This is a genomic window from Paenibacillus sp. UNC499MF, from assembly GCF_900107975.1.
In the GTDB taxonomy this organism is placed as follows: Bacteria; Bacillota; Bacilli; order Paenibacillales; family NBRC-103111; genus Paenibacillus_F.
Genome location: NZ_FNVF01000017.1, coordinates 1 through 57,671, shown reverse-complemented (window position 1 = coordinate 57,671; position 57,671 = coordinate 1). Strand labels below are relative to the sequence as shown.

Sequence of the window (57,671 nt, the reverse complement as noted above, 5' to 3'; positions counted from 1 at the left end):
AGCAGATTGCCGATGAGATTCATATGAGCAAACGCTCGGTGGACAACTACGTGCGCAAAATTTACGACAAGTTCGGGGTGAAATCCCGGGCTCAGGCTATCGAGAAATTTTTACAAATCAAGCGTTGACCAATCCCGAAAAGGCGGTGCAGCATGAAGGCTGAAGTTTGGAGCGATATTCAGGATCTTATTGAAACGTATTTTACCGTACCTTCCTTGAAAGAACTGCTGTTAAGAAGCGTGGCGGACAAAAAAGAAGAGCATTCTATCTGGGGAGAGCTCACCTGGAGCGTTCACGATCTGCTGGGCGGAAGCAATCCGGCTATTCACCGGACCGCCGCATTGACCGAGCTTATGCTGCTCGCGCTGGATATCATGGACGATATCCAGGATCAGGACAACACGGAGAAGCCGTGGATGACCGTGCCCCAGGAGCAGGCGCTGAACGTATACACGGGACTCGTGACGGCATCCGTCTCCGAACTGGGGGCTCTCCGCCGCCAATATCCGGCCGCTCCTCTGCCCGATCCCGCCAAAGTATGCGAATTTATTACGGAGGCGATTAACGGCCAGCACCTGGACGTGACGAATGCCGTACAGACGGAAGAGGACTACGTCGGAATGGTACAGCGCAAGTCCGGCACGCTGGTTCAACTGGCTCTGTACATGGGTTACGCCTGCACGGACGCGAACGCCGATGAGGATACCGTCGGCAAGCTGAACCGCCTGGCCGTCTATATGGGACTGATGGCCCAGCTCGACAACGATTTGAGCGACCTGCTCCGCTTCGATTACAAAAACGATCTCGTGCAGAAAAAGAAAACCATTCCGGTCCTGTTCCTTCTGGACGAGGAAGATACGGAATTCCCGGTCATCCAGCAGTATTACAAGGGTGAGATCGACCAGCCGCAATTTTTAAAGCATAAGCCGCAGTGCGTCCAGTATGTCGTGGACTCGGGCTGCATCGAATACACGCGTACGATTCAGAACTTGTATCTGCACCATGCGGACGAGCTGTTTGCCGAAATCCCGGCCGCTTCCGCGAACAAGGAAGCTTTCCGGGAGATCGCGCTGGCCCGTTTCGAGCTGTAACGCCCCCGGATTCAGCCCTTGCCGTCTATTTAAATAGGAAAGGCTAGTAAGAGCCGTTAAAGGCGTCATGATCGGGCACGATCGTCCCTTTATCGGGGAGAGCCTGCTTCTTGGGCTCGTCCGCCGTAATCCACACGGTCAGCTCCGACTGTACGAGCGCCATCGCTTTGACGTTGACGATGTAGTCTTTATCGATTACGCCGTAATACGTTTTGTTCGCGATGAGGCGTTCGTACAATTGGGGTGAATCCCGGATTTCCCCCAGCTTCTGTCCTTCGACGATTTTCAGATCCCTCTTGACCCGGTCTTCCAGCGCTTTCTGAACATGGCTTTCCAGCGGATGCTGAATATCATTGTACAAATGGACGGTCACACGCGTGATCAGTCCTTGTTTGTTTTTGAATTTATTCAGAGATTCGATATCCAGCTGAAGCCCGTTGTTTTCTTTTTTCAGATTCCAGTTTTCAATCACGAGCACGTTGTAGGTATGATGGTACAAGCTTAGAAATACGGCGCTGCCGACGACCCCTCCCGCTAAAAAAAGTCCGATACCCGCAAGGAAACGGGGGTAACGGTCGAAGCTGGGTATTTTCAAGACTGCCCGCCCCCCTTGCAGATCAGCTGGATGAGCGACGTGCCCATATGCGCCCCGATATAGGCGCTGATGATCAGCAGAATTTGCTTGAAGGCGGGGGAGAGCTGCCCGTCCTGGAAGTTGTCCTGGATCATCCGGATGGGATCGATCGTGCCTCCGATTGCGGCGACCATCGCCCAAATTTTAATATTCTCGGCGATAAGCAGCATCTTGTAAGTCGGGGGCTGAAGTGACAGAACCGAGCCGATTCCCGCAAGCATGCTGCCTCCCATGACGACGCCGAATGCTACGAAAAAATTGAGTATCGCGGAAGTGACAAAGGCCGTCACCTGATTCCCTTCTTTCTTTATTGGACTTCTGTGCGGTTTTGATAGGATCCCTTTGGTATAGTCTATGAAGCTCCGCGAGCGTTTATGATAGAGAAAAGAGAGAAAGTCCGCGATTCTTGCAGAACGGACCGGTCTCTATTTTTTTGCTAGAATCTTCGGAAATTTGCGTTATACTGGTTAAAAAAGAATTTTCACCGGAGATTTATAAGAGCAGAGGAGGCGGATTTCTTGTACGCCAAAGCCCATATTCGCAGCATGGCCCCCTACATACCCGGCTTTCAGCCGGAAGCGGAGCAGCAGGTCGTCAAGCTCAATTCCAACGAAAATCCTTACCCGCCTTCACCGGATGTGAGGATGGCGCTTGCGGGTTTCGATTACGCCTTGCTGAGGCGCTATCCCAACGCTACGGCCGAGCCTGTAAGGGAGGTGTTGGCGGATATCTACGGTGTGAACCGCAGCCAGGTATTTTGCGGCAACGGTTCCGATGAGATCATCTCCCTCCTGTTCAAAGCGTTTCTGGAAGAGGGAAGCACCATCGCCCTGCCTTATCCGACCTATTCGCTCTACCGGACCGCGGCGGACATACACCGGGTACACTGCGAATTCGTACCGACACGGGAGGATTTCAGCATCGATACGGAAGCTCTGCTCGCCGTGCCTTCCCAGGCTATCATTCTCGTAAATCCCAATGCCCCTACGGGATTACTGGTGTCCGTGGAGGCGATCGAGGAGCTTGCGAACCGGTACGAAGGGCTTATGATCGTCGATGAAGCCTATATCGACTTTGCCGATGGAGAAGCGAGCGCTTTGAGGCTTATCGGCCGCTGCCCGAACCTGCTCGTTCTGCGCACGTTATCGAAATCATATTCGCTTTGCGGCATCCGTTTCGGCTATGCGTTTGCGGACGAGGCTCTGATCGAGGCGCTCGATAAATGCAAAGATTCCTACAACGTGAGCATGCTCACGCAAACGATCGCGGCTGCCGCGCTGAGGGACCGGGCCTATTTCGACGAAACCGTCAGCCGTATCCGGGCTTCCAGAAGCAGCTTGGGCGTCAGTCTTCGCAGCCTCGGGTTTGCCGTCCCCGAATCGGAGACGAACTTCCTGCTCTGCACGCCTCCGGCGGGCCAGGGACTATCCGCACGGGGGATTACCCAGTGGCTGGCGGAGCGGCACGTGTACATCCGGCATTTCGATTCCCCGCTGCTGGAGGACAAAATCCGGATCAGCATAGGAACGGAAGAAGAGAACCGGAAGCTGCTGACTCTCCTTGAAGAACTGGTTAGCCGGCCGGAGAATGAAACGGTTCCATCGGGAGATTAAACCCCGTTTTTGTTTACAAAAATAAAATGTACTAAAGGAGCAACGCTATGACATCTCCAGCGAAAGGCGCAATTTCCGAAAAACTCGCAGGCCAGCTTGAAAAAGGCTCCTGGATCCGCAAGCTCTTCGATGAAGGGAAGCGGCTGATCGACATTTACGGAGCCGACGAAGTGTATGATTTCTCGCTCGGAAATCCGGTGGTCGAGCCGCCCGAGACTTTCCTGAAAGCACTGGCCGATACGGTGAACAGCGGCGAGCTGGGCAAGCACCAGTACATTCCGAATCAGGGACTGCCCTCGGCAAGACAGAAAGTGGCGGACTATCTCAACGGCCGTTACGGAGGCAGCGTCAAGCCCGAGCATATCGTCATGACGGTCGGTGCGGGCGGAGGACTGAACGTAGTCCTGAAAAGCATCCTGAATCCCGGCGATGAAGTGATTCTGCTGACGCCTTACTTCGTGGAATACGACTACTATGCCGACAATCACGGCGGCGTCGCGGTTCATGTTCCCCTCGCAGACGATTTCAGCGTCGATACGCAGCGTGTCGCCCAGGCGATCACGGAGAGAACGCGCGCGATCATTATCAACACACCGGGCAATCCGACCGGCACGCTGCTTACGCAGGACAATTTAAACGAACTGGGAAAAGTGCTCGCAGAGGGCGAGAAAAAACACGGCGGCCTGATCTACATGGTGTACGACGACCCTTACAGCCAACTGGTGTACGACGCGGTTCCGCCGAACCCGTTTGCCGCATACGGGCGTACGATTCTCGTCAGCTCGTTCAGCAAAGACCTCGGCATCGCCGGAGAGCGGCTCGGTTATGTCGCGGTAGACGCTTCGGCAGACGACGCGCAGCTGCTTGCCCAGGCCTTCGTTTTCAGCAACCGGACGCTCGGATTTGTCAATGCGCCGGTTATGATGCAGCGTGTCATTACGCGTATGGATACGCTTGCCGTCGAGCAGCAGGAATACCGCAAACGCCGCGATCTTATGGTCGAAGTCCTGCAGGAGGCGGGGTATGAATTCACCGTGCCGCAGGGAGGCTTCTTCATATTCCCGAAGACACCGATTGCCGACGACGTCGAGTTCTGCCTGAAAGCGGTGCAGGAGCATCGCCTTCTGATCGTGCCGGGAAGCGGCTTCGGCCGCGGCGGACACTTCCGGCTGTCCTACAGCGTGCCGGTCAAGCAGATCGAGCGCTCCGGCAAAGTGTTCAAGGCGCTTCTGGATTCTTACCGGTAACCGAGCAGCCGGACAGAGCGCGCAGAAAGCGGGAGAAGTACAGGCCTTTTTGCGAATTAGAGGGTTTGTGCTGGTTGATCACTGTGGTTGAACGTCAAGCACCGTGAGCTCGGAGCTTGCGGCTTTGCGTGAAAGACGGCTGGCGGATGCGCATTCGCGCATTCCGGTACGCATTGCCGCGAGGCCTGCCTCAAACAAAAATAAGCCGCTGCGGACGCATGGCAGCAGCAGCGATTAGAAGCCGTCTGTCCCTACGGGTACAGGCGGCTTTTTTATAGACAAAACGGCTGCGGGGAAAATTTTTCCGGGGCGAACGCATTTTCGCCTTTTTGAAAATTGTGATAGAATAGAAGAAAGGAAGTTTCGGAGGAGTAATGGCCATGAATTCGTTTATACATCTGCATGTTCACAGTGAATACAGCCTGCTTGACGGTGCCGCCCGCATCCAGGACCTCGTGGAGACCGCCTCGCAGTTGGGCATGAAGTCACTTGCGCTGACGGATCATGGCGTCATGTACGGAGCGGTACCGTTTTATAAGGCGTGCCGGGCCAAGGGCATCAAGCCTATTTTGGGCTGCGAAGCTTATTTTACGGAAGGGACGATCCGGACCAAAGGCACACGGCAGGAGCAGCCGATCTATCATCTCATTCTGCTGGCCAAAAACATGCAGGGCTACCAGAACCTGATGAAGCTGTGCTCGGTCGGCCACCTGGAAGGGTTTCACTATAAACCGCGTATTGATCACGACCATCTCGCCCGCTATTCGGAAGGACTTGTATGTCTGAGCGCTTGCCTGGGCGGCGAAGTGTCCCAACATCTGCTTCACGACCGCAAGGAGCAGGCCAAAGCGGCCGCCGAGAGGTACCGTTCTATTTTCGGCGAAGATTTTTATCTTGAAATTCAGGATCACGGGTCCATCGAGCAGAAAAAAGTCATGCAGGGCATGATCGAGCTGAGCCGCGAAACGGGCATCCCGCTTGTCGCCACCAATGACGTACACTACGTCAGGGAACAGGACCAAGCGGTGCAGGATGTGCTGCTGTGTATCGGAACCGGCAAGACGGTGGACGATCCCCAGCGACTCAAGTTCGAGACGAGCCAGCTTTATCTGAAAAGCGAAGACGAAATGCGCAAACTGTTCGCACATGTACCCGAGGCGCTCGACAATACGCTGCTTGTGGCGGAGAAGTGCGAACTGGTTTTGAATTTCGATCAGTCTATCCTGCCGAAATTCAAACCGATCCCGGAGGGGCTCTCCGCCGGCGAATACCTCAAGGAGCTGTGCGCGGAAGGGCTGGCGCGCCGCTATGAAAACCAGCCCGGCTGGAACGATCCGCAGGGGGAATACCGGCAGACGCTGGACGCACGGCTTTCGTACGAGCTCGGCGTCATCGAAAGCATGGGCTTTTCGGATTATTTTCTTATTGTTTGGGACTTTATCCGTTTCTCGCACGAGCACGGTATTCTGACGGGGCCCGGGCGGGGGTCTTCCGCAGGCAGCCTCGTTGCGTACGTGCTCCAGATTACCGATGTGGACCCTATCCGGTATAAACTGCTCTTCGAACGTTTTCTGAATCCCGAGCGGATCACGATGCCCGATATCGATATCGACTTTAACGACGAGCGGCGGGACGAAGTCATCGACTATGTCGTCGCGAAATACGGGCAGGAGCACGTTGCCCAGATTATCACCTTCGGTACGATGGCCGCCAAGGCGGCCGTACGAGACGTCGGCCGGGTGCTGAACGTTCCGTACAACGAAGTGGACCGCGCCGCGAAGATGATCCCGGGACAGCTTGGAATGACACTGGAAGCGGCCTTGAAGGTGAATCCGGATCTGAAAGATCTGGCCGCGAAGCACCCTAAAACCGCGGAGCTGCTGAACATGGCGAAACGTGTCGAAGGAATGCCGCGACACGCTTCGACACATGCCGCGGGGGTTGTCATTTCGCGCGAACCGCTGACTCACTATGTTCCTTTGCAGGAAGGGAACGGACAGACTCCGCTGACCCAATATTCGATGGAGCATCTGGAAGCCATCGGCCTGCTTAAAATGGATTTTCTCGGTCTGCGGACCTTGTCCATCATCGAACGGACCCTGAAATCCATTGAGGAGCAGGAAGGCATCCGGCTGGATCTGGCGCAGCTGGATATGGATAACGACCCTTTGACGTACGAGCTTCTCGGAAGAGGGGAGACGACGGGGATTTTCCAGCTGGAGTCGCCGGGTGTGCGCAAGGTGCTCCGGGATTTGAAGCCATCGGGCTTTGAAGATATCATCTCCGTAATCGCCTTGTACCGTCCGGGTCCGATGGAGTTTATCCCCCGGTACATCGAATGCAAGCACGGGCTGACGCAGCCTCAGATTCCGCATGAAGCGCTGGTGCCGATCCTTAAGGATACGTACGGCATTATCGTCTATCAGGAACAGATTATGCAGATCGCTTCGGTAATGGCGGGCTTTTCGCTAGGCGAAGCGGACCTGCTGCGCCGTGCCGTTTCCAAGAAGAAGCGCGAAGTGCTTGACGAACAGCGCGCGCATTTCGTGGAAGGCAGCGTAGGGCTAGGGTATAAGGAAGAAGAAGCGAACGGCGTCTACGACATGATCGTCCGGTTCGCGGATTACGGATTTCCGCGTGCGCATGCGACTGCCTATGGCGTGCTGGCTTACCAGACGGCGCACCTGAAGACGCATTATCCGCGGCATTTTATGGCCTCCATGCTGACGGCCGTCGTCGGTAATCACCGCAAAACGGCCGAATATGTCGACGAATGCAGACGGATGAAGCTTGAAGTTCTTCCGCCGGATGTGAACGAGAGCGGCGTTAATTTTACGCCTGTCGCCCCCAAAGCATCCCTGCAGGCTGCACCAGAAGGACAACCGGAAACGGTTCACGGAGGTGCAGCCGGACAGCCCGTGGGGACGGCAGGACACGTTCATGCCGGGGGAGAAGATTCTCCGGCCGTGGATCCCGGGGAATCCGCCGCAGGCAGCTCCGAAGCTTCTGCCGGCGTTAAGGGAGCCATCCGCTTCGGCCTGGCGGCGATCAAAAATGTGGGCACAAACGCCATCGAAGCGATCCTTAAGGAGCGGCGGGAGAAACCTTACGAGAGCCTGCTCGACTTCTGCCGGAGAGTGGATCTGCGCGTCTGTAACAAACGCGTGATCGAATCGCTCATTCAGGGAGGGGCGCTTGACGGCTTTCCCGGCCACCGTGCACAGTTTGTCGCCATGCTGGACGACACGGTAGAGGCGGCGGTGAAATGGCGGAAAGAGCGTGATGACCTGCAGCTTCACTTATTCGGTTTCGTTGAAGAACCGAATTGGGAAGTGGAGGTTCCGGAAGTGGCCCGGCTTTCCCGTACGCAGCAGCTTGAGTATGAACGCGAACTGCTCGGGCTTTATATATCGGGTCATCCGCTCGATGATCATGAAGCGCTGCTCCGTGAGCTCGAAGCGGACCCGCTCCATTATTTACAGGATTACGCCGACAACAGTGAAGTCATTGTGGCGGGGATGGTTGTCTCCAGTAAAACGATCGTCACGAAGAAAGGCCAGCCTATGGCTTTTATGGATCTGGAAGACCGGATTGCGCGGGTTGAAGTCGTTTTATTCCCCGAAACATGGAAAAAACATGCTCCGCTCGTACAGAAAGGCAGCGTCGTCCTTGTCAAAGCCAAGCTTCAGCTGCAGGACGAAGACCCGCCGAAGCTGCTGGCGGAGGCCGTGGCTGCACCGGACGATCCGGCCGTCCGCCGCTGGCAGCGCCGTCCGCTGCGCCCGGGCGGCCAGTCTGCCTCCGGCGGCGGTGCGCCGCGGGGAGCCGGAGCTTCGCCGCAGGGGGGGCGCGCTGCGGCCGGTGATGCCCGCGGCGTTCAGTCGGGCGCAGGCGTACGGCCCGGCGGGAGCCCGGGAACGGGCAGCAGCGTGAATGCCGACGCAGACGCGCGTCCCGCCGGAGGAGCGGGCAGCGGCGCGAAAGCCGGCCAAAGCGGCCCGCGGCCTGCCGGAGACGGCGGCGGCCAAGCGGGGCCGGCCGGGGCCGCGGCGGCATCCGGCGCAGGCTTCGCCCGCGGCTCCAGCGTCGTGCGCGAGACGCGCCGCGGAGCCGCTGAAGACCGCGGCCTTGGCGCCGATGGCGCGCGTCCCGGCGCAGGCCCGGCAGCGGGCGGCGTCCACGCTGACCCGGGAGGCGGCCCGCATCCGGACGGCGAAACCGCCGACCGGACGGGATCGCCCGGCCGTGCCGCGGTCCGCGGCAGCGCGGATTCGCAGCGCCCATCCGCAGCCCGGTCCGCGGATGAAACGCGGCGCTCCGCCGCGCAGGGCACACCCGCCGGGGCTTCCCGGCAGCGGGTGTATGTCAAGATCGCGGCTCACCTGGAAGAGCCGCAAAACCTCGTGAAGCTGCAGGAACTGCTTCAGCTTCACGCGGGACCGCTGGAGGTCGCGCTGTTCTACGAGCGCACCCAGCGGCTGCTGGCTTTGAGCGGCCAGTACCGCGTCAAGCCTTCCCCGGAGCTGTTCCGTTCGATCGAACAGTTGATGGGAAAGGATTGTGTAAAGGTGAAATAATCCTCCTTTTCCGGCGTCATTTGTAAACCGCCAAAAGCGGCAGCCTGCCCGCATTCGCTAGGTAACAGAACAGCCGGATAAGGGAAGAATGAAGCAGGAGTTCGGAGCCGGTGCTGCAAATGCTGCGGAAGAGGGTGTGACCGCGGTGAGTATCGCCGAAATTGTTTTCCGTCTCAGGGGCCTTACAACAAAGCTTAACGATGTAGGCTTGCCTGGAAAGCGTGATAAGTGTGCTCTTTCCGCACCCCGCCAAGCTCCCAGCGCGCGGTGCTCGGCGTCACATGACGGTGGTCAACCACTTGCCAAACGCGAAGTTGCAGTACACCCCGATGACCGGCAGCGCGCCGGATGAGCCGGCGGAACGCAAGCTTCTTCCCGAGCCGCTGCAAAGCATTATGGAAGCGGTCGAGCCCCTTTACGGGGTGGACGAAACGCTGGCTTTTGGAATTGTACATGTGTATGGTATGATCGTTCTGACGAGCTTCGATTATCTGGATAAGCAGAAACTAGGCGTTATCCGCGATCTCAACGATCATGAGCGGGAAATTCACGTGTTTCTCGGCGATCTTGCGGCCGGTCTGGCCGCGGCGGCATCCGCCGCAATCGCCCATCGGAACAAAACCGTTTCGACGTAGTTCGAGGAATTTTGCGAAAAGGGCGAAAACGGAGTGAATACGAAGGAGCCTGCCCAGCTCCGATTCTTTTCTGCGGCAAGTCCTCGAACGGGGGGCGCCGTCTTGGCGAAGCGGCCGGCGCGGCGGCAGCGTCCGCATGTCCGATTCACAAAAACTTCACCAGCCCCCGGGCCAGGGAAGTTTTTTTTGTCGGGCCTAAGCGGGGAAACGCTTTTTTAACGGAGGAAATGCCTTGGTATCCGGGCTGTGAACAGCGGGGCGCGGCATGCGATATCCTTCTTTTTCCAACTGTAATCTCAAATGTCGGTGCAGCGGACGCCTCTTGGGGAAGACAACCCTTCCTTGCGGTAAAATTAGAGGTTGTGTTATCATTATTCCATTGTATAGACTTGAGAGAACGGAAAGTGAAGGCTAGAGATACGCTGCTGCGTCATTTTCGTTTTGGCGCTATCCATTTTACCCGGGTACTGTTGAGGAGGTATATCCCCATGTGGACCGTGATTTATATTGCCCCCACCGCCAAAATTGCGGAGCGTATAAAGCAACGCCTGTCGGAGGAGGGATTTCTGGTCCAAATTCGAGCAATCTCCATGACCAAGAACCAATTTGAAATCGTGGTTCCCGAGGGTGAAGTGGAAGAGGTTCAAGAAGTACTCAACACCATTTTACATCGCTGACCGCAGCGGTTGCGAAGGCGTTTGTTTTATGAAACCTCCGCAGCGATACGGCTGAGCGGAAATTGTAAGCCAGAGAGGTGCAAATGTGCTAAAGGATCTTTTTCAAAAACGCAAATATGCAACTATCCCTTCCGAGAAAGCGAAACGCGACATACCCGAAGGGCTGATGAATAAATGTCCGCGCTGCGGAACTATTCAATACAGTAAAGAGCTTGAGAAAAACTTGAAAGTTTGTACGTCCTGCAATTATCATTACAAATTAAATGCGATGGAACGTATGACGATGACCCTCGATGAAGGGCGTCTGTTCGAGTATGATGAGAATATGATTTCGGAAGATCCGCTCGGTTTTCCGGATTACGAGAATAAAATTACCAAAGCGAAGGACAAGACCGGCCTGAAGGACGCCATCGTTACCGGTGAAGGCACGATCGGGGGATATCCGGTCGTATTTGGCGCGATGAGCTTTGACTTTATGGGCGGCTCCCTCGGTTCCGTTGTAGGCGAGAAGCTGACGCGCGCCATTGAGAGCGCCATCCAGAAGAAGTATCCGCTCATTCTGTTCTCGACTTCTGGCGGAGCCCGCATGCAGGAGAGCATTCTCAGTCTCATGCAAATGGCTAAAACAAGTGCGGCTATCCAGAAGCTGGATGAAAAAGGCGGCTTGTTCGTTTCCGTCATTACCGATCCGACTTTCGGAGGGGTTTCGGCAAGCTTTGCCATGCTCGGCGATATTATTATCGCGGAACCCGCAGCATCGTTCGGCTTTACCGGCCGCCGTGTCATCGAGCAGACGATCAAGCAGAAACTGCCTGACAACTTCCAAACCGCGGAATTCAACCTTCTGCGCGGACAGGTGGACAAGGTTGTGGCACGTAAAGACATGCGGACCACGCTGATCAAGCTGCTTGATATGCACGTGAAAGGGGATGCGAATTATGGCGGGTGAATTGTCATTTGAGCAGCCACTGACTGAGCTTCGCAGCAAAATTGACGAACTGAAGCGTTTCGGTGAGGAGAAAAAAATCGATTTTACGGATGAAATCCGTCGTCTGGAGGAACGGTATGCCGAGCTGCAGCAGGAGTTGTATTCCACGATGTCCGCATCGGAGAAAATGCAGCTGGCCCGGCATCCGCAGCGCCCGACGACCATCGACTACATAGAGAGAATCTTTACGGACTTCGTGGAGCTCCACGGAGACCGCCTGTACGGGGACGACCTGGCCATTATCGGCGGCGTCGCCAAGCTGGACGGGCTTCCCGTTACGGTCGTGGGTCATCAGAAGGGCAAGGATACGAAGGACAATATCGCCCGCAATTTCGGCTGTCCGCATCCGGAAGGCTTCCGTAAAGCGCTTCGTCTCATGAAGCAGGCGGACAAGTTCGGCCGTCCCGTCATCACGTTCATCGATACGAAAGGGGCATTTCCGGGCAACGCCGCAGAAGAGAGGGGCCAAGGGGAAGCGATTGCGCGCAATCTGCTCGTCATGGCCGGTCTTCGCGTGCCTGTGATCTGCGTCGTGATCGGCGAAGGAGGCAGCGGCGGAGCGCTCGCGCTTGGCGTCGGCAACCGAGTGATTATGCTCGAGAATGCCATATACTCGGTCATCAGTCCCGAAGGAGCGGCTTCCATTTTGTACAATGATGCATCCAAATCTCTGCATGCCGCGGAAGCGATGAAAATCACCGCCAAGGATATCGAGGAACTAGGCGTTATCGACGGCGTCGTCTCCGAACCGCAGGGTGGCGCCCATCGTGATGTGGAGCTCCAGTCGGCGAATATTAAGGCGGCCGTTCTGGAGCACATGCAGCCGCTGTTAGCGATGTCGGAAGAGGAGCTCAAAGAAGACAGATACCTCAAATTCAGACAAATCGGCAGATATACATTTACTCAGGAGGGTAACCATGCGTAAGACAAAAATTGTATGTACCATCGGACCGGCAAGCGAGTCCAAAGAAAACCTCAAGAAGCTCGTAACGGCAGGAATGAACGTGATGAGACTGAACTTCTCTCACGGCGATTTTGAAGAGCACGGCGGCCGGATCAAAAATCTCCGCGCTGCCTGCGAAGAGCTCGGAGGCCGCAACGTATCCATTTTGCTGGATACGAAAGGCCCCGAGATCCGTCTCGGCAAGCTGAAAGAAGAGCCGATCGAATTGGCGGCGGGCGAGATGATTACCCTGACGACCGAAGAAATTCTCGGAGATCGTGAACGCGTGTCCGTAACTTACGAAGGTCTGGCGGAAGACGTTAAGCCCGGCGACACGATTCTGATTGATGACGGTCTGATCGGTCTGTCGGTTGAAGCCGTTCAAGGAACGGATATCAAATGCCGCATCGTGAACAGCGGTCCGATTAAAAGCAAAAAAGGCGTGAACGTTCCGGGCGTCAGCATTTCGCTGCCGGGTATTACGGAAAAAGACGCTAACGATATCGTATTCGGTATCGAGCAGGGCATCGATTTCATCGCCGCTTCTTTCGTCCGTAAAGCAAGCGACGTGCTTGAAATCCGCGAGCTGCTTGAGCGCCACAACGCTTCGCACATCCAGATCATCTCGAAGATCGAGAATCAGGAAGGCGTAGACAACCTCGATGAAATTCTGGAAGTTTCCGACGGCCTGATGGTTGCCCGCGGCGACCTTGGCGTGGAAATTCCGCCGGAAGACGTGCCGGTTGTGCAGAAGCAAATGATCAAGAAATGTAACCTGGTCGGCAAACCGGTTATTACCGCTACGATGATGCTTGACTCCATGCAGCGCAATCCGCGCCCGACCCGTGCCGAAGCGAGTGACGTGGCGAATGCCGTGTTCGACGGCTCCGACGCGATCATGCTGTCCGGCGAAACGGCTGCCGGGAAATATCCGGTTGAAGCGGTAGAAACCATGTCCCGCATCGCACAGCGTGCGGAAGCGGCACTGGAATACCGCGAAATTTTCCTGCGTCAAGCGCACGCGCTGCAAACGACGGTAACGGAATCCATTTCCCAATCCGTCGCCAACGCCGCTCTGGAGCTTGATGCCAAAGCGATCGTAACCGCTACGGAAAGCGGATATACCGCCAGAATGGTATCCAAGTACCGTCCGAAGGCGCCGATCGTTGCCGTAACGCGCAATCCGCAGGTTATGCGCCGTCTGAACCTTGTCTGGGGCGTACAGCCGGTACTTCTTCACGGAGATGCTCAGACGACGGACGAGCTGTTTGAGCAGGCGGTTGACGGAAGCATCCGCGAAGGCTACGTGGATCTCGGTGATATCGTCGTGATCACGGCCGGCGTGCCGATCGGAAGCTCCGGTACTACGAACCTGATGAAGGTTCACCAGGTCGGCGAAATGATCGCCAAAGGAACCGGTATCGGTACCCAGCACGCGAAAGGCATCGTCGTAACGGCCGAAACAGCCGAGGAGGCCGTCAGCAAAATGAAGGACGGCGCCATCCTGGTCACCAACACGACCGACAAGGACTATATGCCGGCTATCGAGCGTGCGGCGGGTCTGATCACGGACGTGGGCGGAATTACTTCCCACGCCGCGGTGGTAGCTCTCAGCCTGGGCATCCCGGTTATCGTCGGGGTTGAACGTGCCCTTGACCTGATCAAGGACGACATGGAAATTACCTTGTTCCCTGAAGTAGGGATTGTATACTCGGGACGTGCGCGCGTCCTGTAACCGACTCGGATAAGTAAGGAGTGAGTCCGCCTGACAGCGGGTTCACTCTTTTTTTCAAACCCGGGGACAAAAAGTCTCAACAACGGGACAACCAAAAGACAGGAGGAAGGACCTTGCCGAACGAAGTTACGAAGGAGCGCGAATGGTTTCCGTACGGCATCCGGGTCAGGTATCAGGAAACCGACCAGATGGGAGTCGTATACCATGCCAATTATTTGACCTGGCTGGAAATCGCACGCACGGAATATATCCGGGACAGAGGTTTTCCGTACAAGCGGATGGAGGAGCTGGGGCTGCTGCTGCCGGTCGTCGGTGCCGAACTGAAGTATGTGCGCCCGGCCCGTTATGACGACGAAATTACGATTCTGGCCCGCGTCACAAGCTACACGACGGTGAAGCTGGAGTTTGAGTACGAAGTGCGGCGGGGGGAAGAACTTCTTGTCACGGGTACTACGAAGCACGCCTGGGTGAATCCTTCCTGGAGGCCTGTACGTATAGATAAGGAAGCGCCTGAATTATATGAATGGCTGCAAAGGGAGGGATAGCCGGTGTTGCGTATTGCGCTTGCTGTCTTTATTATCGTACCGGTCCTTGAGATCGCTTGTATCATCGGCATGGCCCATCTGATAGGAGGCTGGATGACGTTCGGGCTGATTCTGCTGACGGGTGCCGCGGGGGCTCTTATCGTGAGAAAGGAAGCGTCCCGCTTTCTGCCCTATGCCCGCAATCAGCTGTCTATGGGCCAGAACCCGACGGATTCCGTGCTGGACAGCGTCTGCGTCTTTGTCGGCGGCCTGCTGCTGATCGTGCCGGGCTTCCTTACCGATCTGGCGGGTCTGCTGCTGGTGGTCCCTTTTACACGTTCCCTGTTTAAAATGGGAATTCTGGTTCTGCTGCAGAAGCTGATGAGGAACGGACGGTTTATGTTCATTAATCGCAGGTAAAATAAAAAACGGAAACGGCGAAACAGCAGCTTGTGCGGTTCCGCCGTTTCCGGTTAAGCAGGTCCAAAGAAAAGCCCGGTCAGCGAACCTCCGTGTTCGCGGCCGGGCCATTTTTTATGTAACGGGCAATGTCGTGGAAGACGTTTGCTTTATACACCGCCGTCAAGACCACCATAAGCACGGGGCCGAGGATGAGTCCTACGACGCCGAACAGCTTGAGTCCTACAAACAGGGCGATCAAGGCGGCGAGCGGATCCAGCCCCACGCTTGAGGCGAGCACTTTGGGCTCCATAATCTGCCGCACTACGACGATCAGGCCGTACAGGACGGACAATCCGATTCCGAGGAAAAGGTTGCCTTTGAAAAAGCAGTAAATGATCCACGGAACGAGGACGGCGCCGGTGCCGAGATAAGGCATCAGATCGCATAGGCCGATCAGAAGGCCGATGGTAATGGCGAAGTCCACTTGCAGGATGAGCAGCCCGATAATGACGGCGACCGTCGTCAAGGAAATGAGAATGAGCTGGGCGCGCATAAAGCCGAACAGCGCCTTCTGCAAATCGCTGGAGATGAGACGGGTCGCTTTGCGGACGGTTTCCGGCACCAGCACGGTGTAGCGCATTACGAGACGGTACCAGTCTTTGCTGATAAAGAAGGTCGCCATCAGAACAATGATGGATACGGTGGCGATGTTCGGCAGGGACTGGATGATATGGATCAGCGAGTTGACGATATATTTCAAAGCGTTGGAGCTGAAGTCGGCAACCGTTCCCGTAACGGAGCTGAGGTTGCTGCTGAGGTCGAGATTGTTGGCGCGCATGAAATCGTTAAGCTGCCCCACAATCCCTTGAAACCAGGCCGAATTTAAAAATCCGGTCGCCTGATCCTTCCAGCCGTTGATCATACTTTGTAAATTTTCGGCCAGCGTGCCCAGTTCTACAATTACTTTGGTCACCAGCAGGGTCATGGCCGTAACCGTGATGGCGATCAGCAGAAGAATAACCAGCGTTGCGGACAGCCAGCGCGGCATTTTGGCTTTTCGCTGCAGCATGTTGACGATCGGATTCAATACATAGGCCAGCAGCCATCCGATAATGAAGGGATAAATCAGCGGGGATACGTACCGCAGCAGCAGCCAGCCCGCCACAAGGAACAGCAGGACCAGGGCCCCCCGGAAAATTTTGTGCAGCAGGTACGGATTGAACACTCTCATAGGCTTCCTCTTTCTCGCTCGAAATGAGTTATCACCAGCACGGGTTGAATCCCGGATCACGGGGAGCATGACTAGTGTTTCTCTGAACTCCCTCGTTTATAGGCCGTGCCTGTCTTAAGTTCTGAGAAACAATACCCGCAATCAGGCTCTGCTGAATCTGGCGGCTGCGGATGTACCGTGCGCTTGTTCCATAAGGGCGGCTCCTTTCTTGTCGTCTCTTCGGCCGGAAAAAGACCGTAAAGGCTCTAGTTCGTTCTTTTCGCCGCTGTCGGCGCAAATCCTTGCCTGACCGCCGAAACGGGGAGATTTAATACGGGGAAAACATTCCGCGAAACTTTTACACAAAATTAACAAAGCAAAAATACAGCGCAAACATGCCCCCTGAATAACCCTTGTACAATAGAGATATAGAAATCGCAGAAAAAATGGGAGCTGGGGTTCCGTGGAAAACAATCACAAGCCGGAAGGCGCTAAAAGCAATGATTGCTATAAGTATGTAAACCGTGATTTGAGCTGGATCGAGTTTAACCGCCGCGTGCTGGAGGAAGCGCAGGACCCGACGGCTCCGCTGCTGGAAAGAGCCAAGTTTTTGTCCATCGTGTCCAGTAATCTCGATGAGTTTATGAGTGTAAGGGTAGCGGGAATTCTGGATCAGATGAAGGCCGGCTATCATAAAAAAGATTTTACCGGCTATACGCCGTCCGGTCTGCTCAAGCGCCTGTTAAAGAGAGCGAACCGCATGGTGGCCGACCAGTATAAAGCTTTTCGCGATTTGACCCGCCAGCTGGCCCGTGAAGGGATTTTTTTTCCTTCTTACGACGAGCTGAACAGCACGCAGCAGAAGGAAATGGACACCTATTTTCACGAAATCGTGTTTCCCGTGCTGACGCCGATGGCCGTAGACCAGAGCCGGCCTTTTCCGCTGGTGCATACGCAGTCCAATTATTTGGCCGTCGTTCTCGAAAGCTGCGTGCCGACGGATCTACGCACCTATTTTGCGATTGTGAGAGTTCCGCATAATTTGGGCAGGCTTGTCCGGGTACCCGTGCGTACCAACAGCAAGAAGCTGGAATTTATCCGGATGGAAGAGCTGATCAAGCATCATATCGAGTCTCTCTTCAGCGGATATAAACCGATTGCCGTCAACGGGTTCCGGCTCACACGCAATGCGGACCTGACTTTGAACGAGGAAGGCGCGGAGGATCTTCTGGAAGAGATCGAGAAAGAGCTTAAGCAGCGCAGATGGGGAGCGCCTGTCCGGCTGGAGGTGGAGAAAGGAATCCATCCTTACGCCCTGGAGCTGCTGCGCGATGAATTTGAAATCGGAGAAGGCTGTTTCGAAATCGACGGCCCGATCGATTTGACGTATCTGATCAAGCTTCCTCAGCTGGTCGGCGGGCGCGCTCATTTGTACTATCCCGCATTGGAGCAGGTTTACGCGGAAGAGTTTGAGCATACGGACGACTTTTTCGAGGTGATCCGGGAGAGAGATGTGCTGCTTTATCATCCGTACGAATGCTTCGATACGGTGGCGGATTTTATTTTGCAGGCGTCCGACGATCCTTACGTGCTTGCCATCAAAATGACCTTGTACCGCGTAAGCGGCAATTCTCCGCTGATTGGGGCGCTGGCCAGAGCGGCGGAATCGGGCAAGCAGGTGACGGTCGTCGTCGAGCTTAAAGCCCGGTTTGACGAGGAGCGGAATATCGCCTGGGCCAGAAAGCTGGAAAAGGCGGGGTGCCACGTCGTGTACGGTCTGGTCGGCCTCAAAACCCACGCGAAGATCACGCTGGTCGTCCGGCAGGAGCAGGATGGCCTCCGCAGATACGTTCATGTCGGCACGGGCAACTACAACGACAGCACGGCCAAGCTGTACACGGATGTGGGCTTGTTCACAAGCCACCAGGTGATCGGGGAGGACGCTTCGGCCTTGTTCAACGAAATGACCGGCTATTCGTCGCCTCATGACTGGCAGGCGTTTATCGTCGCTCCCGCGGACATGAAGACTCGTCTTATCGAGCTTATCGAGCGGGAAGGGCGCCACGCGCTTGCGGGCAAGCCGGCCCGTATCGTGGCCAAGATGAACTCGCTTTCGAACCAGGAAGTGGTGGACGCGCTGTATGAAGCTTCGCAGGCGGGCGTAAAGATCGATCTCATCGTGAGAGGGGTCTGCGTCCTGCGTCCCGGGGTGCCCGATCTGAGCGAAAACATCACGGTACGCAGTATCGTCGACCGTTTTCTGGAGCATTCGAGACTGTACTGGTTCGAAAACGGGGGAAGTCCCGACGTCTACTTGTCGAGCGCCGACTGGATGACCCGCAACTTAACGCGGCGGATTGAACTGATGTGTCCCGTCAGGGACGAGGAGCTGCAGCAGAGTGTGATCAATCTGCTTGAATTGTGTCTCCGTGACAATGTAAAAGCCCGCTTTCTGCAGCCCGGGGGAACTTATATCCGGGCGGCCGAAAACGGGCCCAAGGTGAGAAGCCAGTTCGATGCCATGACGATCAGCCGGTGGAAAGTGCGGAAGCGTGAATATATGCGGTAAATGACCAGTATTTACCGGTCTCCTCGGCGGTTTCTTCGATCGTTCCGATTTCAGACGGGTCCGGCTCTTTACAGAGCAGATGCAGATGCAGCTCGCCCGGAGCGGAACGCACGTCCAGTTCGGCGATGTTTCCGTTCTCCCCGTAATCCAGGGAGGTGGCCAGGCGGAGAAGAGAGCCGAGCTTGGCCGCAATGTCTTCATCGGACCTGTTCAGCACGCTTGCGTATGGAAGCGCCTGCTGACGGGTCCGGTTTTTGTTTTTGAAAGTGGCGATCAGGGCGCAAAGCACGAGCTCACGGTGGGTCAGCCCGTCGATGCGGGATTCCGTGATGAGATGGAACGTATGACGCCAGTGCTGGTAGCTGCTTACCGTGTAGCCGATCCGCTGCAGCAGCGCTGCGGCGTGAAGAAGCGAGCGGTGGCGCGGCTGCAGCCCGGGCTCGTTATCCGCCAGCGCGTCATAGAGAGCTGCGGCGTGCGCGGCCGCCCGGCGGAGATGGTCGTGCGGCAGAGGCGTATGCAGCTTCAGCATGTTCTCCACGCTGAATTCGAGCACATCGGTGACGGGCAGTCTGGCGGGCATGGCCGTTTCGAAGAACAGGCCGTCGCGAAGCCCCGCGCTGCTCACGATAATACGCGAAGCGGACGTTTGCCGGAATACGGAGTGAAGGAGGACGACTCCGGCAACAATAATATCGGCGCGTCCTTTGGACAGGCCGTCGAGCTTTTTGCGCTTCTCCACGGGAAGGGACGGAAGAAGGTCCATGTAGCTCTGGAGATCGCTTTCCTCCAGCTCGTAGTTATGCATCACCGGGAGCGGGTAATCGACGCGCTTCTGATTGAGCTTCGCCAGCGCCCGTCCGGCTCCTCCCAGGCTGACCAGGGGAAGATCCGCGTGTTCCCGGATCCAGGGGTGAAGGTCGACCGTATCCCGGACGAGTGCCTTAAGCGCCTCGATCCGTTCCGGCCGGACCACTCCGCCCGTGGTGTACTCGCGGGCGGCCGTCACGGCTCCGAACGGGAAGGAAACGCTTTTTACCCGCTTCCGGTCGAGGAAAAGGGTAATCTCGGTGCTCCCGCCGCCGATGTCCACGATGAAGCCGTCCCGGACGTCGAGCGTGCTGACTACGCCTTGAAATCCGAGGCGCGCTTCTTCTTCGCCGGAGAGGATGTCGATGACGATGCCGGAACGCTCCGCAAGCTCCCGCGCGATGTCATCGGCGTTGGCGGCGTTGCGGATGGCGGCCGTCGCGGCGGCTTTCACCGAATCGACGGAGTAGGCGGCGCAGATCCGTTTGAAACGGCGCAGCAGCGGCACGACGGACAAGATGCCTTCGTGCGTCATCGCCCCGTCTTCGCCGATGCGCTCGGACAAGCGTGCCGTTTCTTTCGTTTCATGCAAGATCCGGTAGGCGCCCTGGGGCGTTACCTCGTAAATGACCAGGCGGACCGAGTTCGATCCGATGTCGATAATAGCGTAGCGGCTGCTGTTCATATGCGTTCGGGCTCCTATAAACGGGAAAGTTTGTGAAAAATATGGTATGATGAATGAATGGCCGATTTTGCTTACTGCTCTGGTTCCTATTGTACCAATACCGAGTATAGACCACAAACCCGGCGAATGTACGCGAAACGTGCAAGAAAGTTTATTTATTGTACTGATAATGAAGTTTTATGGGCTTTTGTTTCACATAATGGTCAAAATCCTTTATTATTAGTAAGAAAGCTACCGCAGTTTTTGTCAATCCAGTGAAATAAGGAGAGGTTTCCATGACAGCTACCAAAGGCTTGGAAGGTATTGTTGCGACAACATCGTCGATCAGTTCCATCGTGGACGGTGTGTTAACTTATCGCGGATTAGATATCGATGATTTGGCTGAGAATGCCTCCTTTGAAGAAGTCATTTACCTGCTTTGGTTCGGCAAATTGCCCAACCAGGCCGAGTTGGACCAGCTCCGCAGCGATTTAAATGCGAGTTCTTCCATTCCGGATCAGGTTCTTGAACAAATTAAATTGTATCCTTCCGATACAAACGCGATGGCAGCGCTCCGTACGGCTGTATCCGCTCTTGCTTTGTATGATAAAGAAGCTAATGATATGAGCCGCGAATCCAACGTTCGCAAGGCGATCAAGCTTCAAGCCCAAATTCCGACGATTATCGCGGCGTTCGCCCGCATCCGTGAAGGCAAAGAGCCTCTCGCTTCCAAAGGATACCCGTCCCTGGCTGCGAACTTCCTCTATATGCTTACCGGAGAAGAGCCGGATGAAACCGCTATCACAGCTTTGGATAAAGCGCTCGTGCTTCATGCCGATCATGAGCTCAACGCTTCCACGTTCGCGGCACGCGTAACCGTGGCGACACTGACGGATATTTACTCCGGCATCACGTCCGCAATCGGTACCCTCAAAGGGCCTCTGCACGGCGGCGCGAACGAAGCCGTTATGGCGATGCTCGAGGATATCGGCGAAGTGGATAACGTCGTTCCTTACATCAACAAGATGCTTGAGAACAAAGAGAAGATCATGGGCTTCGGACACCGCGTATACAAGAACGGCGATCCGCGCGCGAAGCATCTGCAGAAGATGTCCCAGCAGCTGACGGAATCGACGGGACTTGGCAAGTGGTACCAAATGTCCATTCAGATCGACGAGCTGGTAACGAGCCTCAAAGGTTTGAAGCCGAACGTTGACTTCTACTCGGCTTCCGTTTACACCTCCCTGAAAATCCCTCGTGACCTGTTCACGCCGATTTTCGCCATCAGCCGCGCGTCCGGCTGGACCGCTCATATCTTGGAGCAATACGACAACAACCGTCTGATCCGTCCTCGTGCCGAGTACACAGGTCCTACGAATCAGAAGTACATTCCGATCGAAGAACGTTAATTAAGCAGGCCGGCAATGAAGACGGGCGGCAACGGGAGTAACGGCGGAGCCGTCCCCCGCCCGAACAATCCGGCTTTCTCTTTGCGTGCGCCCGCGTTTAAACCGGGTGCGCGACTATGATCTTATAATCGATTAGGAGGATTTTAACATGCCGAAATTTGAAAATTATGCACTGCCTACCGAAGGACAAGCGATTACGATTGAAAACGGTAAGCTGAACGTACCGAACAACCCGATCATCCCGTTCATCGAAGGTGACGGAACAGGTCCGGATATCTGGGCGGCTTCCCAGCGCGTTCTTGACGCGGCTGTAGAGAAAGCCTACAAAGGCGAGAAGAAAATCGCATGGTACGAAGTATTCGCCGGCGAAAAAGCATTCAACACCTACAACAGCTGGCTGCCGAACGATACGCTCGAAGCTATCCGCGAGTACATCGTAGCCATCAAAGGACCTCTGACTACACCGGTAGGCGGCGGTATCCGTTCCCTGAACGTAGCTCTTCGTCAAGAACTGGATCTGTACACTTGCCTGCGTCCTGTACGCTACTTCAACGGTGTGCCTTCCCCGGTAAAACACCCTGAGCTCGTTGACATGGTTATTTTCCGCGAAAACACGGAAGATATCTATGCGGGTATCGAGTATCAAGAAGGTTCCCCGGAAGTGAAGAAAGTAATCGAGTTCCTTCAAAACGAAATGGGCGCGAACAAAATCCGTTTCCCGGAAACTTCCGGTATCGGCATCAAGCCGGTTTCCAAAGAAGGTTCCGAGCGTCTGATCCGTGCGGCTATCGAATATGCAATTAAACACGGCCGTAAGAGCGTTACCCTCGTTCACAAAGGCAACATCATGAAATTCACCGAAGGTGCTTTCAAAAACTGGGGTTATGCCCTTGCCGAGAAAGAGTTCGGCGACAAAGTATTCACATGGACGGAATACGACAGAATCAAAGAAGAGAAAGGCACCGACGCTGCTAACCAGGCTCAAAAAGAAGCCGAAGAAGCCGGCAAAATCGTCGTAAAAGACGCGATTGCCGACATCGCCCTGCAGCAGGTCCTGACTCGTCCGACCGATTTTGAAGTTATCGCAACGCTGAACCTGAACGGCGACTACCTGTCCGACGCTCTGGCTGCACAAGTAGGCGGTATCGGTATCGCACCGGGAGCGAACATTAACTACATGACAGGTCACGCTATTTTCGAAGCCACTCACGGTACGGCTCCGAAGTATGCCGGTCTTGACGTGGTTAACCCGGGTTCCGTAATTCTGTCCGGCGTTATGATGCTTGAGCACCTGGGCTGGCAGGAAGCGGCAGACCTGATCTATAAAGGCATCGAGTCCGCAATCGACGCTAAAACCGTTACTTACGACTTCGCACGTCTGATGGACGGCGCGACTAAAATCAAGTGCTCCGAGTTCGGCGACGAAATCATCAAGCACATGGGCTAATTGTTTTACGAATAAGAAGGACCGGCCGGGCTTGCCCGGCTATTCCTTCTTATTCCCTTTCCGCTATCGCGGAGCAGCAGGTAAGGCTGTTTTTACATTTTCCTAAAAACATGCCCGCTTGTCCGAAGCGTGCAACAATAACCAGGAGGTAACTAAAAATGGCTATCCGTCGCAACAAAATTACGGTTGTAGGTGCAGGTTTCACAGGAGCGACAACGGCATTGATGCTGGCTCAAAAAGAATTGGGCGACGTTGTCCTCGTTGATATTCCGCAGCTGGAAAATCCGACAAAAGGTAAAGCGCTGGACATGATGGAAGCGAGCCCGGTCCAAGGGTTTGACAGCAACATCGTAGGCACTTCTTCTTATGAAGACGCTGCCGGCTCCGATATCGTCATCATTACGGCAGGCATCGCCCGCAAACCGGGAATGAGCCGTGACGACCTCGTGAATACCAATGCGGGAATCGTAAGATCCGTTTGCGAAAACGTAAAAACACACTGCCCGGATTCCATCGTTATCATCTTGAGCAACCCGGTCGATGCCATGACATACGTGGCTTACGAAGCACTCGGCTTCGAGAAAAACCGCGTAATCGGCCAATCCGGCGTGCTGGATACGGCTCGTTACTGCACGTTTATCGCGCAAGAACTGAACGTATCCGTAGAAGACGTTCGCGGCTTCGTGCTGGGCGGCCACGGCGACGATATGGTTCCGCTCGTCCGTTACTCCAACGTAGGCGGTATTCCGATCGAGAAGCTGATCCCTTCCGAGCGCATCGAGGCGATCGTTCAGCGTACACGCACAGGCGGCGGCGAAATCGTCAACTTGCTCGGCAACGGCAGCGCATACTATGCTCCGGCCGCTTCCCTGGTTCAAATGGCGGAAGCTATTCTGAAAGACAAAAAACGCATTATTCCGGCTATCGCTCTCCTCCAAGGCGAGTACGGCTACGAAAACTTGTTCATGGGCGTACCGACCCTGCTGGGCGCGGGCGGCATCGAGAAAGTATTCGAGCTGGAACTTACAGGAGAAGAGAAAGCGGCGCTGGATAAATCCGCGGATTCCGTCCGCAGCGTAATTAAAGTCGTAACAGGCGCTTAAATCAAGCGCGGTTGCCGCATATAGAGTCTGACAGATGAGAAAAGAGCCGTTCCGGCTCTTTTCTTCTGCCCGGATGTAATCGGGCCGAAATTCCGGAAGGAAGGGACTTATTGTGCTTCTCATGCAAACCCTGCTGTTTTTGCACGTAACGGGTGCTATCACGCTGGGCTTCTATTTGCTGCTTCCGCTTCTGCTCCAGAGCAGCCTTAAACAGCCCGCAGATGCCCGGCTGGGTCAGCTCAAGCTGATCCGGCATCTTAACCGGATCGGCCAGTGGGTTTTACTGGCCCAGCTTGCGACCGGCGGTTACCTGCTCAGCCTCGGTACCTACTCGGCAGCCTGGATAACGGTCGTCATCACGCTGTTCACTGTAGTCGGAGCCGCCGGCGGCATGCTCGGAGTGGCCCTCCGCCGCGTCATCAACGGGCGGAGCGAAGGGACGCGCGGGGCTTTCTGGTACAGCGCGGCTGCGGGACTGGCTTTTGTACTGCTGCTCGTGCTTAAGAAGTTTCCGCAGATATTGTGAGGCGGAGGCCAGCTGAGCGGCGGTACGCCGTTCCCGCCAGTACACAGCCGCTTCGGCGGCGCCGGGCATACAAAAACGAGCGGTCCGGATCTTAATCGGACAGCTCGTCTAGGGTTTTCTCCAGGCTCGGAGCGAGACGCGTCAGGAAGTATTCGACTTCCGGCATGTTCAGTTCCGTGATGGACTGCTCGATCTGCTTCTTGGCGGTGCCGAACTCGCGGTTGCCCGCCGACAGCTCGGCGGTGCATTTGAGATAGGCGTCAAGCAGATCCGCGGCTTTGACAATCCGCGCAAGCTCGGGATCGGCCGGGCCGAGTATAAGCGGCTCGTAAGCATGCCGGAGCTCGTCCGGAATCATCTGGACGAGCTTGTCGGCCGCCAGCTGCTCCAGCTCGCGGAAATTCCGCAGAATGTGCGGGTTGTGATGCTTCACCGGAGTAGGAATATCGCCGGTGATGACTTCCGTCGCATCATGGAACAAAGCCATGGATACGACGCGGTCGGTCGGCCAGCTCCGGCCGAACACCTCGTTGCCGATGGTGCAGAGCACGTGGGTGAGAAGAGAGACGTGGAAGGAATGCTCGGCCACGTTCTCCCGCACGGTGCTCCGCATCAGGCTCCATCTTTCTATGTAGCGCATCCGGTACAAGTAGGCGAAAAAATGATGTTCCATCTTAAGGCGTTCCTCCCTGATGACTCTTACTGTCTTGGGACGCCAGGATCCGGGGTTCCTGCCGCCAATATATTTGGCCGGTGGTCCGGTTGTAAGTGACCTCGCGTCCGAGCAGCCGCTGCAAATCGGACAAGCCGATGACGAGCTGGCCGTGCTCGCGGCGCACGGGTTCGGACAGTTCGACGGCCGAATCGGCGGATTTGAACCGGCGGCTGCCCACCGGACCCGATAAGACGCGGTCATCGGAGCGGATCGTTACCGACTGCCCGTCGTCGGTAACGGTACCTCCGAGACGGGCGACCGCCTCGGACAGACGCACGGTATCGGACATCTGCGTCCGGGCGACCGCCCGCCGTTTGAGCGTCGTATGCAGCCGTTCCGGCGTGATCCACGGGCTTCCCGCATTGATCCGCGGAATGTGCATCCGGTCGGCATCGCGCGTAGCCATCTGCGGGATGATCGTAAAGCCGTAGCGGAAGCCGGCTTTGCCGTACATCTCCGCGCCTTCGTCGGCAATGATGCCGTAAGGGTAGGCGACCGTGTCGACGGGAAGCTCCTGGAGCGGAGACAGGTTAGACGCGCAGGCGGCGGCATCGTTATAAATCCGGCTGCGGTACTGCTCGTCCGTTTCCGGAGCGCCGTTCACCGTTTCGCGTCCGACGAGGGCGGCTTCTCCGCTGTCCAGCTTGCGGTGGGAAGCGTTGGTGTGGCACTGATTACCGATGAAATTCGTCTCGTGCGACATCCGGATCAGTTCTTCCTTGGACATCGAAGGAATCATGGTCGCTTTGGGATCGGCCAGCGTCTCGGTAATGATGAAGTTGACGGCGGGAATTTTAAGCTCCTTCAGCACGGGATAGGCGTGCGAATACACGCTCTCGTAACCATCGTCGAAGGTGACGAGAACGGCATTGTCCGGGACGCTAGCGCCCGCCAGATACTGTTTGAATTCCTGCAATGAAATAAAATGATAGCCTTTGGCAAGCAAAAAATTCATCTGATCGCGGAACAGCTTGCTTGTAATGGTGCTGGTGCTGGTATCCTGATCGTGAATGTGGTGGTACATCAGGACGGCTACCTGATCTCTGTACCACAATTTGTACCGGTCCGCACCGGTCGGTATGAGCAGCGCGCCAAGCCCGAAAACGGCGAGCAGCAGCGCGCTCAGTAGTCTTTTGTACATGAATGCCATGCTCCTTGTATCATATTTCCGTGGTAACAAGCGGCGTGAACGGTGTGTTATAATTAAAGCATAGTAAGAATAACGATGACTACCACAGAAATCACGGTCTTACGGTTGTTTTGCAGTGACAAGAGGAGAGGAGAATAACACCATGCAGCATTTTCTACAAAGTGTTTACGATTTGATTGTGGAAACGTCCACTAACCTTCCGGCCGACGTCCGCCGGGCGATCCGCAATGCCCAGTCCCGTGAGGATGCGGGTACTCGCGCGGCGCTTTCGTTAAGCACCATTGCCCAAAATATCGAAATGGCGGAAGCGAACGTATCTCCGATTTGCCAGGATACGGGAATGCCTACGTTTATTATACACTGTCCGGTCGGAGCTGACCAAATCACGATGAAGCGGCAAATCCGCGAAGCCGTCGCCCAAGCGACCAAAGACAGCAAGCTGCGTACGAATTCGGTCGATTCCCTGACAGGCGCCAACACGGGCGACAATCTGGGCCCCGGAACTCCGGTTATTCATTTTGAACAGTGGGAACGCGGCGATATCGAAGTGAAGCTCATTCTGAAGGGCGGAGGCTGCGAGAACAAAAACATCCAGTACAGCCTCCCGGCGGAAATCCCCGGTCTCGGTAAAGCGGGACGCGATCTGGACGGAATCCGCAAATGCGTGATGCATTCGGTCTATCAGGCGCAGGGTCAGGGATGCAGCGCGGGTGTAATCGGAGTCGGCATCGGCGGCGACCGCACGACCGGCTACGAGCTGGCCAAGCATCAGCTGTTCCGTTCTCTGGACGATGTGAATCCGATCGAAGATCTCCGCAAGCTGGAAGACTATGTGTTGGAGAATGCCAACAAGCTGGGAATCGGCACGATGGGCTTCGGAGGCCAGGTTACGCTTCTCGGCTGCAAGGTAGGCGTGATGAACCGTCTTCCCGCAAGCTTCTTCGTTTCGGTTGCGTATAACTGCTGGGCCTACCGGCGCCAAGGAGTTGTCCTGAACGCCCAAACCGGAGAAATCCAGGATTGGGTGTATGAGCGCGGTTCCGACCAGCCGATGAACGAGGCGGCTCAGGCGGTGGATGCGGCGGAAGCTTCGCAGCCCGAAGCCGTAGCTGCCGCTCCTGATGCCGGCGCATCTGACGAGCGTCGTGAGATCGTTCTGCAAACGCCGATCAGCGAGGAGCAGATCCGTCAGCTGAAAGTGGGCGACGTGGTCATCATCAACGGAACGATGCATACCGGACGCGATGCGCTTCATAAATATTTGATGGACCACGACTCGCCGGTCGATCTGAACGGTGCCGCCATCTATCACTGCGGACCTGTTATGAGCCAAGACAAGGCGGGCAACTGGAAAGTGAGAGCGGCCGGCCCTACGACGAGCATCCGTGAGGAGCCTTACCAAGGCGATATTATTAAAAAGTTCGGCATCCGCGCCGTCATCGGCAAGGGCGGTATGGGGCCGAAAACGCTGGCTGCCCTGCAGGAGCACGGCGGTGTTTATCTGAATGCGATCGGCGGGGCCGCGCAATACTATGCGCGATGCTTCAAGGAAGTCGAAGGCGTGGACTTTATGGAATTCGGGATTCCGGAAGCCATGTGGCATCTGCAGACCGAAGGCTTTGCGGCCATCGTAACGATGGACTCCCACGGAAACAGCCTCCATGCGGACGTAGAGAAAGATTCGCTGCAGAAGCTGGAGCAGTTCAAGGAGCCCGTTTTCGCCTAAGTTTACTTAGGGCCGGGCGATAGGCCGATTGCTCGCGTGGACAGGCGATTAGGCCAGCCGTTTCGTAGACGGGCAATGGGGCCGGTCGTTTGCGATACGCATGGACTCGGGCGATAAGACCGGTCGTTCGCGATAGGTGGACCATAAAGACGATCGTTCGTGAAAACGGACCTTCGTGCCGTTCGTATCAGAGGATAGAGCGATTTGTCCATGCGGATTTTAAAAATTTCATAAACGCACTTATATCGCGGGTGGAAGCCTTGAGCCCGCCGGGCCGGAGGCGGAAAGCCTCCGGTTTTTTTACATGCTTTTTAACGGCGTTTTCGCGTATTCCTTTACATAATCTTTACTTTTTTTACGTGCCGGGGAAGCGTACACTAAGGATTGATCTCCTGAAGAAACCCGTTAAGATGACCTCATGTTTGGAGTGAAGGTAAACTTATGCTCAAATTCAGAGCCCGTTTGACGCTGATCCTCATGCTGATGATCGGTATATCCATGCTGATCGCCGGTATCTTTATGGCGAAGCTGCTGGAGGATTCACATATCAAGGAGCTGGAATCCAATCTGGTGCGCGAGCTCCGCGTGATCGAAATGACCGGCGACTGGAACAAGGCCGGGGATTCGGCTTTTCTTGTGCCGTATTATACGTCTCAGACGAAACGGCTGAAGGATTTTACGGATGCGCGAGTGACTTATGTCCGGGAAGACGGAAAGGTGATGGGAGATTCGGACGAAAATCCCGAAGAGATGGACAACCATGCGGGCCGCAGCGAGATTCAGCAGGCAAAACGGGACGGCGTCGGATACGCGATCCGGTACAGCGACACGCTGAAGCGCAATATGCTCTATGCGGCGATTCCGGTGCAGACCGCGGGCGGTGAGAAGTCCGGCTATCTTCGTATGGCCATGAGTCTCGAGCAGGTGGAGAAGACGATCCGCCATTTATGGCTTTTCCTGCTTATCGGTCTGGGCATTCTGTTCCTTATTGCGGGTGTGACCAGCTACCGGATTGCCAGCGGGCTGACCCGGCCGATCGAGAATATAACGAATGTGGCGAAACAGATTACAAACCGCAACTATAAAGCGCGTGTGGAAACGAAAAGCCTGGATGAAGTAGGCCAGCTCGGACAGGCCATCAACCGGATGGCGGACAGTCTGCATATGCAGATGAACCGCATTCTCGAGAACGAAGGCCGTCTCAAAGGCGTGCTGGAGAATATGGGAAGCGGGATTCTGATGGTAGACCGCGATCAGCGGATCGTGCTCGTCAACCGTTCGGCCGAAGATATTCTCGGTTTTTCTTCCAATGAATTATACGGAAAAAAATACGATGAAGCGAAGCAGCAGTTCGAGCTGACTCGGCTTATTCAGGAATGCATCGAAACGAACGAGCATATCCGCGAGGAAATTATTTTCTACTATCCGTCGGAACGGATTCTGGAAATCAATCTGAGTCCGATCTCACAAGCGGACGGCGAATGGTCGGGCGTGCTCGTCGTGCTGCACGATATTACGGCGATGCGGCGGCTGGAGCGGATGCGCAGCGAGTTTGTGGCGAATGTGTCCCATGAGCTGAAAACGCCGATTGCCGCCGTCAAAGGGTTTTCCGAGACATTGCTGGCGGGAGCGCTGGACGACAAGGAAACGGCGAGGTCGTTCCTGCAAATTATTTTCGATGAGAGCGAGCGGCTGAACCGGCTGGTCGGCGATATTCTGGAATTGTCCAAAATCGAATCGAAGCGCATTCCGCTGCAGTTGTCGCCGACTCATCTCCAGAGCATCATTCAAAAATCGCTTCATATGATGGAAGCGGAGGCGGACAAGAAGAAGATCGCGCTCAGCATGAATGTGGATGAAGCGTTGTTTCTGGAAGCGGATGAGGATCGGCTGAGGCAGATTCTGATTAATCTGATGGCGAACGGGATCAACTACACGCCGGAAGGCGGCCGGGTATCGGTTGCGGCCGAGCTTGCGGGATCGGGAGCCGATGGTGAGGATGAGCGGATCCGGATTTCCGTTAAGGATACGGGGATCGGGATTCCGAAAAAAGACCTTCCGCGAATTTTCGAGAGATTTTACCGGGTGGATAAAGCGCGTTCCCGCAGTTCAGGCGGAACCGGACTCGGTCTGTCGATTGTGAAGCATCTGGTTGAAATGCATCACGGAACGATCCGGGTCGAGAGCGAGGTCGGTTACGGGACGGAATTTATTATCGAGCTTCCGGTTATTCACCCGTAACGGCGGCGGATTTCGTTTTTTGGACAAGTTTACGCGGCGTTAATATTTTATTTACATTCGATTTACATTCCACTGCTATGATAAACTTAAGATAGTAGTATAAGACGTTCAAGCGTGGGGGACACGATGTCACAAAAAATTCTGGTTATCGAAGACGAGCCTACGTTAGCGAGGCTGCTCTCTTATAATTTGACGCAGGAAGGCTACGAAACGAAGGTCGTGGATCACGGGGGAGACGGCCTTCAGGCCGCGATGCAGCAGCCGTACGATCTGATCATTCTGGACATTATGCTTCCGGGGCTGAACGGATTCGAGGTGTTGTCCAAGCTGAGGCAGAAGGGCAATGCGACGCCCGTGGTGATTTTGACGGCCCGTAATGCGGAGGAAGAAGTCGTGCAGGGGCTGAAGCACGGCGCCGACGACTATATTACGAAGCCGTTCGGCGTCGCGGAGCTGCTCGCGCGGGTGGCGGCGGTTTTGCGCCGCACGCAGGCGGACGAGCCCGGCGGCGACGGCAAAAAGTCGACCGACAAGGTGATCGCGGTCGGCGATCTGCAAATCTTCCCGGAGAAGTACGAAGTATATCTCGGGGAAGAATCGATCCCGCTGCGCCCGAAGGAGTTCGAGGTGCTGCTGTATCTCGTGCAGCGGCCGGGAGTCGTGATTACGCGGGATGACCTGATGAACATCGTCTGGGGCTTCGATTATATCGGAGGCCAGCGGACGGTGGATGTTCACGTAAGCTCGCTGCGCAAAAAGCTGGAGATGAACCAGCAGTCGGTTCAGATCGAATCCATCCGCGGCGTAGGGTATAAGCTCGTCGCCCATCAGGGCCGCAAGGTGTAAACATGACCGGCGCGGTTCAGTGCCGCCGGTCTTGGGATCGCGCCGCGCGAGCGAGCGATGGCGCGCCCGATACGGAAAGCCCCGGGTTATTGCCGGGGCTTTTCCGCGTGGCGGCGCAGCAGGAACAAAAGGCAGGCCCATTTGTGGGACCTGCCTTTTGTTCGGTTTGTTGCGGCGGCGCTGCCGTCTTGCGGGCGCAGCGGGAAGCGGCAAGCAGGCGTGCACCATCCGGGCACGGCGAGCAAGGCTGCTGCCGCGCGGGAGTACGCGGCGCTTCGCGGACGCAGCCGGGAAGCGAGAAGCAGGCGTGCGCCATCCGGGCACGTCGAGCAAGGCGGCTGCCGCGCGGGAGTGCACGGCGCTTCGCGTACGTAACCGGGAAGCGAGAAGCAGGCATGCGCCATCCGGGCAACGGCGAGCGGGGCCGCTGCTGCCGCGGGAGTGCACGGTGCTTTTCGGGCGCAGCGGGAAGCGGGAGGCAGGCTTGCGCCATCCGAGCAACGGCGAGCGGGGCCGCTGCTGCCGCGGGAGTGCACGGCGCTTTGCGGGCGCAGCAGGAAGCGGGAGGCAGGCGTGCGCCATCCGGGCACGGACGCAAGGCCCTGCTGCTGCGGAGTGCAAGGCCCTCGCGGCAAAAGCTATCCGCCCCTTACCGGTTCCACTCTAGCATTTTTTTGCGGAATTCATGGGGCGAGCAGTGATTGATCTTTTTAAATGTTTTGTAAAAATGAGCCATGTTCGGCATGCCGATCTGTTCGCCGACCTGGGCCACGCTTATGTCCTGAGTCAGCAAAATTTTCTCGGCTTTTTTGATTTTTTTGAAATTCACGTAATCGAGGAAAGAAATGCCGAGTACTTTTTTAAAATATTTCACAAAATAGTAGTAGGAAATGTTTGCGGCCTTGCTCGCTTCATCCACGTAAACTTTGCCGTCGATATTCCGGTCGATGTACTCGAAAACCGGCTTCAGACGGATCAAATCGGCGCTGTTGCCGTAATCGAGCAGGCGTTTCTCGTCGCTGCGGAGCAGAGAGAGCACGATTTGTTTCACGAGAATGGAGATGGCGATCTCATACCCGACTTTTTTACCGGCATATTCGGTGTAAATGTTGCGGATGCAGGCAAATACTTCGTCGCGGATAGCGGTATTTTCCCGGAAAATATAGTTCAGCTTGCTGAGCGCGGACTGGGTCTCCGAAAAATAGCGCAAATACGCTATCCCGCTTTCGTCGAAATAATGCTCCAGGTCGAACTGGAACACATAGTAGACGAGGGTGGTGTCTGCCGAAGAACGGTCCCGGTGGAGCTCGGAGGAACCGATGAGGACGACGTCCCCCGCTTTCAGGCTCACTCTTTCATTTTCAAGGTAAACGTCGAGTTCCCCTTCGACGATAGCGAGCATTTCGACTTCCTTATGGTAATGCCACGGACTCGTCTGCTCATCGTCACGACGGGCTTGAAAGACACGCATGGACAAAAAAGGGTTTTCATAATTTATCTGTTCATTATAGATTTCCACCAGCTCTGCCCCCGAATGACAAAATCGCATATAAGTATCGCCAGATCTGTGATTTTATTTTGGCGAGGTATCTTCTATACTTTATTGTAGTACGATCGAGCAGGCAGGGGAAGCCGCTAAATTTTAGAACGCGCGTACATTATGCCGCCAACCTGTCTGATTGCTATTTTACATACCTATGTTGACCCATTTGAAGGAGGAACTGCAATGTCACAAAAGTACCGGATCGGAATTATCGGATGCGGAGGGATTGCAAACGGCAAACATCTGCCGAGTCTGGCAAAGCTGCCTAACGTTGAACTTGTCGCATTCTGCGATATTGTCATCGAACGGGCGGAAAAAGCCAAAGAACAATACGGTGCCGGCGATGCTTGCGTTTACCAGGATTACCGTGAACTGCTGAAAGATTCCTCCCTTGATATAGTTCATGTCTGCACGCCGAACGATTCACACGCGGACATTACCATCGATTCACTGGAAGCCGGCAAGCACGTGATGTGTGAAAAGCCGATGGCTAAAACGTCCGTGGACGCCCGCCGCATGGTGGACGCAGCCAAACGGACCGGCAAGAAGCTGACGATCGGTTATAACAACCGTTTCCGTTCCGATTCCCAATATTTGAAAAAGCTCTGCGAAGACGGCGAGCTCGGGGAAGTTTACTTCGCCAAAGCACACGCCATCCGCCGCCGTGCGGTTCCGACTTGGGGCGTGTTTCTGGATGAAGAAAAGCAGGGCGGCGGCCCGCTTATCGATATCGGAACTCACGCGCTCGACCTTACGCTGTGGATGATGGACAACTACAAACCGAAGGTTGTGCTCGGCACATCGTACCACAAGCTCTCTCACCGGGCTAACGCGGCCAATGCTTGGGGACCTTGGGACCCGGCGAAGTTCACGGTGGAAGATTCCGCTTTCGGCATGATCACGATGGAGAACGGCGCGACGATTATGCTCGAATCCAGCTGGGCGCTGAACACCCTGGAAGTCGACGAAGCGAAATGTACGCTGAGCGGCACTGAGGGCGGAGCCGACATGAAGGACGGACTGCGCATCAACGGCGAGAAGAACAGCCGCCTGTACACGCAGAATATCGAGCTTTCGAGCGGCGGCGTCGCTTTCTACGAAGGCGCGTCCGAGAATGCTCCCGATCTTGAAATGCGCATGTGGATCGACGCGATCCAGAACGACACAGAGCCGGTAGTTACACCGGAACAGGCGCTTGTCGTATCGGAGATTCTCGAAGCGATCTACGAATCCGCGAAAACCGGCAAAGCGGTTTACTTGAACGGAGACAAATAATAGCAGGCAAAGTCCGCTTAACACAAAAAGTCCGCCTCGGTTACGGGGCGGATTTTTTCGTTAAACAATGAACAAAAATAAGCTCGTTTCCGTTTGCGGGAACGGGCTTTTTTGCCGTGTGGAAGAATGCGAGAAGAAAGGATTGTCGAGTCATGGGTGGGAGAAGTGCTTCCCGTCAGGCCAATTGATTTGGAGACACGCGGGTATCGGTGTAGAAATGCGGTGTTGCACCATCAAACGAGGAAACGTGGAAACAGAAACGGGGCGTCACATTCGTAGGGCAGCATGAGGAAATGCCTATTCTTCCTTCTCGTCGTTTACGGCATCGTCTTCGAACGGTTCGCGGTCTTCTTCGTAATACATGGGCCGGCACCTCCTTCGGTAATGTATTCTTACATACTAGTTTATGATCGTTTTCTGCAAATTATCACCATGTAAGCGGCAGGTAAAATAAAAAAGGCGATCCTTTGAGGGAATCACCTTTTTTGCTGATTAAAAGAAGGGAACGGTGGATCGGTACGGGTTAGACAGGGAGGTTCAGCGCATACGCCGTCCTTGCTCATTTTCCGGCTCGTCCGTGACATCTTTGGTGCGGGGCGCCCACAAAAACAGGAAGAGCAGCGAGATCGCAACGACAATCGGAGGAGCATACATGATCATAAAATGTTCCACGATGGCTTCATCCTTTCTTATCCCGGTTTCCTTGAACATAGCTGGCATCAAACAGGAACAGTCTCATAAGCAGAACAAGCGAAGGTATGAGGATCAGCAGACCGGCGATAAACGCGATAATAAGCGCCGTGCCCATGGCGGGATTGGTGAAATTTTCATGAATCGTGATGTACGGATACAGAATGTAAGGCAGATGGGAGGCTCCGTACCCGAAAAAGGCAAACGCGAACTGAAGCAGGACGAAGGTGAAGCCGAGTCCCAGATGTCTTTTTTTCCAGACGGCGTAGACGGCAATCAGAAAACAGAGAAACGAGATGACGAACATCCAGGCGAGATCGAGCATTTTGGTGAAATGTTCGGGATTGTGCCGGGAGATCGCGAAAAAGACGAGCACGCTGGCCAGAATGGTCGGAGCGCTCCAGAAAAGCGCGTACCCGCGTACGATTTCAAAAGCGGCCTTGTCCTTCGCTTTATGCGCATAATAGGCGAGGAACATGGCGGAGATATACAGCACGCTGACGATGGCGAGCAGCACGACCGACCAGGTGTAGACGCTGCCCAGGAGGGCGCTCCAGTCCAGTGTGATGGTGCCGGCCGTTTCAACGATCAGGCCGCCTTCCGAAATGGCCAGCACGGTCGATAACGCGGCGGGGATCAGCAGCCCGGTAGCTCCGTAGATGAGCATGTACCACTGGTTGTCTTTGGACCCATACGTGCTGAATGCGTAGTAGGAACCCCGCAAAGCGAGAAGAATCAGCGCCAGGGAGCCGGGGACGAGCAGCGCCGTGCCGTAATAGCGGGCGGTTTCCGGGAAAAATCCGACCAGGCCGATATAGAAAAAAACAAGAAACACGTTGGTGACTTCCCAGACGGGAGAAAGATAGCGCTCAATGATGCGGTGCGTAATATTTTTGCTGCCTGTAATGACGGAATAGTAGCTGAAGAAACCGGCTCCGAAATCGATGGAAGCCACGATCAGGTACCCGAACAGAAACACCCACAGAACGGTGATGCCGAGCAGTTCCAGGTTCATTCCAGCGGCCCCCTTTTCTCGAAAACGCCGAATGCGATCAATTCATCCGCAACGTCGTTGTTTTTGAACAGCTTGGACAGCACTTTAATCGCGGTCAGCCCCAGGACGAGGTACAGCAGACAGAACAGGAGCAGCATCGTGTCGACGTGGGCCGACGTTGTGGCGGCTTCGGCCACTTTCATGTAGCCGCGGAGAATCCACGGCTGCCGGCCTACTTCGGCGTAGAACCAGCCGAGCCAGATGCCGATCATGGAGAGTGGCCCGCAGGCGACGATCACCCGGAGCAGCCAGCGCGGAGCCGGCTTCGAGGCGCGTTTGCTGCGGCTAAGCCACAGGTAGAGAGCTGCGATCACGATGGTGAACATGCCGATGGTAACCATGCCGTCGAAGAAGTAATGGACATAGAGCGGGGGTTCCAGCTCGTCGGGAATCTGATCCAGCCCTTTGACTTCGAAATCGGGATTGCTGCCGGCGAGAATGCTCAGGGCGAACGGGATTTTCAGCCCGTATTTGATCTCCTTGTCCTCAGTCAGTATACCGCCGTATACAAGAGGAGCTTTGGTCTGCGTCTCGAAATGCCATTCGGCCGCCGCCAGCTTTTCGGGCTGATACGCCGCCAGGAATTTCCCGGAGAGGTCGCCGATCGCGGCCGTTGCCAGCGCGAACACAAGGCCTGCGGTTATGGTAAGCTTGAGCGCCTTCTTGGCGTAAAGACGGTCTCCTTTGCGGCGCAGCAGCGAGAAGGCCGCTATGGCCGCGAGAATGAACGCGCTTGTCATGTAAGCCGAAGCGAGGACGTGAGAGACTTTCGTGGGCGTCGCCGGGTTGAACATGGCCGCGATGGGGTCCACGTTCGTGATTTTGCCGTTCTCAAGCGTGAAGCCCTGCGGCGTGTTCATAAACGCGTTTACGGTCGTGATGAAAAATGCCGAGGCGGAAGAGCCGATGGCGACCGGGATGAGCAGCATGAGATGCCGTTTCGGTTTGAACCGGTCCCAGGTATACAAATAGATGCCGAGGAAAATCGCTTCGACGAAGAACGCGAACGTCTCCATAAACAGCGGCAGCGCGATAGCCTGGCCGGCGATTTCCATAAAGCTCGGCCAAAGCAGGCTGAGCTGGAGGCCGATGGCCGTTCCGGTCACGACGCCGATGGCGACCGTGATGACGAAGCCGCGCGCCCAGCGGCGGGCCAGCAGCGTGTAGTACCGGTCGTTCTTGCGGATGCCCGTCCATTCGGCCAGAGCGATCATTACCGGCACGCCGACACCGATAGTCGCGAAAATAATGTGAAACGCGAGTGTCACTTCGGTGAGTATGCGGCTGTACAGCACAGGATCATAATGAAACACGATGCGTCAACTCCCCCTGGGATATTCTTGTTCTCGCTAAACGTAAGGTAAGGTTATGCAAGCAATCTGCGCAGAAAGGAGAGCAGCATAACGGCGGCTACGACGAACATAAGGATCATCAGCCGTTTCTCCTGCCGTTTAAACGGATTCATGCTTTCACCGCCCCGGGAATTAAATATAAAACGAGACCCTAGCTTACTTAACCCAAAACCTTCTATATTTATCTTACACATCTAGCTGTGATTATTTTCACAATATCTGTGAGTAAACAGTGAAGAAAGGTTGACGAAATATTGACGGGTATCCTACAAAAGAAGCTCCGCCCCGAAGCACGAAAGGTGCGTCGGAACGGAGCTTTTTTCTGTAAATGGATCTTTATGCGGTTCCGTTTGAATCCGGAACAAACCGAAACCGGCAACAGGTCGCGGCCGGGAATTAACTGTACCCAGCACCCCGCATGTCCGCAACCCGTATCCACGTACCCGTAACGCGTAGCCCGCAGCAGACCGCTGGGTCTGCTAGTCCTGCCCTTTCTGGATTTTAGCGGGATTGTTGATTTTGTACGGCACGGGATAACGGGTCAGCTTCTTGGCCACGATTTTGGCTTCGAACGTGATCGTATCGCCGACTTCGAGCTCCAGCTTTTTGAGCGTTGCGCTGTGGCTGGACCAGGCGGTGCCTATTTCCGTTTCCGGTTCGGCAATGGCCACATTCTCGTAAATGATAACCTCATCGTCGTTATCGGAAAAATGATTGGGTACCGTCGTGAATTCCTGTACCGTGGCGGTCATCTTCACTTTTCCTTCGGGAAGCTGAAGCTTGGGCGCTTTTTCTTTCTTCGCCTTCGGTTTAGGCGCATCGGCTGCCGCGGCAGCGCTCGCGGGCTTGTCCGGTTCGGCCGGCTCGGTTTGTCCGGACACGGACTCCATCCGTGGCGCCGGTGCCGGGTCCGCGGCAGGCTGAGTTTGCCCCGCGGCATCTGCCGGAGTCTCGGCAGCCCCGTTCGCCGCGTTTTCAACTGCGGGCTCCGCGTTCCCGGCCGGATCGCTTCCTTCCGAAGCGCCGGCTTCCGGAGCGGCTTCGCCTGCGGACCACTGCCGCTGCCCGTAATTCGCCGCCTGCATTTCCTTCAGGTAGGAAGGATGGATGCAGTGCTGCTGCTTATTGTCAAATTCGATGACAGCCGTCATTTTGTCGGTGTATCCGACGATGGTGCAGGGAACGTTCAAGCCGTTTCCCTTATAAAAAAAGGCCTTGGTCTTGGTTGCCTTACCGGACAACAGGCCCCATTCCCTGCACTGTTCAATCTGCTCCGCCTCGTCTTCGAAGGCGTGGTAAATACCGGGCTGAATCGTAAATGCGTATACCATCGCTTCTCCGCCTTTCTGTTTATCCCGTTTATTTTACCATTTTTCCGCCGTTGTTTTCACCGGTTTCAGGAAAGGCGAGAATGAACGTCGAGCCGGCGCCTTCCCGGCTCCGGACGGAGATCGTACCGCCGTGGGCTTCGACGATCGATTTCGTGATCGACAGCCCGAGTCCGGCTCCGCCGTGCTTGCGGGTTCTGGAGGAGTCGCTGCGGTAAAAGCGCTCGAACACATGACCCGCGTGCTCCTCGGGGATTCCCGGACCGTTGTCCTTCACCTTCAGCGAGATCCCGTCCTTGTCGGCGGATAAAATGACTGTGATGACGCCGGTTTCCGGGTCGGTATGCTGGACCGCGTTATGAAACAGGTTCAGGACCACCTGTTTCATTTTGTCGGGATCGAAGGCGCCCCCAACGCCTGCGGTCAGGTCGATATGAACCGTCCGGGTGCCCGCCAGCATCCGGAGATGGGGCTCCATCTCCAGGAGAAGCCGGTCGAGCCGCGTGTCCGTCAGCTGAAGCTGAGGAGCCCGGTCGAGCTTGGCCAGCGTAAGCAGATCCTCGACCAGCTTCTTGATGCGGGTCGATTCGCCGTGCATGCTCGTCAAAGCGGCATAGAGCTGCTTCGGATTGTCCGCCGCCCCGCGGAGCAGCACCTCGAGAAAGCCGTGGATCGAGGTCAGCGGTGTGCGCAGCTCGTGGGAGGCGTCGGCGATGAAGCGCCGCATCTGTTCTTTCGCATCGCGCTCCGCGATGAAAGAAGTCTCCAGGCGCTGAAGCATGCCGTTGAACGATTTCGCGAGGGAGTCGATCTCCAGCTGCCCCTGCGTCTCGGGAAATCGTTCGTTCAGGTTGCCGGCGTCGGTCTGTTCGACGGCCTCGACCATTTTGTTCAGCGGCTGGAGCGTACGGCGCATCACGGGAATGTTCAGCGCGAGGCCGCCTGCCAGGGCAAGCACGACTAGTGCCCCGTAGATCCAGAGCTGCTGAATCACGACGGCCTGCAGCTGGGCCGTGCCGGTCCCCATCTGGATGAGGCCGCCGAAGCTGCCGGACCGTTCCGCCGGCCGGAGAACGACGAGCTGCTCGGTTCCCTCGGCATCCTGCACGATTTTATACGAAACGGGCCGCCGGGGAGCCATCTCCCCACGGATGGCGGTGTACTCTTCCGCGGGAAGCTGCGGAGAGATCATCCCGTTTTCCTTCGTCAAATCCGTAAAGGTTCCGTCGGGAGCGATAAACGCGAGCGACGTGTCCGGAAGGAACAGCAGCGGTCCGCGCGGGCGCTCCGCTCCAGGCTGGATCTCTTCCTCTTCTTTGCTTTTACCTCGCTTGTCGGGAAGCAGGGAGGAGTGGTCAAGCAGGTCGCGGGGAAGTCCGCTGAGCTGAATGGACATCGTTTCGGCCCGGTTGCGGTACAGGAAGTTTTTCATCCATACCGATTGAAGGGCTCCGACCAGGATCAGCAGGGCTGCCAGAATATAGAGCGACCGTGACAGCAGCTGGAACTGCAGGGAACGGGGGGCCAGCAGGCGGGCGGCGCGGGTTAGAGACCGGCCGCTTCTCATGACCAGTCCAGCCGGTAGCCGGCGCCCCGGAGTGTGCGGATCAACCGGTGCTCCTTGTCTCCCAGCTTGTCCCTCAGCGAGCGGATATACACTTCCACGATGTTTTCTTCCCCGCCGAAGTCATAGCTCCATACTTTTTCCAGAATCTTAGTTTTGCTCAGCACGATGCCGTGATTGACGACGAGAAATTTGAGAAGCTCATACTCGGTTGGCGAAAGCTCCAGGGCGCTCTCTCCGAAAACAATTTCCTTTCTCGGGTCGTCGATCCGGAAAGGGCCGATCGCGATTTCCCGGAAAACGCCGGGAAACTGGTTGCGCAGCCTGGCTTCGATCCGGGCCAGCAGCTCCTCAAAGCTGAACGGCTTCACGAGATAGTCGTCCGCGCCGATGGTCAGTCCCTTGACGCGGTCTTCGACCTCGTCTTTGGCGGTGAGCATGATGACGGCGATATTGCTGCCGTTCTTCTTCAGAAGGCGGCACACCTCGAAGCCGTCCATGCCGGGCATCATGACGTCAAGGATAACGACATGCGGCTGAAAATCCCGGACCAGATTAATAGCGCTCATGCCGTCCGGTGCCGTTTTAATAGCAAAGCCTTCATTCACAAGGCCGAATTCGAGAAACTGCAGGATGTGCGGCTCGTCATCGACAAGCAGGATCCGGATATCTTTTACATTTTTCATGCGGAATCACCTTTCGGGGTCTGCTTTCTATTACCTATATACGGATTATCCGTCACGAAACTGAATGGAATCTGAATGAAGCCTGAGCCTCCGCTTAATGATGGTGCGCCCGCCCGGGCTTTCAGCAAACATTCAGCCAGCCTTCAAGAAGGGTTCAGGCACAGCCTGCACAATACAAGCATACCCGGTGACGGGGCGGAAGCGGCGCAAAAGAGGCTTTTGGCCGATCGCCGGAGCGGGCGGACAACAGCGGCGCCTTTATTTCTTTCTCGATGGTAACGTTTTTGCCCGGGGATGTAAATTTCATTTTACCAATAGACAATTAAGGAGTGGAAAACCATGATAAGCACCAAACGATTCCGGGTCGATCTTCCGCTAGTTTTTATTTTGCTGCTCGGCGTCTTTCTGAACACCTATAACATCTGGCTCGATTCATACGCCAATACGTATTACACGACGGCCGTAGCGAGCATGCTGCAGAACTTCCACAATTTTTTCTTCGGTTCCCTCGATTCCGCAGGTTCCGTAACCGTCGACAAACCGCCGGTAACGTTCTGGATTCAAACGGCGAGCGCTTACCTGTTCGGCCTTCACGGCTGGAGCGTCATTCTGCCCCAGGCCCTTGCGGGCGTCGGGTCGATTGTGCTGATCTACCTGCTCGTTAAACCTTCCTTCGGAACGGCGGCGGCCAGAATAGCGGCCCTCGTTATGGCGTGCACACCGGTTGCGGTGGCAGTCAGCCGGACCAACAACATCGATAGTATGCTTGTTTTTACCCTTCTTCTGGGCACCTGGTTTCTATTCAGAGCCGTTAAACGAAACAGCGTCCTCAGTCTGCTGGGCGCGTTTGCTCTTATCGGACTCGGTTTTAACATGAAAATGCTTCAGGCTTACATGATTTTGCCTGCTTTTGTTCTCTTCTACTTATTCGCGTTTAAAAGCACCTGGAAAAAGAAAGCCGGCGTACTTTCCGGCGCGCTCGCTCTTATGCTTCTCATCTCCGTCTCCTGGGCGGTTATCGTCGATTCCATTCCGGCCAGCGAGCGGCCTTACATCGGCAGCAGCGAAACCAATTCCGTCCTGGAGCTGGCTTTCGGCTATAACGGCGTTTCGCGCTTGACGGGCAATCAGGGCGGCGGTCCCGGCGGCGGCGACCGCGGCGGAATGCCCGGCGGCGAGCGCCGCGCGGCGGACGGCCAGACCGGCGACGCCGTGGGCACGGCTCCGGGAACGGCCGGCACAGGCGCCAGCAGCGTTGGAACAGGCGGCGGCCGGAATGACGCGGGCGGCGGAGCCGGAGACAACGGCGCGCTGCCGGGCGGCAGCGGCGCCACCGGCGGCAGTGCGGCTGCGCCGTCCGGAGCCGACGGCGGCGGGATGCCTGGCGCACCGGGCTCAGACGGCCAAGGCCAGCCGCTGGGATTTGGCGGCGGAGGCCCGGGCGGGGGCAGCGGCGGCATGTTCGGCACGGGCGAGAAAGGTCCGCTGCGCCTGTTCCAGTCGGCGCTGTCCGGCCAGGCGAGCTGGATGATCCCGTTCGCGGCTCTGGCATCCGCCGCCTTGCTCGCCGGCCTGCGCCGCAGCAACTTCACCCGGAAGCACAAAGAGAGCCTGTTCTGGCTCGCCTGGCTTCTTCCGGGTATGGCTTTCTTCAGTGTGGCGGGCTTCTTCCACCACTACTATCTGATCATGCTGGCGCCTCCGGTCGCCGCGCTGGCGGGTGCGGGCTGGTCTGAGCTGTGGAGCGCATACCGCGGCAGTGACGGCAGCTTTTCAAGTCTTCATTATGGCGCCTTACAACGGGACCATCGGCAGCGGCTGGACCTATGGCGTCGGCGTTGCCGGAGGGGCGGCGGCCATCCTGCTCATCACGCTGAGATTCAAGACAACGCGCTTCTCTTACGCGGCAGCCGTCGCGGGACTTCTCGTCCTGCTCATCGGCCCGGCGTATTGGGCGGCGACTCCGATTACGTACGGACTCAACAGCATGATTCCGCAAGCGGGCCCTTCCGGCGGCAATGACCGCGGCCCGATGGGCCAGGGACCGGGCGGCGGCCTGATGCCCCGCGGCGACGGTCAAGGCGGAGCGGGACAGGGCACTCAGGGATGGGATGGCGCGGAACAGGGCACAGCCCCGGGCACTCCGGATGCCGGCGGGGGCAATGGTCAGGACGCGGCGGCGAACGGCGGTACAGCCGGCGGGGATGCGTCCCGGACCACCGGAGACCGGGGAACTTCCGGCGCAATGGGCGGCATGGGAGGCAGAAGCGTGGACGAAGCGCTGCTCGCTTACATGAAGGCTCATATCGGCAGCACGACCTATTTATTTGCGACATCCGACTACAATACAGCGGCGCCTTACATCATCGACAAAGGGGAAGAAGTGATCACGCTCGGAGGATTCTCGGGCAATGATCCGGTCTATACGACTGCCGAGTTGGAAGAGATGGTGAAAAGCGGACAATTAAAATATTTCCTTATCTCCGAAGGCGGAGGAGGCCGCGGAGGCAATGCGGAGCTTACCCAGTGGCTCGCGCAGCACGGCAAGAAAATTTCGTCCGCCGAATGGCAGACCGGGTCCGGTCAGACTCAAACCGGGTCCGAAGCGGCCGCCGGGATGGGCGGAGGCCGCATGGGAAGCATGGTTCTATATGAAGTGACGATAGAAAACGGAGGGGACGCGTCATGACGCAGAAGGTAAAGTATTCCATTATCATTCCGATGTATAACGAGGAAGCGGTCATTCAGGAAACATACAGGCGCCTGAAAGTCGTGATGAGCGAAACCTCTGAGAGCTATGAGCTGATTTTTATCAATGACGGGAGCAGAGACCGGAGCGCTGAAATCATCAAGGAGTACGGCACCTGGGACGAAACGGTGAAGCTTATCGACTTCTCCCGTAATTTCGGTCACCAGATCGCGATTACGGCCGGGATGGATTACGCCTCCGGGGATGCGGTTATCATTATCGACGCCGATTTGCAGGACCCGCCGGAGCTCATTTTGCAAATGCTTGAGAAATGGAAAGAAGGCTACGAAGTCATCTATGCGAAACGGGTGAAGCGGAGCGGGGAAACCTTATTCAAAAAATGGTCGGCCAGTCTGTTCTACCGCGTGCTCCGGGCGTCGACGGACATTCATATACCCGTGGATACGGGAGATTTCCGGCTCATGGACCGCAAAGTTTGCGACGAGATGAAGAAGCTTTCCGAAAACAACCGCTTTGTCCGCGGACTGGTCAGTTGGGTAGGGTTCCGTCAGACGGCGATCGAATATGAGCGGGACGAACGCCTGGCGGGAGAGACCAAGTATCCGCTCAAAAGGATGATCAAGCTCAGCCTGGACGGCATTACGTCTTTCTCATACAAGCCCCTGAAGCTGGCCGGATATCTCGGGGTTCTGCTTTCGGGTTCGGGATTTCTCTACCTTCTCTATGTCGTATACCTCGCTTTATTTACGGACGCGACTTTGAAGGGCTGGCCGTCAGTCGTCAGCATCATGCTCATTTTTAACGGATTTGTGCTGCTTATGCTGGGCATTCTGGGCGAATATATCGGCCGCATTTACGACGAGACGAAAGGCAGACCGCTGTATATCGTGCGGGAATGCCACGGTCTTCGGAAGGATGAAGGGCCAATGCCTAAGAGACTGGCCGGTTATGAGTAACAGGAGGAACCCGAGGGATCTGAGCAGCTTGAGTAACCTGGGGAAAAGCGGCCTGAGCAGCGCGGGACGGTTAGGCAGCCGGAGTAATCGTCTCCTGCCGCTCATGAAATTCGGACTGGTCGGCCTGCTGAACACGGGCGTAGATTTCGCAGCCTTCCTGCTCTTGACGGCAGCGGGCGTCCCCTATCTGACGGGGCAGATTATCGCTTACCTGCTAGGAGTGCTGAACAGCTATATGCTCAACCGGAGCTGGACTTTCCGCAGTCGAAAGGGAGGAAGCACCCGGGAAATCGCAAAATTTTTCCTGATCAATCTGATCTCCCTGGCCGTATCGGCGGTTCTGCTCCAGTGGGCATACAGCGCTTTAGGCTTGCCACTTATCACTGGTAAACTGGCGGCAACATTCGCAAGCTCATGGATCAATTACGCAGGGAGCCGATACTGGGTTTTCCGCTTACCAACTTCAACTTATACGGGGAGTGAAAAGTCATGACGATCAAAAAAGCCGTCATTCCGGCAGCGGGGCTCGGAACGCGTTTTCTGCCCGCGACCAAAGCGCAGCCCAAGGAGATGCTGCCGATTGTGGACAAACCGGCCATTCAATATATCGTGGAGGAAGCGGTCCAGTCCGGGATCGAAAGCATTATTATCGTCACCGGGCGGAATAAGAAATCTATCGAGGATCACTTCGACCGCTCGGTCGAACTTGAGCAGACGTTAAGCGAGAAAGGCAAGCTGAAGCTGCTGAAGGAAGTGCAGGCGATCAGCGACATGGCCCAAATTCATTTTATACGCCAGAAGGAACCGCTCGGACTCGGGCACGCCATACTGTGTGCGAAGCAGTTTATAGGCGATGAGCCTTTCGCCGTCCTGCTCGGGGACGATATCATGGTCTCTGATCCGCCAGCGCTGCGGCAAATGATTCACCTCTATGAGGAGACGGGCCGGCAGGTGATCGGGGTCAAACCCGTACCGGATTCCGAGGTGGATAAGTACGGCATCATCGATTCTTCCGGAGGAAGGAACCGGATTCACCGCGTAGCGGGACTGGTGGAGAAGCCGTCTCTCGGCAGCGCACCATCCAATGTGGCCGTCATGGGCCGGTACATTCTGGAGCCGACTATTTTCCCCATACTGGAAAATATCGAAAAAGGAGCCGGCGGCGAATACCAGCTGACAGACGCGCTGCACGAGATCGCGAAACGCGAGGAGCTGCTCGCCCTGGAACTGGCGGGAAACCGCTACGACATCGGGGATAAGCTCGGCTATCTCAAGGCCGTGCTGGAAATCGGATTAAAACGGGAGGAGCTGGCCGCACAGCTTTTGCCCTATCTGAAAAATCTCGTATACCAGCAGGAAGCCGAGGCATGGAAGCTTCTCCCGCACCCGGTACTTTTCTAACCTTTTTTTATTTTCGTATGTCGCTATAAATTGTCGTCAGACTTTCGTCAAAATGTCTCCCTGCCGGATCTTCCTACGCCCTCCGCCGCTCACGTTATCACTGTCTTAAATATCAATGCAAACACAATGTATTTACTTACGTTCCTCAAGAAATAAAAATATACAGCTTGAGCATTGGTTTTATAATCAGCTCCAAAATAACATCCACAACAAAAAAAGCCTTCCGCCCTTTTAGTGGGCGGACAGGCTTTTTTAAAACCCGCTTACTGTTTAGGCGGAAATTCACCGGATAAACAAATAATAAAATTCATCGCAAGGTAAGGCTGCATATTGTTATGCGGCTGGCTGCCGCCGGTAACGGAAAGGTTGACTGGACTCATTTGTACGGTGGGAGTTGGATCGTATAGATTCCGCTGTTTTTCCCGGCCGGGACGGCCTTCTGCCGGAGATTGCGCCCAGAAATTGTTAGTCGGGCTAGTGTCGCTGCCAATGGCATTCACCGATTGGGGAGTGTGATTATGCGCAGGGATTTCCGTCGTAAGCAGAGTTACGGCAGGGGAGCCGACCGACTGACCGATAACGCGCGGAGTTAGTCCCTGCCCGGAGCCTTGGTGCATGGGAGCTTTGCCCATTAAATTCGGCAGGGCGAATGTGGTTTTGCCGTCTCCGCCGTATTGGACACCCAAAATAGCGAAGAGAGCGGTATTTTGGGAAATCGACATGAGCTGCCCGTTGCAGAGCGCCCAGCCGTATGGTGCAAAATTACCTGCAAATATGCGGATTTCTCCTAGGTAAGCGTCAGCCATAAAATAGTGCTCCTCTCTTTAGTTCCTCGAAGGATAAATGCCGACTAGGGCGATGGCGTAATTAGCCACCAGATACGGCTGCATGTTGCTGTGCGGCTGACTTCCTCCGGCGATGGACATGGTGCCTGCGTTCATTGCAACGGTAGGAGTCGAAAGCGGCTCGTACAGGGCCGCTTCATCTGCCCAAACGTTCGACGCGGGAGTAGTGGCGGAACCTGGGTTCCCCGAAGCGGACACTTGATGTGTATGAGCAGGCATCTCATTGACAGTAAGCGTATGAGCCGCCTCACCAGCGGACTGACCCAACGGCGTGGTAGAGCTTACGTGAATCGGGACACGGCCGCGAAGATCGGGAAGCTTAAAGTTTGTTTTACCGTCGCCTCCGTAAACGGTGCCGATCAGAGAGTAAAGAGCCTGGTTCGTATTAATGGACAGGGTTTGTCCCTCGCAAAAAGCCCAGCCGCGCGGAGCGTAGTTGTTGGCGAATAACCGGATTTCACCCACAAATGGTTCGGACATAGTTAGTTCCTCCTTATAAGATCAACTGTTTTTAAGGCTGCGGCGGGAAAACCCCGTAAAGAGAGATGATGAATGTAATGACAGCCGATGGCATCACATTGTTATGCGGCTGATTGCCGCCCACGGTGGAAATGGCCTGCGAACTCATGGACGTTGTCGTGCCGGAAGTCGCATAATTCTGGGTGATGGCGGTTGCCCAAGTGTTATTGACAGGAGAGTTTGCCGTAGCGGGGGTTGAAGTCGCAAAAGGAATATGGTTGTGTTGAGGCAGCTGTGGCTGGGTTAGCGTCACGGTTTCCGTGCCGCTCTTCGATCCCCGGATGTACCCCTGACTCGGATGAACCGGGATACGGCCCTGCAAATCCGGCAGCCCGAATGTGGTTTGGCCGTCTCCTCCATACGTCGTGCCAAGCAGAGCATAAAGAGCTTCATTCTCCGCAATGTTCAAAATTTGGCCGTTGCAAAGCGCCCATCCTTGCGGCGGGTAATTGCCTCCGAACATCCGTATTTCGCCTAAATAAGATTCACTCATGAGCGGTCACCTCTTTACAAGTTTCGTGATTCCATTCCATAGCCAGATACATGTCGCTTTCTCCCGCGTTTTGAAAGCCCAGCCGTTCATACAGGGCCAGCGCTCTGCCGGTTCTGAGTACGGAAAGCCGGAGCGGGAGGTTTTGTTCGCGGGATTCTTCCATGAAGGTTTGAAGCAGCTTTGTACCGAGTCCTTGATTCTGGAAGTGCGGGAGGAGGGTGATATCCACAACTCTTATGCAGCGGGGCGTCCGGTGGATAAGAATTCTTCCGGCCCGTTGACCGTCCTGGCAGACGATGTACGACTCCGCTTCGGGATACTGCTGCCGGTAGGATCCGGTCTGGGCGTTGTACTGCATGTGAAGAAAAGAACGCAGGGTAGCTTCGTCCCAGCCCCAAGCCCGCACTTCCGCCATCCTGGAGCTGCAGTAAAGCTCGAACAGAAACGGCTGGTCATCCGGTTCGGATAATTTTTTTAACACGGGTGACCTCCCTCTTAAGGAATAAGAACTATTTTCCATTTCAGAATACCACAAGGTTTCGACAAAATATATACATTTTGTGACATGTAATAGGCTGTTTGTCTGTATTTTTTTGGTGAGTTTTTCTTCCTTTTCAATTAAAATGTAATTAAGTCACAAAATAAAGGCTTGTATTCCGGTGGTCTTATGGGGGGATGAAAATTACTAGCGTCTTTTAAACATCAAGATGACATACATTCAGTCACCATTCATAAATCGATATTGGAGGTTCACATGAGGGAGCTGGGTAAAACGGGATTTTGGGGCCGCTTTCTGCGGATAGCCCTGGTGTTCCTGCTTGTTGCCGGTACAGGTGGAGCGGGAAGCTGGACAGGGAGAGCGGAAGCGGCGGGCACGTGGGATGATGTTCCTAACAATGCGGGAACGGATCTAAACCAGGTTGCTTACGGAAACGGAAAATGGGTGGCCGTCGGTAACTCAGGAACGATTATGACGTCGTCCGACGGGCTGAGCTGGAGCAAAACAACCATTGCCCTTTCGTCGGCGGTTGGGGTGATTTATGCCGGAAACCAATGGATGGTGACGGGAGCGGGCGGTAAAATCGCAACCTCGCCCGACGCCGTAACATGGACGGTCCGCTCGACGGGATCATCCGCCAATCTGAGTGGGGTTGCCTATAACGGCACCGTATGGGTCATCGCGGGGTATAGCGGGGTGATTCTGAGTTCTCCGGACGGTATCGCATGGACGGCGAGGACTTCGGGAACTACGAACAATTTTTACAGCGCTGCGTACGGAGGCGGTTTGTTCGCTGCGGTTGGGAGTGCCGGCACGATACGAACTTCTCCCGACGGCATCACCTGGACGACGCGTTCGGGCGGTCCGGGAGACTTGATGGGCGTTACTTACGGAGCCGGCCAGTTCGTTGCCGGCGGGTTAAATCAGAAGGCGCTTACCTCCTCCGACGGCATCACCTGGACGCCCCGTACGGTATCCGTGGCAGGAATGAACCTATATGGCATTGCTTATGGCGCGAACAAGTATGTGGCCGTAGGCGATATAGGAGGACCCGGGGCGATAATCTCCTCACCCGACGGCATTACATGGGTTGCGGAGAAAACGGGGATCGGCGGGTTCTTAAACCATGTGGGATTTGCAGGCGGAAGGTTTGTGACTTTAGGAGAAGGCGGGCTTATGCTGACACAGTATAACACGTTTTCTACGAACGCTAGTCTGAGCAATTTAACGTTAAGCGCTGGAACGCTCAGCCCTACATTCGCATCCGGGACAACCGATTATACGGCCGATGTGTCATACGGCACGGCAAGCATTAATGTGACCCCGACGGTTGCAGACGGTACGGCGACGCTTAAAGTGAACGGCAGCACGGTAGCCAGCGGCAGCCCATCATCCGTAACGCTTAATGTAGGTGGGAACACGGTTAGTGTCGAAGTCACCGCACAGGATGGTACGACAAAAAAAACGTACACAGTCACAGTTACCCGGGCAGCAGCTTCATACAACGCGAACTTGAGTAATTTGACGTTGAGTACGGGACCGCTCAACCTGCCCTTCGCCTCGGGTACGACGAGCTACACGGCCGGAGTGGCCAACAACGTGACAAGCGTTAACGTAACGCCGACACTGGCGGACGGCACGGCGACTCTCAAGGTGAACGGCAGCACGGTGGCCAGCGGCAGTCCGTCATCCGTACCGTTGAATGTGGGCGCCAACACCATCACTGTTCTCGTAACGGCGCAGGATGGGACGACGCAGAAGACGTATACGGTCACCGTAACGCGAGCGGCATCCGCCAATGCGGATTTGAGCGGCTTGACGCTCAGTGCGGGAACGCTTAACCCTACCTTCGCATCCGACACGACGGGCTACACGGCCAATGTGGCGGACAACGTAGCAAACATCGACATAACGCCGACACTGGCGGACGGCACGGCGACTCTCAAGGTGAACGGCAGCACGGTGGCCAGCGGCAGTCCGTCATCCGTACCGTTAAATGTGGGCGCCAACACCATCACTGTTCTCGTAACGGCACAGGATGGGATGACGCAGAAGACTTACACGGTCACGGTTACCCGAGCGGTGCCGTTATCCGGCAATGCCGATTTAAGTAACCTGGTCTTAAGCGGAGCTGCCTTAAATCCCGGCTTTGTATCCGGTACGGTTACCTACACGTCCGGCGTGGCTTATGGAGTTACTGATCTTGACGTAACGCCTACGGTGGCAGACAGTCATGCTTCAGTTAAAGTCAACGGGAATGACGTTGTGAGCGGGAATGCATCTTCCGTATCGCTGAACGTCGGAAGCAATACGGTTACAGTTCTCGTTACGGCAGAGAATGGATCGACGAAAACGTATACGGTTACGGTAACCAGGGCGGCGGGCTCCAATAACGCCGATCTGAGCGGAATCACGCTAAGCGGCGGCGCAACGCTAAACCCGGTTTTTGCAGCGGGGACGACGCTTTACACGGTAGATGTTCCGAACAGTGTTTTCGGTTTAGACGTAACGCCGTCGGTGGCGGACAGCACGGCGACGCTCGAAGTCAACGGCGCGGCAGTGACAAGCGGCACTCCGGTTCCCGTCTCCTTGAACGTGGGAGCCAATACGGTTACGCTGCTCGTCACCGCGCAAGACGGTACGCCCAAAACGTATACGCTGACGATTACCAGGGCGCCATCCAGCAACGCGCTTTTGAACAACTTGACGCTGAGTGCGGGCACGTTAACCCCGTTTTTCGCTTCGGGCACTACAAGCTATACGGCGCAAGTGGCTGCCGGCGTATCGAACATTGATGTAACGCCGGTACTCGCGGACGGCACGGCAGCCTTGACCGTGAACGGTCAATCGGTGCCAAGCGGCACGGCGGCTTCGGTGTCGCTTAACATCGGCGACAACACCGTCACCGTTAAAGTAACGGCGCAGGACGGGACGACAAGCGAAACGTACACGGTGACGGTAAAGCGTGCCGCTCCGCTGTCGAGTAATGCGGATTTAAGCTCGCTGGCGTTAAGTGCGGGCACGCTCGATCCGGCTTTTGCGGCTGGGACTACGGCCTATACGGCAAATGTGGCCAACGCGGTGAACACGCTTGACGTCACACCTGCGACGGCGGACAGCACGGCTTCCATCGAGGTAAACGGAACACCGGTTACGAGCGGAACCGCTTCTGCCGTAACGTTGAATGTAGGTTCCAATACGGTGAAAGTCCAAGTGACGGCGCAGGACGGGACCGTCAAAACCTACACGGTGACGATCACCCGTGCCGCATCAGGTAACGCGGACTTAAGCGGTATCTCGCTTAGTGAGGGAACGTTGACGCCGGTTTTTGATCCGGCAGAGCTTGCCTACACGGCGGCTGTACCGAACGCTTCGGCGGGAATCGATATTACGGCCGTGACTGCGGATGGGACCGCATCATTGACCGTGAACGGGGATGCCGCTGCCAGCGGAACCCCTAAAGCGATTTCGCTGAATGTGGGGGCCAACCCGATCACGATTGTCGCCAAAGCGGCAGACAACACGGTTAAAACGTACACCGTGACGGTCACACGTGCGGCTTCAAGCAATGCGGATCTCGGCGCTCTGACGCTGAGCAAGGGCGCGTTGACGCCTGCCTTTGCCGCAGGAACGAAATTGTACACGGTGACAGTGGCATCGGATGTATACGACCTGGATCTTACCGCACAGCTTGCGGATCTTACCGCGACGATGACAATCGGCGGAAATCCCGCTTCCAGCGGGCAGGCCGTAAATATCCCGCTAAACACGGGAGCCAATCCGGTCACGATCGTCGTGACGGCGCAGGACGGAACAACGAAGACCTACACGGTCACGATCAACCGGGCAGCGCTTCCTTCAAGCAACGCGCTGCTAAGCGGGCTGACGATCAGCTCCGGCACGCTTAGTCCGGTTTTTGCCGGAACCCAGACCAGCTATACCGCGGATGTTACCCACGATATATCCGAGGTTACGGTAACACCGGCGGCGGCCGATAGCACGGCATCCGTATCGGTGAACGGACACATCGTGACAGCCGGAAGCTCTGAACTCGTTCCCGTCGCAACGGGAACCAACACCATAACCATCGTGGTTACAGCCCAGGATGGAACGAAGAACAGCTACGTGATCCTTGTAACCCGGGCCGTTCCTCCGTCCGGCAACGCGGACCTCAGCGGTTTGACTGTAAGCGCGGGAACGCTGACTCCGGTATTTGCGCCGGCTGTGACGGCGTACGCGGCTGCCGTGAAAAATTCCGTGGCGGAAGTCACGGTAACGCCGACGGCTGCGGATTCCAATGCTTCCGTAACGGTTAACGGAACGGTCGTTCCGGCCGGAAGCGGCCGTCAGATTACGCTCAGCGTAGGCGCCAATCCGGTCACGATCATCGTTACCGCACAGAACGGGACCGCCAAAACATACACCGTTACGTTTACACGCGAAAGTAGCGGCGGTGGTGGCGGTGGCGGCGGCGGTACACCCGAGCAGACGATAAACGGACGTATCGAGGTCGTTTCCTCCTCCGGAGAGGTGCTTAACCAATCCGTCACCAAGCTCATCGGGGATAACGTGACGCTGCTTGCGGACATTTACAGCACTGACGGCGCTACGCCGTTCAAGCAAAACGTGAGTGTCAATACTTCGGGACAGTTTACGCTGTACTCGCTTTCCGCCGGAACTTATAAAATGGTTCTTTCCTTGACGGCTCCTCACGGCGAAAGGCTTGCCGGTGCGGCGGGAACGCTTGTCGTAAGCTCCGACACGGCCGTGTTCCGGACGCCTGAAATCAACCCGTTCGGAACGGTCCGCGATTCGGTCACAAGCACGGCTCTTGCGGGAGTCAAGGTAACCCTGTACTGGGCCGATACGGAAAAAAATCGTTCCGCCGGAAGAATCGCGGGAACGCCGGTTTCTTTGCCGGAGCTTGCGAAAATGCTGCCTGGCCAGAACAAGAATGCCCAAATCACTTCCGGTGACGGCCGTTACGGCTGGCTTGTGTATCCGGAAGGAGCCTACTATCTGATCGCGGAAAAAGACGGGTACGAGACCTACGACAGCAGAAGCGACCGGGGCAGCGGAATCGTTGCGAAAGATTATACTTCTTTAAAACTCGATATCGCTCTGAAACCCACGGGGACGTACCACGAACACAAGCCTTACATGGAAGGCTACCCGGACGGAACGTTCCGTCCGAACAAGGGAATTTCGCGGGCGGAGCTGGCGGCCATACTGGCCAGACTTTTCACGAATGAAACTTTCGTCGCCGCACAAAATCCGTTTGCCGATGTACCGGCCTCGCACTGGGCTTCCCAATACGTGTCGGCCGCGTTCGGAGGCAAGCTTATGGACGGCTACCCGGACGGCAAGTTTTATACGGAACGCATCCTGACGCGCGCCGAAATGGCCACGATTCTCGTAAAGCTGAGACAGCTTACGGGCGTGCAGGGAGCATCCGCCTTCACTGATCTGCAAGGCCACTGGGCCGCCGAAAATATCCGGAAAGCCGAGAAAGCCGGGCTTCTCACCGGATTCGAGGACGGTACCTTCAGACCGGATCAGGCGCTCACCCGAGCGCAGGCGGTCGTTATTTTCAACAAACTGCTCGGCCGTCAGCCGGAAAGCGTCCCTGCGGGCATTCCGCAGGCATGGTCCGATGTTCCCGCAAGCTTCTGGGGATATAAGGACGTGACGGAAGCTTCCGTTGACCATGCATTCAAGCAAGTGAACGGCCGGGAAGTCTGGAAATAGACAGCCTAAAGATAGAACGAAAACAGCTGGAAGCCAGCCACAAGAAGACAGCCACAAGAAGCGAGAAGACAATCACAAGAAGCGAGAAGGAAGCCGGAAGAACCCGCTGAGAAGCGGAGTCACACCTGCTCCTGCCTGAGTCAACTAGGCTGGCAGGAATAAAACTTTCCCGATTTAAAGAGAAGTGCTCTCAAGAGCACTTCTCTTTTTTTATCCTTTTGAAAGAAAGAAGGAGGAATTGACCTTTGTATAATACTCATATATAAACAATTAAAACATACTATTGTCTTTTATGACGTCATAAATTATAATTGTGATGTACTAATTAACCAACAATAGTGAAGCATCTGATATTTCACCTTAAGAGGAGGAGTTAGTTTGTCACAGGCTGCAGGAATTAGAGGAATCGGGATCAGCGGAATGGGGAGAATCGGACGTCTTGTCGTCCGGAAAATGTTTTCGGATAAAGGGCAGGCTTCTCCGCTCAAGGCGATCAATACCATTTATCCGGCGGAGACGCTGGCTCACCTTTTAAAATACGATTCGGTCCACGGAAGATGGAACGCGGATGTCACCATTGCCGACGGGTGCCTGGTCATTAACGGGCAGTCCATCCGGCTGACGTACGAAAGGGAACCGGAGAACATTATGTGGGGAGAAATGGGAATCGATCTCGTCATTGACGCTACCGGTAAATTCAACGACCGTCTGGGTTCGCAGCGACATTTGGCGGCCGGAGCTTCCCGAGTTCTTATTACCGCGCCCGGCAAGCAGATGGATTTTACCGTGGTGATGGGCGTCAACGACCACCTTTATGATCCCGCGCGGCATACCCTCGTATCCGCCGCTTCCTGCACGACGAACTGCGTAGCTCCCGTTCTTCATATTCTGGATCAGGCGTTCGGCGTACAGAGCGGCTGGATGAGTACGGTGCACTCCTATACGTCGGATCAGAAGCATTTGGACAATCCGCATAACGATCTGCGCAGAGCGCGGGCGTGCACCGAATCGATCGTTCCTACGACGACGGGTGTAGGTAAAGCGCTTACAGATGTCCTGCCCCACTTGGCGGCGCATGTTCAAGGCGTTTCGCTTCGCGTGCCGACCCAGGACGTTTCTCTGGTGGATTTAACCGTGAAGGTATCCCGCACGGCTTCGCTGGAAGACGTAAAGGCCGCTTTCCGCAATGCGGCTGAAGGCTCCATGTCCCCGTATGTCGCCTACTCCGATGAGCCGCTCGTGTCCGTCGATTATGTGGGCTGCCCGAACTCGGCTGTCGTGGACGGTCTCTCCCTGATGGCGATGGGCGATCAGATCAAAGTGCTGGCGTGGTACGACAACGAATGGGCTTATGCCTGCCGTGTCGTGGAATTGGCGGGGCTTATGCAGGAGAAAACGGCTGCCCTGCCGTCCCGTAATGCGGAGGTCAGCGGCATGCTGGCCTAACTGATCCGGCTCTGTATGGTATACTAAACAACAGAAAATAAAATGTCCTAAGTTCCCAAAAGCGGGAACTTTTTCTTTTGCAGGGAGTCTGTTTGATCAGAAAAGAAAGGGGGGAGCGCGTGGACGACGATTATTTGAAGTACGTGTCCGAACTTCATCCGTCAGGTCTAAGAACTTTAATGGAACAGCACGGGGAAGACGTATGGAACTATGCGTATTTTTTAACGAAAAAAAGGGATCTTGCCGACGATATCGCGCAGGATGTGTTTGTAAAAGCGTTCCGCAGCGTCGGTTCCTTCCGGGGCGAATGCAGCGTGAAGACTTGGCTGCTGAAAATTACCCGGAATACCGCGTATTCGTACCGGAGAAAAGCTTTTTTCCGGCGGGTGATCCTGGCCGATTATGTGCGGGGAGAAAGCCCGTCCGCCGAAAGCGAATTTCTGGAGCGCCATGTGGCTGATGAGGCATGGAAAATCGTGCTGGTGCTTCCCGCCCATTACAGGGAGGTGCTGGTGCTGCAATCCATGCACGGCATGTCGGTGACGGAAATAGCGGCCGCCCTGGAAATTTCGGAAGGGACGGTAAAGTCCCGCATCCATAGGGCGCGCCGGAAAGCGGCTCAACTAGCGAAAGGAGGGTTCCGGTATGAAGAAAACGGAAATCGAGACGGATCCGTTTGAACTTGCGGGCAGGCCGTTTAAAAAGCCGATGTTCGAAACGGAGTCGATGGATGCCGTGGAACGGAGGGTGTGGAAGAGCGGAAGCAGCAGGGAAGCACACAAGCCCGTAAATAGGCGCAGGCGCCTCTATTTGGCGGGAACGGCTCTGACGGCCTTGATCGTTTTCTGTGCCGCTCTGTTCATCGGGCCTCTCTCGGAAAATGCGAACGGAGCGATCCGGGATGTAACGACCCCCAAGTATCCTCAGCGTGTGGAAGCGAAAGAAGGCTTAGTGCTGGTAGACGATTACTCGATGAGCATGGCCGGTCAGAAAATGGAATACTACAGCGGAGGATTCGGGAGATTAGTCGTAGATCCCAAGATTAGAACGGCAGAGCAATTTCGCCGTGGAGATGTGCTGTATTACCGGCTGCCGGCCGTTCCCGGATTTACGCCTAACCCCGAAATCAGCGGATCGGACTCTCAAACGGCCCGTGTGATCGGGCTGCCCGGAGAGAAGATTAAGATCGAGGAAGGCCAGGTTTACGTAAACGGGAAGAAGCTGGATACGTTTTACGGGCAAGCGAGAAGTTTTGGGCTGGACGAAGCCGCCTACTTCAAGAACATGAAAGCATCAGGCAGAAAGGATGCCTGCCCTCCGGACTGCGTTAAAGACACCAAAGCCTATTTCAATACGAATATGGCGGAGACGGAGGTGCCGAAGGGGGCACTCTTCGTTCTGGGAGATTTCTGGGCACAGAGCCATGACAGCCGGGAGTTCGGGGCCTTGGCGCAGGGGAACATTGAGGGAAAAGTGCTTGGATACGACGAAGCAGGAGCCCGAAGCCCCAGCCAGATCTTCGCCTCCGGAAATTTGTGGTTTACCGGAATTCCGGGTAAGATCGGCTTCCTGAAAGGTAAAATTCACACACTTAACCCACACAAAATCGTCTGGCATTTCTGGGGTACCAGGGAAGAGTTCGAAGGCAAAAATTTGCGGATCGAAGGCATCCATACGAGTGACGGCGTTAAAAAACCGGTGCTGATCAACGAAGACGACAGCATTGTCTGGGAGTATGAGTGGGGACCGACCTACGGTCCGGTCAACGGGGCGGACGCTACCCAGCCCTCGCTTATCAAGCTGGACGAGAGCGGACAGTGGCGCCTCGATTTCTATTTGGGCGGGAAATTTTACGCAAGTATGTATGTTAACGCGGAGTAGCTGCTATGCGGGCAATTGAAGGAAACACCAGCATGATAACACCGGCATGATAAGGCAGGAACGGCGCTTACTGCGTTAAGCGGGGGTTCGTAAATCGATCTCTCGTAGGAAGTAAGTGGAGACAGGGAAAACGGAATAAGCTATTAAGCTGAGTGAGCTGAAAAGCTGAAAAGCTGAAAAGCTGAAAAGCTGAAAAGCT

At 55.7% G+C, this 57,671-nt stretch carries 46 protein-coding genes and 1 pseudogene (1 of these 47 running past the window's edge); 30 read left to right on the top strand and 17 right to left on the bottom strand.

The window, feature by feature from the left end; genetic code table 11:
• On the top strand, nucleotides 1-128 hold the 3' portion of the coding sequence (locus C4S74_RS23320) for a response regulator transcription factor (RefSeq protein WP_103997728.1). The gene continues 496 nt to the left of window position 1, outside the view; only the last 128 of its 624 coding nucleotides appear in the window; its start codon lies off the left edge, out of view; it ends in the stop codon at nucleotides 126-128.
• Between the two features lie 24 nt (nucleotides 129-152).
• Nucleotides 153-1,091: a polyprenyl synthetase family protein gene (locus C4S74_RS23315; protein ID WP_103997727.1), complete on the top strand. Its 939-nt coding sequence runs from the start codon at nucleotides 153-155 to the stop codon at nucleotides 1,089-1,091.
• A 43-nt stretch (nucleotides 1,092-1,134) separates the two neighbouring features.
• On the opposite strand, the gene C4S74_RS23310 is transcribed toward C4S74_RS23315, so the two are convergent.
• Both C4S74_RS23310 and C4S74_RS23305 read right to left on the bottom strand, forming a co-directional pair.
• Complete coding sequence (locus C4S74_RS23310; RefSeq protein WP_103997726.1) at nucleotides 1,135-1,686, bottom strand: hypothetical protein; 552 nt, start codon at nucleotides 1,684-1,686, stop codon at nucleotides 1,135-1,137.
• The gene (locus tag C4S74_RS23305; RefSeq protein WP_103997725.1) at nucleotides 1,683-2,015 is read right to left on the bottom strand and encodes a YtrH family sporulation protein; all 333 of its coding nucleotides are present in this window, start codon (nucleotides 2,013-2,015) and stop codon (nucleotides 1,683-1,685) included. The genes C4S74_RS23310 and C4S74_RS23305 overlap by 4 nt, the downstream gene beginning before the upstream one ends.
• Nucleotides 2,016-2,243: 228 nt before the next feature.
• On the opposite strand from C4S74_RS23305, the gene hisC reads away from it, so the two are divergent.
• The 10 genes from hisC to C4S74_RS23250 all read left to right on the top strand — a co-directional run bounded on the left by hisC (nucleotide 2,244) and on the right by C4S74_RS23250 (nucleotide 15,084).
• Entirely contained in the window at nucleotides 2,244-3,338 is a 1,095-nt protein-coding gene (gene hisC, locus C4S74_RS23300) for a histidinol-phosphate transaminase (RefSeq protein ID WP_103997724.1), read from the top strand.
• A 47-nt stretch (nucleotides 3,339-3,385) separates the two neighbouring features.
• On the top strand, nucleotides 3,386-4,585 hold the full coding sequence (locus C4S74_RS23295) for a pyridoxal phosphate-dependent aminotransferase (RefSeq protein ID WP_103997723.1): 1,200 nt from the start codon (nucleotides 3,386-3,388) through the stop codon (nucleotides 4,583-4,585).
• Between the two features lie 380 nt (nucleotides 4,586-4,965).
• On the top strand, nucleotides 4,966-9,162 hold the full coding sequence (locus tag C4S74_RS23285; protein WP_103997721.1) for a DNA polymerase III subunit alpha: 4,197 nt from the start codon (nucleotides 4,966-4,968) through the stop codon (nucleotides 9,160-9,162).
• Nucleotides 9,163-9,461: 299 nt separating this feature from the next.
• Entirely contained in the window at nucleotides 9,462-9,797 is a 336-nt protein-coding gene (locus C4S74_RS23280) for a phosphatidylglycerophosphatase A (protein WP_374755412.1), read from the top strand.
• A 488-nt stretch (nucleotides 9,798-10,285) separates the two neighbouring features.
• Complete coding sequence (locus C4S74_RS23275; RefSeq protein ID WP_009676703.1) at nucleotides 10,286-10,474, top strand: hypothetical protein; 189 nt, start codon at nucleotides 10,286-10,288, stop codon at nucleotides 10,472-10,474.
• Nucleotides 10,475-10,559: 85 nt separating this feature from the next.
• A complete protein-coding gene (gene accD, locus C4S74_RS23270) occupies nucleotides 10,560-11,423 on the top strand; it encodes an acetyl-CoA carboxylase, carboxyltransferase subunit beta (protein WP_103997719.1) in 864 nt (287 codons plus the stop codon).
• Nucleotides 11,413-12,387: an acetyl-CoA carboxylase carboxyl transferase subunit alpha gene (gene accA / locus C4S74_RS23265; RefSeq protein WP_103997718.1), complete on the top strand. Its 975-nt coding sequence runs from the start codon at nucleotides 11,413-11,415 to the stop codon at nucleotides 12,385-12,387. Before accD ends, accA begins: the two co-directional genes overlap by 11 nt.
• Nucleotides 12,380-14,140 (top strand): pyruvate kinase, encoded by a 1,761-nt coding sequence (pyk, locus tag C4S74_RS23260; RefSeq protein ID WP_103997717.1) that lies wholly within the window; start codon nucleotides 12,380-12,382, stop codon nucleotides 14,138-14,140. The genes accA and pyk overlap by 8 nt, the downstream gene beginning before the upstream one ends.
• Nucleotides 14,141-14,253: 113 nt before the next feature.
• Nucleotides 14,254-14,685: a thioesterase family protein gene (locus C4S74_RS23255; protein WP_103997716.1), complete on the top strand. Its 432-nt coding sequence runs from the start codon at nucleotides 14,254-14,256 to the stop codon at nucleotides 14,683-14,685.
• A 3-nt stretch (nucleotides 14,686-14,688) separates the two neighbouring features.
• Nucleotides 14,689-15,084, top strand: coding sequence for an FxsA family protein (locus tag C4S74_RS23250; RefSeq protein ID WP_103997715.1), 396 nt, complete (start codon nucleotides 14,689-14,691; stop codon nucleotides 15,082-15,084).
• Between the two features lie 79 nt (nucleotides 15,085-15,163).
• Here C4S74_RS23250 and ytvI read toward each other — a convergent pair whose 3' ends face one another.
• Complete coding sequence (gene ytvI / locus C4S74_RS23245) at nucleotides 15,164-16,297, bottom strand: sporulation integral membrane protein YtvI (protein ID WP_103997714.1); 1,134 nt, start codon at nucleotides 16,295-16,297, stop codon at nucleotides 15,164-15,166.
• Between the two features lie 442 nt (nucleotides 16,298-16,739).
• Between ytvI and ppk1 the strand changes: the two genes are divergently transcribed.
• The gene (ppk1, locus tag C4S74_RS23235) at nucleotides 16,740-18,845 is read left to right on the top strand and encodes a polyphosphate kinase 1 (protein ID WP_103997712.1); all 2,106 of its coding nucleotides are present in this window, start codon (nucleotides 16,740-16,742) and stop codon (nucleotides 18,843-18,845) included.
• Here the strand turns inward: ppk1 and C4S74_RS23230 are convergent.
• On the bottom strand, nucleotides 18,805-20,340 hold the full coding sequence (locus C4S74_RS23230) for a Ppx/GppA family phosphatase (RefSeq protein ID WP_103997711.1): 1,536 nt from the start codon (nucleotides 20,338-20,340) through the stop codon (nucleotides 18,805-18,807). The two genes, ppk1 and C4S74_RS23230, sit on opposite strands and share 41 nt — an antisense overlap.
• 275 nt (nucleotides 20,341-20,615) lie before the next feature.
• On the opposite strand from C4S74_RS23230, the gene citZ reads away from it, so the two are divergent.
• The 4 genes from citZ (at nucleotide 20,616) to C4S74_RS23210 (ending at nucleotide 24,804) form a co-directional block, all read left to right on the top strand.
• Nucleotides 20,616-21,728, top strand: coding sequence for a citrate synthase (citZ, locus tag C4S74_RS23225; RefSeq protein ID WP_103997710.1), 1,113 nt, complete (start codon nucleotides 20,616-20,618; stop codon nucleotides 21,726-21,728).
• A 148-nt stretch (nucleotides 21,729-21,876) separates the two neighbouring features.
• Nucleotides 21,877-23,175, top strand: coding sequence for an NADP-dependent isocitrate dehydrogenase (gene icd, locus C4S74_RS23220; RefSeq protein WP_042231152.1), 1,299 nt, complete (start codon nucleotides 21,877-21,879; stop codon nucleotides 23,173-23,175).
• A 158-nt stretch (nucleotides 23,176-23,333) separates the two neighbouring features.
• Nucleotides 23,334-24,278: a malate dehydrogenase gene (mdh, locus tag C4S74_RS23215; protein WP_103997709.1), complete on the top strand. Its 945-nt coding sequence runs from the start codon at nucleotides 23,334-23,336 to the stop codon at nucleotides 24,276-24,278.
• A gap of 121 nt (nucleotides 24,279-24,399) precedes the next feature.
• Nucleotides 24,400-24,804, top strand: a complete 405-nt coding sequence (locus C4S74_RS23210) for a hypothetical protein (RefSeq protein ID WP_103997773.1) — start codon at nucleotides 24,400-24,402, stop codon at nucleotides 24,802-24,804.
• 91 nt (nucleotides 24,805-24,895) lie between these two features.
• Here the strand turns inward: C4S74_RS23210 and yfbR are convergent, their stop codons facing one another.
• Complete coding sequence (gene yfbR / locus C4S74_RS23205; RefSeq protein WP_103997708.1) at nucleotides 24,896-25,477, bottom strand: 5'-deoxynucleotidase; 582 nt, start codon at nucleotides 25,475-25,477, stop codon at nucleotides 24,896-24,898.
• A gap of 1 nt (nucleotide 25,478) precedes the next feature.
• A complete protein-coding gene (locus C4S74_RS23200) occupies nucleotides 25,479-26,660 on the bottom strand; it encodes a polysaccharide deacetylase family protein (protein ID WP_103997707.1) in 1,182 nt (393 codons plus the stop codon).
• Between the two features lie 151 nt (nucleotides 26,661-26,811).
• Between C4S74_RS23200 and C4S74_RS23195 the strand changes: the two genes are divergently transcribed.
• From C4S74_RS23195 to C4S74_RS26720, 4 genes are all read left to right on the top strand, one after another.
• A complete protein-coding gene (locus C4S74_RS23195) occupies nucleotides 26,812-28,395 on the top strand; it encodes a fumarate hydratase (RefSeq protein ID WP_103997706.1) in 1,584 nt (527 codons plus the stop codon).
• A gap of 441 nt (nucleotides 28,396-28,836) precedes the next feature.
• The gene (pnpS, locus tag C4S74_RS23190; protein WP_103997705.1) at nucleotides 28,837-30,636 is read left to right on the top strand and encodes a two-component system histidine kinase PnpS; all 1,800 of its coding nucleotides are present in this window, start codon (nucleotides 28,837-28,839) and stop codon (nucleotides 30,634-30,636) included.
• Nucleotides 30,637-30,762: 126 nt separating this feature from the next.
• Nucleotides 30,763-31,482 (top strand): response regulator transcription factor, encoded by a 720-nt coding sequence (locus C4S74_RS23185; RefSeq protein ID WP_103997704.1) that lies wholly within the window; start codon nucleotides 30,763-30,765, stop codon nucleotides 31,480-31,482.
• A gap of 219 nt (nucleotides 31,483-31,701) precedes the next feature.
• Nucleotides 31,702-31,857, top strand: coding sequence for a hypothetical protein (locus tag C4S74_RS26720; RefSeq protein ID WP_181024521.1), 156 nt, complete (start codon nucleotides 31,702-31,704; stop codon nucleotides 31,855-31,857).
• Between the two features lie 274 nt (nucleotides 31,858-32,131).
• Here the strand turns inward: C4S74_RS26720 and C4S74_RS23175 are convergent, their stop codons facing one another.
• On the bottom strand, nucleotides 32,132-33,001 hold the full coding sequence (locus tag C4S74_RS23175; protein WP_103997702.1) for an AraC family transcriptional regulator: 870 nt from the start codon (nucleotides 32,999-33,001) through the stop codon (nucleotides 32,132-32,134).
• A 207-nt stretch (nucleotides 33,002-33,208) separates the two neighbouring features.
• Between C4S74_RS23175 and C4S74_RS23170 the strand changes: the two genes are divergently transcribed.
• Complete coding sequence (locus C4S74_RS23170) at nucleotides 33,209-34,300, top strand: Gfo/Idh/MocA family protein (protein WP_103997701.1); 1,092 nt, start codon at nucleotides 33,209-33,211, stop codon at nucleotides 34,298-34,300.
• A gap of 537 nt (nucleotides 34,301-34,837) precedes the next feature.
• On the opposite strand, the gene C4S74_RS27140 is transcribed toward C4S74_RS23170, so the two are convergent.
• From C4S74_RS27140 to C4S74_RS23145, 6 genes are all read right to left on the bottom strand, one after another.
• Nucleotides 34,838-34,972 carry a hypothetical protein gene (locus tag C4S74_RS27140; protein ID WP_258042587.1) on the bottom strand — a complete coding sequence of 45 codons (135 nt, stop codon included), beginning with the start codon at nucleotides 34,970-34,972 and terminating at the stop codon, nucleotides 34,838-34,840.
• A gap of 7 nt (nucleotides 34,973-34,979) precedes the next feature.
• On the bottom strand, nucleotides 34,980-36,005 hold the full coding sequence (locus tag C4S74_RS23165; RefSeq protein WP_103997700.1) for a cytochrome d ubiquinol oxidase subunit II: 1,026 nt from the start codon (nucleotides 36,003-36,005) through the stop codon (nucleotides 34,980-34,982).
• Nucleotides 36,002-37,357, bottom strand: a complete 1,356-nt coding sequence (locus tag C4S74_RS23160; RefSeq protein WP_103997699.1) for a cytochrome ubiquinol oxidase subunit I — start codon at nucleotides 37,355-37,357, stop codon at nucleotides 36,002-36,004. Before C4S74_RS23160 ends, C4S74_RS23165 begins: the two co-directional genes overlap by 4 nt.
• 518 nt (nucleotides 37,358-37,875) lie before the next feature.
• Entirely contained in the window at nucleotides 37,876-38,727 is an 852-nt protein-coding gene (locus C4S74_RS23155) for a hypothetical protein (protein ID WP_103997698.1), read from the bottom strand.
• A 28-nt stretch (nucleotides 38,728-38,755) separates the two neighbouring features.
• Nucleotides 38,756-40,291 (bottom strand): cell wall metabolism sensor histidine kinase WalK, encoded by a 1,536-nt coding sequence (locus C4S74_RS23150; protein WP_103997697.1) that lies wholly within the window; start codon nucleotides 40,289-40,291, stop codon nucleotides 38,756-38,758.
• Nucleotides 40,288-40,974, bottom strand: coding sequence for a response regulator transcription factor (locus C4S74_RS23145; RefSeq protein ID WP_103997696.1), 687 nt, complete (start codon nucleotides 40,972-40,974; stop codon nucleotides 40,288-40,290). Before C4S74_RS23145 ends, C4S74_RS23150 begins: the two co-directional genes overlap by 4 nt.
• Nucleotides 40,975-41,313: 339 nt before the next feature.
• On the opposite strand from C4S74_RS23145, the pseudogene C4S74_RS23140 reads away from it, so the two are divergent.
• From C4S74_RS23140 to galU, 4 genes and pseudogenes are all read left to right on the top strand, one after another.
• Nucleotides 41,314-43,663 (top strand): annotated as a pseudogene (locus C4S74_RS23140) (glycosyltransferase family 39 protein).
• On the top strand, nucleotides 43,660-44,640 hold the full coding sequence (locus C4S74_RS23135) for a glycosyltransferase family 2 protein (RefSeq protein WP_103997695.1): 981 nt from the start codon (nucleotides 43,660-43,662) through the stop codon (nucleotides 44,638-44,640). The pseudogene C4S74_RS23140 and the gene C4S74_RS23135 overlap by 4 nt, the downstream one beginning before the upstream one ends.
• Nucleotides 44,633-45,133, top strand: a complete 501-nt coding sequence (locus tag C4S74_RS23130) for a GtrA family protein (protein ID WP_258042586.1) — start codon at nucleotides 44,633-44,635, stop codon at nucleotides 45,131-45,133. The genes C4S74_RS23135 and C4S74_RS23130 overlap by 8 nt, the downstream gene beginning before the upstream one ends.
• The gene (galU, locus tag C4S74_RS23125) at nucleotides 45,130-46,041 is read left to right on the top strand and encodes a UTP--glucose-1-phosphate uridylyltransferase GalU (protein WP_103997694.1); all 912 of its coding nucleotides are present in this window, start codon (nucleotides 45,130-45,132) and stop codon (nucleotides 46,039-46,041) included. Before C4S74_RS23130 ends, galU begins: the two co-directional genes overlap by 4 nt.
• 263 nt (nucleotides 46,042-46,304) lie before the next feature.
• Here the strand turns inward: galU and C4S74_RS23120 are convergent, their stop codons facing one another.
• Genes C4S74_RS23120 through C4S74_RS23105 form a run of 4 tightly spaced genes read right to left on the bottom strand, consistent with a single transcriptional unit; the run spans nucleotide 46,305 to nucleotide 48,379 of the window.
• Nucleotides 46,305-46,847: a phage tail protein gene (locus C4S74_RS23120; protein ID WP_103997693.1), complete on the bottom strand. Its 543-nt coding sequence runs from the start codon at nucleotides 46,845-46,847 to the stop codon at nucleotides 46,305-46,307.
• Between the two features lie 18 nt (nucleotides 46,848-46,865).
• Nucleotides 46,866-47,366 carry a phage tail protein gene (locus C4S74_RS23115; protein WP_103997692.1) on the bottom strand — a complete coding sequence of 167 codons (501 nt, stop codon included), beginning with the start codon at nucleotides 47,364-47,366 and terminating at the stop codon, nucleotides 46,866-46,868.
• Between the two features lie 31 nt (nucleotides 47,367-47,397).
• Nucleotides 47,398-47,898, bottom strand: a complete 501-nt coding sequence (locus tag C4S74_RS23110; RefSeq protein WP_103997691.1) for a phage tail protein — start codon at nucleotides 47,896-47,898, stop codon at nucleotides 47,398-47,400.
• Nucleotides 47,891-48,379, bottom strand: coding sequence for a GNAT family N-acetyltransferase (locus C4S74_RS23105; RefSeq protein ID WP_103997690.1), 489 nt, complete (start codon nucleotides 48,377-48,379; stop codon nucleotides 47,891-47,893). The genes C4S74_RS23110 and C4S74_RS23105 overlap by 8 nt, the downstream gene beginning before the upstream one ends.
• A gap of 273 nt (nucleotides 48,380-48,652) precedes the next feature.
• Here C4S74_RS23105 and C4S74_RS23100 point away from each other — a divergent pair, with 273 nt between their 5' ends.
• The 4 genes from C4S74_RS23100 to lepB all read left to right on the top strand — a co-directional run bounded on the left by C4S74_RS23100 (nucleotide 48,653) and on the right by lepB (nucleotide 57,472).
• Entirely contained in the window at nucleotides 48,653-54,145 is a 5,493-nt protein-coding gene (locus C4S74_RS23100) for a cadherin-like beta sandwich domain-containing protein (RefSeq protein WP_103997689.1), read from the top strand.
• A 378-nt stretch (nucleotides 54,146-54,523) separates the two neighbouring features.
• Nucleotides 54,524-55,591: a type I glyceraldehyde-3-phosphate dehydrogenase gene (gap, locus tag C4S74_RS23095; RefSeq protein ID WP_103997688.1), complete on the top strand. Its 1,068-nt coding sequence runs from the start codon at nucleotides 54,524-54,526 to the stop codon at nucleotides 55,589-55,591.
• A gap of 92 nt (nucleotides 55,592-55,683) precedes the next feature.
• Entirely contained in the window at nucleotides 55,684-56,271 is a 588-nt protein-coding gene (locus C4S74_RS23090; protein ID WP_258042585.1) for an RNA polymerase sigma factor, read from the top strand.
• Nucleotides 56,237-57,472, top strand: a complete 1,236-nt coding sequence (gene lepB / locus C4S74_RS23085) for a signal peptidase I (RefSeq protein ID WP_103997686.1) — start codon at nucleotides 56,237-56,239, stop codon at nucleotides 57,470-57,472. Before C4S74_RS23090 ends, lepB begins: the two co-directional genes overlap by 35 nt.
• Nucleotides 57,473-57,671 lie beyond the last annotated feature (199 nt).

Excerpts from the sequence above, each read along its gene's own strand:
- C4S74_RS23115 (WP_103997692.1), bottom strand. The coding sequence starts at position 47,366 with ATGTCCGAACCATTTGTGGGTGAAATCCGGTTATTCGCCAACAACTAC.
- C4S74_RS23130 (WP_258042586.1), top strand. The coding sequence starts at position 44,633 with ATGAGTAACAGGAGGAACCCGAGGGATCTGAGCAGCTTGAGTAACCTG.
- C4S74_RS23285 (WP_103997721.1), top strand. The coding sequence starts at position 4,966 with ATGAATTCGTTTATACATCTGCATGTTCACAGTGAATACAGCCTGCTT.
- C4S74_RS23195 (WP_103997706.1), top strand. The coding sequence starts at position 26,812 with ATGCAGCATTTTCTACAAAGTGTTTACGATTTGATTGTGGAAACGTCC.
- C4S74_RS23275 (WP_009676703.1), top strand. The coding sequence starts at position 10,286 with ATGTGGACCGTGATTTATATTGCCCCCACCGCCAAAATTGCGGAGCGT.
- C4S74_RS23155 (WP_103997698.1), bottom strand. The coding sequence starts at position 38,727 with ATGGTATACGCATTTACGATTCAGCCCGGTATTTACCACGCCTTCGAA.
- citZ (WP_103997710.1), top strand. The coding sequence starts at position 20,616 with ATGACAGCTACCAAAGGCTTGGAAGGTATTGTTGCGACAACATCGTCG.
- C4S74_RS23315 (WP_103997727.1), top strand. The coding sequence starts at position 153 with ATGAAGGCTGAAGTTTGGAGCGATATTCAGGATCTTATTGAAACGTAT.
- icd (WP_042231152.1), top strand. The coding sequence starts at position 21,877 with ATGCCGAAATTTGAAAATTATGCACTGCCTACCGAAGGACAAGCGATT.
- ytvI (WP_103997714.1), bottom strand. The coding sequence starts at position 16,297 with ATGAGAGTGTTCAATCCGTACCTGCTGCACAAAATTTTCCGGGGGGCC.
- C4S74_RS23170 (WP_103997701.1), top strand. The coding sequence starts at position 33,209 with ATGTCACAAAAGTACCGGATCGGAATTATCGGATGCGGAGGGATTGCA.
- C4S74_RS23165 (WP_103997700.1), bottom strand. The coding sequence starts at position 36,005 with ATGAACCTGGAACTGCTCGGCATCACCGTTCTGTGGGTGTTTCTGTTC.
- lepB (WP_103997686.1), top strand. The coding sequence starts at position 56,237 with ATGAAGAAAACGGAAATCGAGACGGATCCGTTTGAACTTGCGGGCAGG.
- C4S74_RS23295 (WP_103997723.1), top strand. The coding sequence starts at position 3,386 with ATGACATCTCCAGCGAAAGGCGCAATTTCCGAAAAACTCGCAGGCCAG.
- C4S74_RS23210 (WP_103997773.1), top strand. The coding sequence starts at position 24,400 with ATGCAAACCCTGCTGTTTTTGCACGTAACGGGTGCTATCACGCTGGGC.
- pyk (WP_103997717.1), top strand. The coding sequence starts at position 12,380 with ATGCGTAAGACAAAAATTGTATGTACCATCGGACCGGCAAGCGAGTCC.
- C4S74_RS23150 (WP_103997697.1), bottom strand. The coding sequence starts at position 40,291 with ATGAGAAGCGGCCGGTCTCTAACCCGCGCCGCCCGCCTGCTGGCCCCC.
- C4S74_RS23230 (WP_103997711.1), bottom strand. The coding sequence starts at position 20,340 with ATGAACAGCAGCCGCTACGCTATTATCGACATCGGATCGAACTCGGTC.
- C4S74_RS23100 (WP_103997689.1), top strand. The coding sequence starts at position 48,653 with ATGAGGGAGCTGGGTAAAACGGGATTTTGGGGCCGCTTTCTGCGGATA.
- galU (WP_103997694.1), top strand. The coding sequence starts at position 45,130 with ATGACGATCAAAAAAGCCGTCATTCCGGCAGCGGGGCTCGGAACGCGT.
- C4S74_RS23185 (WP_103997704.1), top strand. The coding sequence starts at position 30,763 with ATGTCACAAAAAATTCTGGTTATCGAAGACGAGCCTACGTTAGCGAGG.
- yfbR (WP_103997708.1), bottom strand. The coding sequence starts at position 25,477 with ATGGAACATCATTTTTTCGCCTACTTGTACCGGATGCGCTACATAGAA.
- C4S74_RS23200 (WP_103997707.1), bottom strand. The coding sequence starts at position 26,660 with ATGTACAAAAGACTACTGAGCGCGCTGCTGCTCGCCGTTTTCGGGCTT.
- C4S74_RS23110 (WP_103997691.1), bottom strand. The coding sequence starts at position 47,898 with ATGAGTGAATCTTATTTAGGCGAAATACGGATGTTCGGAGGCAATTAC.
- C4S74_RS23145 (WP_103997696.1), bottom strand. The coding sequence starts at position 40,974 with ATGAAAAATGTAAAAGATATCCGGATCCTGCTTGTCGATGACGAGCCG.
- pnpS (WP_103997705.1), top strand. The coding sequence starts at position 28,837 with ATGCTCAAATTCAGAGCCCGTTTGACGCTGATCCTCATGCTGATGATC.
- C4S74_RS23135 (WP_103997695.1), top strand. The coding sequence starts at position 43,660 with ATGACGCAGAAGGTAAAGTATTCCATTATCATTCCGATGTATAACGAG.
- accA (WP_103997718.1), top strand. The coding sequence starts at position 11,413 with ATGGCGGGTGAATTGTCATTTGAGCAGCCACTGACTGAGCTTCGCAGC.
- mdh (WP_103997709.1), top strand. The coding sequence starts at position 23,334 with ATGGCTATCCGTCGCAACAAAATTACGGTTGTAGGTGCAGGTTTCACA.
- C4S74_RS23120 (WP_103997693.1), bottom strand. The coding sequence starts at position 46,847 with ATGGCTGACGCTTACCTAGGAGAAATCCGCATATTTGCAGGTAATTTT.